This is a genomic window from Achromobacter maghribensis (genome assembly GCF_057334215.1).
The window spans coordinates 1-56,621 of record NZ_JBHFII010000056.1 but is presented as its reverse complement, the minus strand read 5'-3'; the positions used below and the strand labels follow the sequence as shown (position 1 = coordinate 56,621).

Sequence of the window (56,621 nt, the reverse complement as noted above, 5' to 3'; positions counted from 1 at the left end):
ATCACCGCCGGATCAAGCGCTATTCGCCGGGCGAGCGCACCAACCACTGGATCATCGCTTTCACGTTCATCCTGTTGGCGCTCTCTGGCCTGGCGCTGTTCCATCCGTCGATGTATTGGTTGACCAACCTGTTCGGCGGCGGGCCCTGGACGCGCATCCTGCATCCTTTCATCGGGCTGGTGATGTTCGTCTGCTTCGTCGTGTTCGCTGGCCACATGTGGCGGCACAACATGATGACGAAGGCCGACCGCCAGTGGTTGAAGCAACTGAACGACGTCGTCGAAAACCGCGAAGAAAAGCTGCCCGAAGTCGGCAAGTACAACGCCGGCCAGAAGCTGCTGTTCTATGTGCTGGTGCTGTGCATGCTGGGGCTGTTCGCCAGCGGCATCGTGATCTGGCGCGAGTTCTTCGCGTTCTACTTCCCGATCTGGGTCGTGCGGGTCGCCTCCGTGGTGCACGCCGTGACGGCGCTGGTACTGATCTGCTCGATCATCGTGCACATCTACGCGGCGATCTGGGTCAAGGGATCATTGACCGCGATGCTGCGCGGCTACGTCACCGCGGGCTGGGCGTGGAAACATCACCGGGCGTGGTTCCGCGAACAGGTAAAAAAATAAAAGGCGGGGTTCGCTCCTTGGGGTGGCCCCTCCACCTGGTTGTCAACGGCTGCTATCCTTCTTTGAAGGCCAGCAGCCGTGTTTGTTTTTCTGGAGACGCAATTGCAGCGAATTCTTCCGCGCGGTGAGATCGAAGCGCTAGACCACAACGTCATTCCCCGTGTCAGCCTGCCCGACCGCGGTTCCGTGTTCGCCACGCGTGCGGCGCGCTTGCGCCAATTGGCGGCGGACAGCCCGGTGGCCGACTATCTGCTGCTGATGGCGCAGTTGGTCGACGCCCAGCAGCGCGCCTTGAAGGACTGCGCGGCGCCCGAGGCGTCCGAAGACCGTGTCGCGTTGGCGCAAGCGCACGGCATGCCGCCTTTGCAGGCGGTGGGCTGGCCGCGCGATCCCCTGTGGCGCGGCATCCTGGCGCAGCTGGTGGATGACGTGTCGCGCGGCAAGGACGTGCCGGCCGAAGCCATCGAAGTCTGCGCCGCGTTGCGCCGGGCGGTCGATGAAGACCCGGAGGCGCTGGAAGATCTGGCCGAAGCCGTGTTGTCCGAGCAGGACCAGGGCGTGGATGGCGCCGCGGCCCCGTTTGTGATGGCCGCCTTGCAGGTCTATTGGACCGATCTGGCCAGCCGCTTCGACGAGCAGCAGTTGCCGGTGGTCAGCCCGTTCGGCGTCTGTCCCGTGTGCGCCAGCCTGCCGGTGGCCAGCGTGGTGCGCGTGGGCGGGCAGTACGAAGGCTATCGCTACCTGTGCTGCAGCCTGTGCGCCACGCAATGGCACATGGTGCGCGTGAAGTGCACGCATTGCGAGGACGTGGAATCGGTGGCGTATCAGGCCATCGACGGCCGATCGCCCGCGGTCAAGGCCGAAACCTGCGACCACTGCCACACCTACCGCAAGATCTTCTACCAAGACAAGGATTTCCATGTAGAGCCGGTGGCCGACGATCTGGCCAGCCTCATGCTGGACGTGCTGGTGGGCGAGGCCGGCTATTCGCGCGCCAGCGGCAACCCCTTGTTGTGGCATGGCGCCGAGGAATAGCATGGCCGAGCACCCGCCAGAAGGCGGCGTGGCCGCCGTCTCCGACATTCCCCCGCTGGACCGGCTGCTGAACGCCGATGCCCTGCGCGCCGCCCTGGAAACGCATGGCCGCACCCAAGTGGTCGCGACCCTGAGGCGCGATCTGGATGCGCAGCGCCAGCGCGCGTTGGCGGGCCAGTTGCCGCGTCGCGACCTGGAAGCGCCCGCCGTGGCCAGCCGCGTGTCGGCGGCGCTGGACCATGCCGCCCGGCCGCGCCTGCGCGCGGTCTACAACCTGACCGGCACCGTGCTGCACACCAATCTGGGCCGGGCGCTATTGCCCGATGAGGCCGTCGCGTCCGTGTTGCGCGCGCTGACCACGCCGGCCAATTTGGAGTTCGACCTGGAAACCGGGGGGCGCGGCGACCGCGACGACCTCATCGACGAACTCCTGTGCGAGCTGACGGGGGCCGAAGCCGCCACCGTCGTCAACAATAACGCCGCCGCCGTGCTGCTGATGCTGAACGCATTGGCCGACCGGCGCGAGGCCGTCGTATCGCGCGGCGAACTGGTCGAAATCGGCGGCGCGTTCCGCATCCCCGACATCATGAAACGCGCGGGCGCCAAGCTGGTGGAAGTGGGCACGACCAACCGCACCCACGCCGCCGACTACGAAAATGCCATCGGCCCGCGCACCGCGATGCTGATGAAGGTGCATTGCAGCAACTATGCCGTCACCGGCTTCACCAAGAGCGTCGGCGTGTCCGAGGTGGCGGCGCTGGCGCATGCGAAAGGCCTGCCCGCCACCGTCGACCTGGGCAGCGGCACCCTCGTGGACCTGACCCAGTTCGGCCTGCCCAAGGAAGATACGGTGCGCGAGACGATCGCCGCCGGCGCCGATCTCGTGACCTTCAGTGGCGACAAGCTGCTGGGCGGACCGCAAGCCGGCCTGCTCGTGGGCCGCGCCGACCTGATCCGCAAGATCAAGAAGAATCCGCTGAAGCGCGCCCTGCGTGTCAGCAAGCTGACGCTGGCTGCGCTGGAGCCCGTGCTGGGCTTGTACCGCGCGCCGGAATTCCTGGCCCAACGCCTGACCACGTTGCGCCTGCTGACCCGCCCGCAGCGCGAGATCCAGCCACAGGCCGAGCGGCTGCGCGGTGTGCTGGCGCATGCGGCGGGCGCCCACTACGCGGTCGAGGCCGTGCCCATGTTCAGCCAGATCGGCAGCGGGGCGCTTCCGGTTGATCAGTTGCCCAGTTGGGGGCTGGCGCTGCGCTACACGGGCAGCGGCCGTCCGGGGCGGCACCTGGACAAGCTCGAGGCGCAACTGCGCCGCCTGCCCACGCCGGTCATCGGCCGCATCGCCGACGACGCCTTGTGGCTCGACCTGCGCTGCCTGGAAGCGCGCGACGAAGCGGCCTTCGCCGCGCAGCTGGCGGAGCCGCTGGCATGATCATCGGCACCGCCGGGCATATCGATCACGGCAAGACCACGCTGGTGCGCGCACTAACCGGGGTCGATACCGACCGGCTCAAGGAAGAGAAAGCGCGCGGCATCTCCATCGAACTGGGCTACGCCTATACGCCGCTGGCCAACGGCGACGTGCTGGGCTTCATCGACGTGCCCGGCCACGAGAAGCTGGTGCATACGATGGCGGCCGGGGCCAGCGGCATCGATTTCGGTCTGTTGGTGGTGGCGGCGGACGATGGCGTCATGCCGCAGACGCGCGAGCATCTTGCCATTCTGTCGCTGCTGGGCGTGGCCCAAGGCGCGGTGGCGCTGACCAAGACCGACCGCGCCGACGCCGCGCAGCAGATGGCCGTGCGAGCCGAGATCGCGGAACTTGCCGCTGGCACCTTCCTGGCCGGCGCGCCGGTGTTCGCCGTGCAGGCGTCCCAAGCCGGCGATCCCGGTGCCGCGGAACTGAAATCCTATCTGCATGCGCAGGCCGAAGGCGTGCGCCAGCGCGACGCCGCCGGCCTGTTCCGGCTGGCCGTTGATCGCGTGTTCACCTTGGCGGGCCATGGCACGGTAGTGACCGGCACGGCGCACGCGGGGCAGGCCCGGGCGGGCGACGACACGGCGGATCTACGCCTGATGCCTGCGGGCACGCGGGTGCGCGTGCGCAGCATCCACGCGCAGAACCAGCCCAGCGAGACGGGCGTGGCCGGGCAGCGCTGCGCGCTGAACCTGGCGGGCATCGACAAGAGCGCCATCTCGCGCGGCGACTGGATCGCGGACGCACGCTGTTTTCTGCCCTCGCGCCATATCGATGTCGCGCTGACGCTGCTGCCTTCGGCCGATGCGCCCGTGCGCGCCTGGGCGCCGTTGCATGTCCATATCGGCGCCGCGCGCCATGTGGCGCATGCGGTGCCGCTTAGCGCGGAGACGCTGGCGCCGGGGCAGTCGGGATGGGTGCAACTGGTGTTCGACGAGCCGGTCTGCGCCATGCCGGGCGACCGCTACATCGTGCGCAATGCGCAAGCCACGCGCACCGTCGGCGGCGGCCGGGTGCTGGACCCGAATGCGCCAGACCGCAAGCGCCGCGCCGCATCGCGGCTGCAAGGCTTGCAGGCATTGACCGACATGCTGGATGGCGGCGGCTTGCCGCCCGTGCTGGCGCACGCGCCGCTGGGCCTGGACGAAGGCGCGTTGCAGCGCCTGACCGGCAAGCCCGTGCGGGCGATCGAAGCGCCGCACGGCGCGTTGTGGATCGAGACGCGCAATGCGCAGGCGCCGCGCACGCTGATCCTGGGCACGCACTGGGATGCCCTGCTCGAGCGCGTCGAACACGCGCTGACGGCCTTTCATCACGGCGCGCCGGACGAGCCTGGCCCGGACAGCGCGCGCTTGCGCCGGATGGCGATGCCGGTAGGGTCGGACGCGCTGTGGACCGCGGTGCTGGATCATCTGCAACGCGACGGCCGTGTGGCGCGAAATGGTCCGTGGCTGCATCTGCCCACCCATACGTCCACGCTGGCGGACGCCGAATCGGCGCTGGCCCAGCGCCTGCTGCCGCTGTTGCAGCAAGGCGGGTTCGATCCTCCATGGGTGCGTGACCTGGCCCGTGCACAGGACGAGCCCGAAGAGCGCGTGCGCCAATTGCTGCGCAAGCTGTTGCGGCGTGGCGATGTGGCGCAGGTCGTGAAAGATCTGTTCTATCACCGTGACCAGGTGCGGGCGCTGGCGCGGCTGGCGGCGGACCTGGCGGCGCGGCCCGAGGGGCTGAACGCGGCGGTGTTCCGCGACGCGACGGGGCTGGGCCGCAAGCGCGCCATTCAGATCCTGGAGTTTTTTGACCGCGTGGGCTATACGCGGCGCGTGCGCGATACGCACCTGTTGCGCCCGGAAAGCGCGTACGCCGCGATGCAGGCGGACGCGGAGCCGGTATCATAGGCGGTCCGCTGGGGAAGGCATTCGTGCCCGGCGGCACGGCTGGGCTTCAAACCCAGTTGGGGGCGTCAGACGTTCCCAGGTAGGTTCGACTCCTGCTGCCTTCCGCCAATCGTGCCATCTGCGCAGTATTCGTGCCGCATGCGCAGCGTTCGTGTTATCTGCGCAGCATCCGCGTCACCACGCTCGTCACGCGGTCCGACCGCCAGTCCAGTTCCCCCAAATGCCAATACCTGATGGACCCGCCGCGGTCCACCAGGTAGTTTGCCGGCAGCCCGATCGCTTCCCACTTTTTCGATGCCGCGCTGTTGCGGTCGTGCAGCACCGTGCCGGCCACCGGCCATTTCGCCAGGAAGGTCGACACCTTGCCCAGCGCCTCGCCGACGTTCACCGCCACCAGGCGCAGGCCTTCTTCGCGGTGCCGCTTGGCCATGGCCGACATCAGCGGGATCTCGTCGCGGCAGGGGTCGCACCAGGTGGCCCAGAAACTCACGATCACGACGTTGCCACGCCAGGCCGAGAGCTTTTGTTCGCGGCCGCTCAGGTCGGGCAGGACGAGCGCGGGCGTGGGCGCGGTCCACGGCGCCCAGTCCAGGCCGGTGGCGGCCTTCAGCCCCGAATCGCTGGCGGTCCGGGCCCAGGCGGGCAGGGCGGCCAGCGACAAACCGGATTGCAGCAGACGGCGACGGCTGATCAAGGCGGCTTCCTCCGCGGGCAGGGTCAGATGGCGATGGGCCGGGCGCTGAGCTTATAGCTGAAACTGTCAGGGTCCAGGCTGTCCAGGCGCCCGGCGCGGGTTTCGCCATTGGGGTACATCAGGAACGGCACGGGGTCGTGCGCAGAGCCGGGCAGCACCACATCGTGGCCATGGTTGTAGGCGACCCAGTTCATTTCCCATGCGCCGAACAGCATGACGCGGGCGGCCCGTACCTTGGCGTCGGTCAGCGGCAAGTCGCCCGGCGGTTCCTCCAGCATGACCTTGCGCACGTCGGCGGGGTCGACCGGAATCCAGCCGTACCCGGCCGCATGGAACTCGGCGCGGCAGTGCTGTGCCTTCGTGACGTCGAAGGCTTTGCCCAGGCTTTTGTAGCCCAGTTCGGAATTGGCCACGCGCACGCCATAGGCGTCGCGCGCGGGGATGCCGGCAGCGCGGGCCAGCGCCACGAACAGCGCATTGATGTCGGCGCATTTGCCGTTCAGATCGTTCGCCGTCAGCATGTAGCGCACGTCGCCCACGCCGCAGCCGCGCGTGGAGGCGGTTCTACAGGTGTTTTCCACCACCCATTCGTAGATGGCGCGGGCGCGCGCCACGTCGCCCACGTGACCCCGCGTGATGTGGTCGGCGGTCGTTTTGACGATGCCGTCGGTGGGCAGCAGCGCGGTGGGTTTCAGGAATTCCCGTAGCGTGGCGGGGCGTTCCAGCGTGGCGTCCGTGGGCGGCGGCTGCGTGAGGTCCACGCGACGATTGCGGGTCTGGAAACGGCTGGTCACGGTGACGTTGCGCGGCGCCTGGCCGTCCGGCCATTGCACGGCCAGCATCTGAACGTCGTACCCCGGCGTCCGCATCAACTGGGCGGTGCCGCCGCCGCTGACCTGCCAGGTGCTTTGCGCGCCGCGCTGGTAAGGGGTGTCGATGGCGTACGGCACCGGTATCCAGATGCGCGTGTGCGCGCCGGGCTCTTTCACGCTGATGTCGGTGGTCAGTTCAAAGCCGCGCCAGCCGGCGCTGACGGGGGCCTGCTGGGCGCGAAGCGCCTGCGGCAAGGCGGTTGTGGCGGCGCACAATGCGCCGGAGAGTCGGAGAAAGTGTCGGCGATCCATGAAGCCCTCACGCACGGTGAAGTTTGGCTATCGGTGCGCCCGTGGCCGGGCGGCCGTCCCTTGGGGTGTGCTCCTGCGCGTCCAGCCGAATCATCATAGAGCCAACTTCGGCGGCGGTGCTATCCTTTTTCCATTGACTCATGGAGATTGAAATGACCCAGGATGTTGCCACGGCGGCCGTGCCGCGTTTGACGTCGCTGTCCCACGGGGGCGGCTGTGGCTGCAAGATCGCTCCGGGCGTACTGTCCGAGCTGCTCAAGCGCTTCGGCCCCGCCGCCAGTTATCCGAACCTGATGGTGGGCACCGAGACCGCCGACGACGCCGCGGTCTACCGGCTGAACGACGAACAGGCACTCATCGCCACCACCGATTTCTTCATGCCGATCGTGGACGACCCATTCGACTTCGGCCGCATCGCGGCGACGAACGCGCTGTCCGACGTGTATGCGATGGGCGGCACGCCGATCATGGCCCTGGCCATCGTCGGCATGCCCATCAACGTGCTGCCGCATGGCGTCATCGCAGACATCCTGCGTGGCGGCGAATCCGTGTGCGAGGAAGCGGGTATTCCGGTGGCGGGCGGCCATAGCATCGATTCCGTCGAACCCATCTACGGCCTTGCGGCGATGGGGCTCGTGCATCCCGGCCGTCTCAAGCGCAATGCCGATGCGCGGGCGGGGGATGTGCTGATCCTGGGCAAGGCGCTGGGCGTGGGCATCTTGTCGGCCGCGCTGAAAAAGAACCGCCTGGACGATGCCGGCTACCGCGTGATGATCGACACAACGACGCGCCTTAACCGCCCCGGCCCGGCGCTGGCCGCGCTGGACGGCGTGCATGCGATCACCGACGTGACGGGTTTTGGCCTGCTGGGCCATGCGCTGGAGATGGCGCGCGGCGCGAAGCTGACGGCGCGGCTGCGCCTGGATGCCCTGCCTTGGCTGCCGGGCGTGCAAGCGTTTGCGTCGGAAGGCGTGATCACCGGCGCGTCGGGCCGCAACTGGGCATCCTATGGCGGATCCGTGCAGTTGGGCGACGCGGTGACCGACACGCAGCGCGCGTTGCTGACCGACCCGCAGACGTCCGGCGGCTTGCTGGTGGCATGCGCGCCGGAGGCGGCGGCCGCGGTGTTGGACCTGTTCCGCAGCCAGGGTTTCGAACAAGCCGCCGTGGTGGGCGAAATGACCGCCGGCGACGCGCAGGTGCGGGTGGAATAGGCAAGCGGAAAAAGGCGTCCAGCCGCGGCACGCCCGGGGGCCGGACTTAACCGGTCGCCGCCGCCGGCGACAGTTCCCGCGCGGTCATGGCGGCCTGTTCCGTCAGCCACCGCGCCACCACGTCGGCGTCCGGCGTGGCGCGTCGCGTGTTGCGCACCAGCCAGTAGGCAAGGTCCGTCGCACGGGCCGCCTGCCCGCCCACCGCTTCCAGCCGGCCATCCGCCAGCATCGGCGCGATCAGGGCCAGCCGGCCCAGCGCGATGCCGTGGCCGGCCAGCGCGGCCAGCACGATCTGGTCGTACTGGTTGAACCGCAGCATGCCCCTGCCACGTACCCGCCCCAGTCCACGCGCGTTCAACCATTCCGACCACTGTAGCCAGGGGCGTGTCGGATCATCGAATTCCAGCAATACGTGGCGTTGCAATTCGCTCGCGTCCAATTCGCGGGCATGGAGCGACGGGTGCGCGACCGGCACCACGGATTCCCCGAACAGCCAGGCCGCGCCGTCGGGCACCATGTCGCGCGGGCTGTAGCGGATGGCGATGTCCACGCTTTCACGGTCGATATCGATCAAGCGGTTGTCGGCCGCCACCCGTACGTCGATATGCGGATGCGCCGCCTGGAATGCTCCCAGCCGGGGCAACAGCCACAGCGAGGCCACGCCGATGGTGGTGGTCACCGTGATGGGGGTGCGCCGTTCGGGCGCGCGCAATTGTTCGGTCAGGTCGCCCAACTGGCTCAGCCATACATCCGCCATGCGAAACAGTTGCGCACCCTCGGATGTGAACGACACGCTACGGAATCCGCGTACCAGCAGCGGCACGCCCAAGTGCGCTTCCAACGCCCGGATCTGGCGGCTGACGGCTGATTGCGTCACATGCAGATCCTGCGCGGCAAGCGTGATGCTCATGCGGCGGCCCACGGCGACAAACCCGCGGACCAAGTCAAGCGGGGGAAGTTTGGCCAGGGGATATGGCATTCGTATAACTCATGCGTATCGGACGGAAATGTCGCTTGAGCAATAGTACGCCGGCGGGTTCAATGACAGACATGCGACAGGCATCCAGGACATCGATCCCGGGCCTTGCGCGATGGTTGTCGTTGCGGCCCCGAGAAAGCGCAGGTCGCGCGCCTTTCCTGGTCTTGCTGCCCCCGGAGCTCTTGTGATGACTGCGCCCTTGCCCGATTCGCCCCGCATGCAGATGTGGTTTGATTTTGCCAGCCCCTACAGCTATCTGGCGATTGAGCGCATTGACGCCCTGGCGCGGGCGGCCGGCGTGCAGGTCGACCTGCGCCCCTTCCTGCTGGGCCCGATCTTCCAGGCGCATGGGTGGAACGACACGCCGTTCCGGCTGTTTCCGGGCAAGGGCGCCTACATGATGCGCGACATCGCCCGCCTGGCCGACAAGTACGGCGTGGTCTACAACCGGCCCCGCCTTTTCCCGCGCATGAGCGTGCTGCCTGCCCGGATCGGGCTGCTGGGCCAGGACGAACCCTGGGGACGAGATTTCTGCCTGGCCGTGTTCCGCGCCAATTTCCAACACGACCTGGACATTCAGGCCGAAGACGTCGTGCATGACTTGTTGACCGGCCTGTCTTTGGACGTAGATGCCTTGATCTCCCGCGCCAAATCCGAAGCCGCCAAGGAAGCGCTGCGGCGGCAGGTGGACCGCGCGCGCGACCTGGGCGTGTTCGGCGCGCCCACGTTCTTCGTGGGCGATGAAATGTTCTGGGGCAATGATCGCCTTGAAGACGCCCTGGAGTGGGCTCAACGATGAAAAACGCAAGCAATGCCTATCGCGGCGCACCCATGCCGGGCGGCCGTTCGTTCACGCAATTCCGCGCGGCCCGCATCCGCCGGGTGTCATTCCAATGGAAGCAGGCCGGGCAGGCGCAAGACCCGGCCGGCCAGGGGCCGGAGAAGGGCGGGTCGTTCACCCCTTCGTGACCGGCGCGACCTGGGCCCATTCTTCGTCTGAATACAGGCGCGAGCGGAGCAGGAAGCGCTTGCCTTCCGCGCTGTCCAGCGAAAAGGCGCCGCCGCGTCCCGGCACGGCGTCGATAATCAACTGCGTGTGCTCCCAATACGCGAACTGGTCTTCGCCCATGTAGAACGGGCAGCCCTCCAGGTCGCCCAGCAGCACGTCCGAGCCGCCCACCATGAACTCGCCCAGCGCGTAGCACATGGGGGAACTGCCGTCACAGCATCCGCCCGACTGGTGGAACATCAGCGGGCCATGCTTGGCCCGCAACGTATCGATCAATTGGCGCGCCTCGTCGGTTGCGACCACGCGCGGCGTGTGTTCTGCCATGGCGTCATTCCTGTCCGGAGCGCCGGGCGCGCCCGGCCCGAAGGCCGATGCACCCGGCTGCCAGTTGGCGATCAGAAGAAACCCAGCTTCTTCGGCGAATAGCTCACCAGCAGGTTCTTCGTCTGCTGATAATGGTTGAGCATCATCTTGTGATTCTCGCGTCCGATGCCCGACTGCTTATAGCCGCCGAACGCCGCGTGCGCGGGATAGGCGTGATAGCAGTTGGTCCACACGCGGCCGGCCTTGATGGCGCGACCCATCCGGTAGCACGTGTTGGCGTCGCGCGACCACACGCCGGCGCCCAGGCCATAGAGCGTGTCGTTGGCCAGCGCGAGCGCGTCGTCGGCGTCCTTGAACGTGGTCACCGCGACGACCGGCCCGAAGATCTCTTCCTGGAACACGCGCATCTTGTTATGGCCCTTGAAGACCGTGGGCTGCACGTAATAGCCGCCTTCCAGCGCGCCCTGCATCTTCGCGCGCGAGCCGCCAGCGAGCACATCGGCGCCTTCCTGCTTGCCAATGTCCAGGTACGACAGGATCTTCTCCAGTTGTTCAGTGGAGGCCTGCGCGCCCAGCATTGTGTCGCCGTCCAGCGGGTTGCCCTGCTTGATCTCGGCCACGCGCTTCAATGCGCGCTCCATGAACTTGTCGTAGAGCGATTCCTGAATCAGCGCGCGGCTGGGGCACGTGCACACTTCGCCCTGGTTGAGCGCGAACATGACGAAACCTTCGACGGCCTTGTCCAAAAAGTCGTCATCCTGCGCGGCCACGTCCGCGAAGAAGATGTTGGGTGACTTGCCGCCCAGTTCCAGCGTGACGGGGATGATGTTCTGCGACGCGTACTGCATGATCAGGCGGCCGGTGGTGGTTTCACCGGTGAAGGCGATCTTGGCGATGCGCTTGCTGGAAGCCAGCGGCTTGCCGGCTTCCAGGCCGAAACCCGTCACCACGTTCAGCACGCCCGGGGGCAGGATGTCGCCGATCAACTCCATCAACAGCAGGATGCCCAACGGCGTCTGTTCAGCGGGCTTCAGCACCACGCAGTTGCCGGCCGCCAGCGCGGGCGCCAGCTTCCACGCGGCCATCAGGATGGGGAAGTTCCACGGGATGATCTGGCCGACCACGCCCAGCGGTTCGTTGAAGTGGTAGGCCACCGTGTCGCTATCGATTTCCGACAGACCGCCTTCCTGGCTGCGGATGCACGAGGCAAAGTAGCGGAAGTGGTCGATCGCCAGCGGGATGTCGGCGGCGCGCGCTTCGCGAATGGGTTTGCCGTTGTCCCAGGTTTCGGCCGTGGCCAGGCGTTCCAGGTTGGCTTCCATCACGTCGGCAATCTGCATCAGCATGCGGGCGCGCTCGGCGGCCGGGGTCGCTCCCCATTTCGGCGCGGCGCGGTGCGCGGCGTCCAGGGCCATGTCGATGTCGCGGTCCTTGGAACGTGCGTTGCGGGTCAGCACCTGGCCGGTAACGGGCGTGACGTTGTCGAAGTACTCGCCATCGGCGGGCTTTTGCCACTTGCCGTCAATGAAGTTGTCATACTGCGTTTTCAGGTCCAGACGGGTGCCATACGTGTCCGGGGTGATGCGGGTTGCGATGTCCATGCTTGTCTCCGATATTGTGGAATAGCGGCAGTGGGCTGCCTGTCTGGTATCAAGCAAGGAACGTGCCAACCTGCGGGCTTCCCCCGCTGGACAGCGCGCGCCCTCGCGTGCGACAGTTGACTTCGCCGCGCCCCGACGCGCGTGCAACATTTTTGCCCCTCGATATGTCGTTATTTGCGACGTTGTCGCGGAACAGGTGTCGCAGAAGCGCCTGTCCAAGGAGACACGCATGGCCAGTCAATCCCGTCAGCACGCGCTGACGCAAGCGCGCCTGCTGTTCAACCAGCAGGGCGCCGTGCCCGGCGGCATCGTTGCCGAGCCCATCCTGCGATCCTGGCGCCGGTGCGCCGACCTGGGCTTTGACATGCGTGGCGTGCGGCGCGCCGAGCTCATGACACAGGGCGAACTGCGCGAGGCCCAGCAACGCAACGAAGCCTTGCGCCGCTTGTCGGAACCCGCCATGTCGTACCTGCGCCGCCAGGCCGGCGGCAGTGGCAACCTGGTGATACTCTCGGACGCCCAGGGGCTGGTCCTGGACAGCGATGGCGATAGCGGCTTCGCAAGCCGCGCATCCCGCGTGGCGCTGATGCCCGGGGCGCCCTGGGACGAGGCCGCGGCGGGCACCAATGCCATCGGCACCGCGCTGGTCGAAGGCCGGCCCATCGCCGTGCATGGCGCGGAACATTATTTCGAACCCAACCGCATCCTGACCTGCGCCGCGGTGCCCATCACCGACAGCGAGGGCCGCACGCTGGGCGTGCTGGACCTGTCCAGCCAGGCGCGCGACATCCGGCCCGATATGCTGGCGCTGGTGCGCGCGGCCGTCGACGTCATCGAACATCGCTTGTTTGAACAGGCCTACGAGCACTACGCGGTGCTGCGCCTGCATGATGATCCGTCCGGCCTTGGGGCGCCAGGCGAAGGCCTGCTGGCATTCCAGGGCGATCTCCTGATCGGCGCGAACCGTCGCGCGATGCAGGCATTGGGCCTGGCTCCCACGGCCCTGGGCGTGTATCGCTACGCCGACGTGTTCGAAGGCGAACTGGAACGCTGCCCCGATTCGGCCGGCCGTGTGCTGGCCCGCTCTGGCGCCGGGTACCACGCGCGGCTGCGTCAACCGCGTTCGCGGCCGCCGCAACCCACGACACCGGCTTTGCCCATCGCCGCCACCCGGCCGGCGGCGCCCAGCTTCGACGCGGCCACCCTAGGCGCGCTGGCGCGCGCGGTGCACCTGTCGGATGCGGGCGTTTCCATATTGCTGCAAGGCGAAACGGGCGTGGGCAAGGAAGTGTTTGCCCGCCAACTGCATGCCCGTGGCAAGCGCGCGTCGGGGCCGTTCGTGGCGGTCAATTGCGCGGCGTTGCCCGAAAGCCTGATCGAATCCGAACTGTTCGGGTACGAAGATGGCGCCTTTACGGGGGCGCGCAGGCAAGGCAGCAAGGGCCTGCTGCGTCAGGCGCATGGCGGCGTGCTGTTCCTGGATGAAATCGGAGATATGCCGCTGCTGCTGCAATCACGCTTACTGCGCGTACTGCAAACGCGCGAAGTGTCGCCGCTGGGCGCGGCGCGGCCGGTGCCGGTGGATTTTGCGCTGGTGTGTGCCACCCATCGTCCGTTGGCGCACGAGGGATCCGATGCGCCGGTGCGCCCCGACCTGTATTTCCGCATCGCCGAATACACGGTCACGCTTGAACCGCTGCGCGCCCGCGCCGACCGCCTGGAGTTGTTGCGCGCGTTGTGGGCGGCGCAGGGCCCCGGCCCGGTGCTGCCGCCGTCGATCGAAGCCCGTCTGGCCGCGTATTCGTGGCCGGGCAATTACCGGCAATTGGTGGCGGTGCTGCGCACCTTGCATGTATTGGCGGGCCCGTCGGGTGTGGTCGATGCCGACATGCTGCCGGCCGAACTGTTGCAGTCGCCCGTGGCGTCCCGCGCGCCGGACGCAGCGCCTTCGACGGGCAGCGGCGCGGCGGATCTGCAATCCATGACGGATGCCGCGATACGCGATGCGCTGGCCGCGCACGGCGGCAACGTCAGCCGTGCGGCGCGTGCGCTGGGTGTGCACCGCAGCACCGTGTACCGGCGCGCGGGCAATCTCGTTGTGCCGCGTCCGCGATAGCTGCGCGGCACGTTCGCAATAGCGCTCGCGCAGCCCCTGGCCGCAGGCGCCTCAGCCTACCAGGCGCGCAAGCTCCGCGCCCGGGTCCTTGGCGCGCATGAATGCTTCGCCCACCAGGAACGCGTTGACCTGGTGGTCGCGCATCAGCTTGACGTCTTCCGGCTTCAGGATGCCGCTTTCGGTCACGACGCGCTTGCCCGCCGGAATGTTGGGCAGCAGGTCCAGCGTGTTCTTCAGGCTGGTCTCGAACGTGCGCAGGTTGCGGTTGTTGATGCCCAGCAGCGGCGTCTTCATGGTCAGCGCCACGTCCAGTTCCCGGGCGTCGTGCACTTCCACCAGCACATCCATGCCCAGTTCCATCGCCAACGTTTCGTAGTCGCGCAATTGCGACGGCGACAGCGCGGCCACGATCAGCAGCACGCAGTCCGCGCCCATCGCGCGGGCGGCGATGATCTGGTAGGGGTCGATCACGAAATCCTTGCGCAGCACCGGCAGCGAGCAGGCGGCGCGCGCCTGGCGCAGGTGGTCGTGCGAGCCCTGGAAGAACTGCACGTCCGTCAGCACCGACAGGCACGCCGCGCCGTGCACCGCATAGGTCGAAGCGATGTCGGCGGGGGCGAAGGTGTCGCGCAGCACCCCCTTGGAGGGCGATGCTTTCTTGATTTCAGCGATGACGCCGGCTTTGCCCTGCGAGATCTTGTCCTCGATGGCTTGGGCAAAGCCACGTACGTCCTGCCGCGCCTGCGCTTCGCGCAGGACCTCGGCTTCGCTGCGCATCTGGCGAGCGGCGGCGACTTCCTCGACCTTGACGGCGAGGATCTTCGCAAGAATATCGTTCATTTCTGGAATTTCCGGGTATATGCGCAGAATTCTTCCAGCTTGGCTCTCGCCGCGCCGGTGGCAATCAATTCAAATGCTAGCGCTAAGGCTTCGGGAATGGAATCAGCTTTATTGCCGGCATAGATGGCCAGCCCCGCATTCAGCGCGACGATGTCGCGCGCGGCGCCCTCCACATTGTCCAGCGCTTCGATGACAAGTTCGCGCGACTGCTCGCGATTGGACACCTTGATGGACCGATTGGACATCATGGATAGCCCGTAGTCCTCAGGGTGGATTTCATATTCCCGTATTTGACCATCTTTCAGCTCGCCCACCAGGGTGGCCCCGCCCAACGACGCTTCGTCCATGCCGTCCTTGCCGTGTACCACCAGCACGTGGCGCGATCCCAGGCGTTCCAGCACCCGCACCTGGATGCCGACGAGATCGGGGTGGAACACGCCCATCAGCTGGTTGGCGGCGCCAGCCGGGTTGGTCAGCGGGCCGAGGATGTTGAAAATGGTGCGCACGGCCAGTTCCTTGCGCACGGCGGCCACGTTCTTCATGGCGCCGTGGTGGGCGGGCGCGAACATGAAGCCGATGCCGGTGGCCTGGATGCACTCGGCTACGTCTTCGGGCGTCAGGACCAGGTTGGCGCCCAGGGCTTCCAGCACATCGGCGCTACCGCTGGAGGACGACGCGCTGCGATTGCCGTGCTTGGCGATCGGCACGCCGGCCGCCGCCGCCACGAACATGGCGGTCGTCGAAATGTTGAACGTGTGGCTGCCGTCGCCGCCAGTGCCGCACATGTCCAGCAGGTCCAGCGGATTGGGCGTCACGACGGGCGTGGCGAATTCGCGCATGACCTGCGCGGCCGCGGTGATCTCGCCAATGGTTTCCTTCTTCACGCGCAGGCCCATCAGCAGGGCGCTTGCGATCTGCGGGGACATCTCGCCGCGCATCAGCATGCGCATCAGATGCAGCATCTCGTCGTGGAAAATTTCGCGGTGTTCAATGCAGCGCGTCAGCGCTTCGGTGGGGGAAATCGTCACGGTGCGTCCTTCTCAGGCGAGGTTCAGGAAATTGCGCAGCAGGGCGTGGCCATGTTCGCTGAGCACGGATTCGGGGTGGAACTGTACTCCGTACAGCGGCAGGGATTTGTGGCGGACCCCCATGATGTCGCCATCCGGGGCGGTCGCCGTCACCGCCAGGCAGTCGGGCAGGGTGGCGGGGTCGATGGTCAGCGAGTTGTAACGGATCACGGTGTACGGGGTGGGCAGGCCGGTGAAGAGGTCGGTGCCCGTGTGCGAGATCTTGACGGTTTTGCCGTGCATGATCTGCTGCGCGCGGACGATGTCGCCGCCGTAGGCCGCGCCGATGGCCTGGTGGCCCAGGCACACGCCCAGGATGGGCTTCTTGCCGGCGAAGGCCTGGATCGCGGCCACCGAAATGCCGGCCTCGGCGGGCGAGCACGGCCCGGGCGACACGCAGATGCGGTCCGGATTCAGGGCGGCGATCTCCTCCAGCGTGATCTGGTCGTTGCGCGCCACGCGCACGTCTTCGCCCAGTTCACCGAAGTATTGGACCAGGTTGTAGGTAAAAGAGTCGTAGTTATCGATCATCAACAGCATTTTTTTCTCCGTGCGGGGCGGTATTCGGTTCGGGCGGGGCCGGGATCAGATGGGTTCGTCCAGGCCGTGCTGCACCTGTTCGGCGGCGCGCAGCACCGCGCGAGCCTTGGCTTCCGTTTCGGCCCATTCGGCTTCGGGGTTGGAGTCGGCCACGATGCCGGCGGCGGCCTGCACGTACAGCGTGCCGTCCTTGATGACGCCGGTGCGGATGGCGATGGCCACGTCCATTTCGCCGCCATAGGACAGGTAGCCGGCCGCGCCGCCGTAGATGCCGCGGCGCACGGGTTCCAGTTCATCGATGATCTTCATGGCCTCGACCTTGGGCGCGCCCGTCAGCGTGCCGGCGGGGAACGACGCGCGCAGCACATCCATGCTGCTCATGCCGGGGTTCAGGTTGCCGGTCACGTTGGACACCAGGTGCATCACGTGCGAGTAGCGTTCGATGACCATGGTGTCGCTGACCTTCACCGAGCCCACTTCGGCCACGCGGCCCACGTCGTTGCGGGCCAGGTCGATCAGCATCACGTGTTCGGCCACTTCCTTGGGGTCTGCCTTCAGTTCGGCGGCCAGCGCGGCGTCCTCTTCGGGCGTGGCGCCGCGCTTGCGGGTGCCGGCCAGCGGCCGGATGGTGATCTGCGACTTCGGCACGCCGTTGTCCACCACGCGTTCCTGGCGAACCAGGATCTCGGGCGACGCGCCCACGACCTGGAAATCGCCAAAGTTCCAGAAGTACATGTAGGGGGACGGGTTCAACGACCGCAGGGCGCGGTAGAGGGAAAGCGGCGAATCGCGGAAGGGCTTGGCGATGACCTGGCCCACCTGCACCTGCATCAGGTCGCCGGCGGCGATGTGTTCCTTGGCGCGGCGCACGGCCGCCAGATAGTCTTCCTTCTTGAAGTCGCGCCGCTCTTCGGTCTGCATGCTGGCGTGGCTGTACGGGATTTCCACCGGGCGTCGCAGGCGCGCGCGCAGGTCGTGCAGGCGCTGTTGGGCGCGGCTATAGGATTCGGGCTGGCTGGGGTCGGCGTAGACCATCAGGTAGATGCGGCCGGCCAGGTTGTCCACGATGACCAGTTCGTCCACGTGCATCAGCATCAGGTCGGGGGTGCCGCCTTCCATGCCCGCCGGGAACGGCTTGACGGCGGGCCCCAGGCACGGCTCGATGTGGCGCACGGTGTCATAGCCGAAGTAGCCAGCCAGGCCGCCGCAGAAGCGCGGCATGCCCGGGCGCAGGGCGACCTTGAAACGGCCCTGGTACTGCTCGATGAAGGCCAGCGGATCGCCCTCATGCGTTTCCACGACCTGACCGTCGTGCAGCACTTCCGTCAGGGTGCCGCTGGCGCGGATCACCGTGCGGGCCGGCAGGCCGATGAAGGAATAGCGCCCGAAGCGCTCGCCGCCCACCACCGATTCCATCAGGCACGTCATGCGGCCGGCCAGGGGGCCCGCATGCGCCAGCTTCAGGTAGATGCCCAGCGGCGTGTCCAGGTCGGCGTAGGTTTCGGCGACCAGCGGAATGCGGTTGTAGCCTTGCGCGGCGAGGGCCTTGAATTCGATTTCGGTCATGTCGGGGTCTCGTAAGCGATGGGGTGTTTGCTTTCAGACCGGGCGCACAACAAAAAAGCCCGGTCCAGGTTACTGGTTCCGGGCTTGGCTCTGTGGTTTACACAGCTACGGCACTAGGCGGCATACGCGTCCAGGGCCGGGAGGGATCATCGCCACCCGGAAGACAAACGCCACCAGCGCCACGAGGCGCCGAGCATTTGGTTCTGGGGATAAGCGTTCATTGATCCGAAATAAGTCTTTGATAATTCAGGTGTTGCCAGGCCGCGTATGTTTTAGCGAAGCGCCCTTTTCAGGAGGCTGCCGTGGCGGCGTTCTGGTTTTGGTTCCAGAGAGCCACCCACTGCGCGGCGTTGACTAGCGTGTCCACTATACCATCGACATCCAGCTCGCGCACGTCACGGCCTTCGTTGTAGCCGTAAGGCACCACCAGCACCTGCGTGCCCGCCGTGCGGCCGGCTTGCGCGTCATTGATCGAGTCGCCGATGGTCACGGCTTCGGTCACCGCCACGCCCAGCAGTTCGCAGGCGTGCAGCACCTGGTCGGGGTCGGGCTTGCGGCGCGCGCAGGTGTCGCCGCAGACGACCGCGTCGAAAAAGCCCGCCAGGCCGGTGCGCTGCAAAAGCGGCAGCGTGAACTCAGTGGGCTTGTTGGTGACGACGGCCAGCTTCAGGCCCTGGTCGCGCATGTGTTTCAGCCCGTCGATGACGCCCGGGTAGACCTGGGCGCGTTCGCCGTTGACCAGGTGGTAGTGGCGGTAGAAGGCCTCGCGGGCGCGGGCGAAGTCCTCGGCCGACGGGTCGGCGGCATCCAGGCTGCCCGCCAGGCTGCGGCGGACCAGGTTGTCCACGCCCTTGCCGACGAAGGTGGCCACCACGTCTTCGCGCAGCGCGGTCATGCCGAGCTCCACGCGCATGGCATTGGCCGCGAAGGCCAGGTCGGGGATGGAATCCAGCAAGGTGCCGTCAAGGTCCAGCAGCGCAGCGCGAAAAGCGGTCATGTCGGGTCCTGGTCCTTAGATGGCGGTGGTTTCGCCGATGGCGATCTGTTCGCGCATGGACGTGATGATGCCGGCGTAGTCCGGCTTGCCGAAAATGGCCGAACCGGCCACGAAGGTGTCCGCGCCCGCGCGGCGAATCTCGGCGATATTGTCGATTTTGACGCCGCCGTCCACTTGCAGCACGATTTCCTGGCCGCCGGCCTGCATCCAGGCGTCGATTTTCGCGCGCGCTTCGCGCAGCTTGGTCAGCGCGCCGGGGATGAAGCTCTGGCCGCCAAAGCCCGGGTTCACCGACATGATCAGGACCAGGTCGATCTTGTCCATGACGTAGTCCAGGTAGGTCAGCGGCGTGGCGGGGTTGAACACCAGCCCGGCTTTACAGCCGTTTTCGCGGATCAGGGACAGCGTGCGGTCCACGTGGCGGCTGGCGTCCGGGTGGAAGCTGATGTAGTCGGCGCCGGCCTTGGCGAACATCGGCACCAGGTCGTCCACCGGTTCAACCATCAGGTGCACGTCGATCGGCACCTGGACGTGGGGGCGGATCGCCGCGCACACCATCGGGCCGATGGTCAGGTTGGGGACATAGTGGTTGTCCATCACGTCCACATGGATCCAATCGGCGCCGGCGGCGACAACGTTGCGGACTTCCTCGCCCAGGCGGGCGAAGTCAGCCGACAGGATGCTGGGGGTGATGCGGGTGGAGGCCGTGGAGGATGACATGATGTTCGGGGTCGGGAAGGGCATAATGTGCCATTATTGCAGTTTGAGGCGCGATATCGGGAACCGCCCGGTCCCGCGGGTCCGAAAACTGCGTCATGCAAGCGTCCGGCGCCGTCATCCGGCCACCGCGCCCAGCCACACAGGGAAGGACTGTGAAACCTTACGACCTTAGCGTCTCTGTCTCTCCGCGCTTCGTGCCTGAACAGTCCGATCCCGGCGAACAGCAGTTCGTGTTTGCCTATACCGTCCGCATCACCAATACCGGCGAACATCCCGCCCAGGTGATCAGTCGCCACTGGGTCATCACCGATGGCAACCAGCGCGTGCAGGAAGTGCGCGGGCTGGGCATCGTGGGGCAGCAGCCCCTGTTGGCGCCCGGCGAGACCTTCGAATACACCAGCGGCTGTCCGCTGCCCACCCCGGTGGGCACGATGCGCGGCACGTACCACTGCGTCGGCGAGAACGGGATTCCGTTTGAAGTGCCGATCTCCGAATTCGTCCTGGCCATGCCGCGCACCCTGCACTGAATGGCCCGGCCCGTTGCCCCGTTTTCTCCTCTGCTCATGAAGCGCATTCTTAGCCTGTCCGTGCTGTCGGTCCTGCTGGCGGCATGTTCCACGCCCTCCGACGTTCCGCCCGACTCCGGCGACACCGGCCTGCCCGGCACCCGCCCTCCCACGGCCGAGGGCCCCCTGGTGGTGCCGTCGCTGTCGGCCCTGCCGGATACCGCGCCGCGGGCGCTTGCGGGCAAGTTCAAACCGGCAAGCTGGTCCGAGATGCCGGGCTGGTCCAACGATGACCTGACACAATTCTGGCCGCTGTTCCTGCGCAACTGCCGCGGCTTGATGCGGCCCACCAGCGGCAACCTGGCCGCGCCCGCGCGCGCCACGCCGCGCGCCTGGCAGCCGGTGTGCGCCGCGGCCGTCGACCCCGCCCGGGCGCCAGCCGCAGGCGACGGCGAAGGCGTGCGCCGCTTCCTGCAGACCTATCTGCAGCCGTGGCGCCTGAACGCGGCCGACGGCAAGCCGGCCACCAATACCGTCACCGGCTACTACGAACCCCTGGTGCGCGGCTCGCGTCGCCAGGGCGGCAATTACCAGTGGCCCCTCTACGCCGTGCCCGCCGATCTGCTGACGATCGACCTTGGCTCGATCTATCCGGATCTGGCCGGCAAGCGCGTGCGCGGCAAGCTCGAAGGCAAGCGCGTGGTGCCCTATGACACCCGCGCCGCGATCGAGTCGTCCGGCCGCCGGCCGCCCGTGGTCGTGTGGGTGGATGATCCCGTCGACAATTTCTTCCTGCAGGTGCAGGGCTCGGGCCGCGTGCAACTGACCGACGGCCCAGATACCGGCAAGACCATCCGCGTGGCCTACGCCGACCACAACGGGCAGCCTTACGTGTCCATCGGCCGCTGGCTGATCGACCGCGGCGAACTGACCGCCGACCAGGCGTCCATGCAGAACATTCGCGCCTGGGCCCAGCGCAACCCCAAGCGCGTGCAGGAAATGCTGAACGCCAACCCGGCGGTCGTCTTCTTCCGCGAAGAGCCGGTCATCGACCCCGAACAGGGCCCGAAGGGCGCCTACGCGATCCCGCTGGCGCCCAAGCGTTCGGTGGCGGTCGACGCCACCTTCGTGCCGCTGGGCACGCCGGTATATCTGGCCACCACGTTCCCGGCCTCCGACCGCCCGTTGCAGCGGCTGGTGTTCGCCCAGGACACGGGCACGGCCATCCGCGGCGCGGCGCGCGCCGACTTCTACTGGGGTTACGGCGAAGAAGCCGGCCAGCAGGCGGGTCGCATGAAGCAACGGGGCCAGATGTGGGTGCTGTGGCCCAAGCAAGCAGGGGAGCCTTCGGCAAGATGACCCATCAAATCGTCGTTTGCGGGGCCGGCATCGTGGGCTTGTCCACGGCGTTGGCGTTGGCCCGCCGCGGCCAGCGCGTCGCCGTCCTGGCGCCGCGCACCGCAGTACCGGCCGCCGATCCCAACCGCTATCACCCGCGCGTCTATGCCATTTCGCCCGCCAGCCAGCGCTTTCTGGCCGAGCTGGGCGTATGGGACGCCATGCCCGCGTCCCGGCTGATGCCGGTCGAAGCCATGGAGATCCATGGCGATGCGGACGGGCAGGTCAACCTGAACGCCTGGCAGGCGGCACTGCCGCAACTGGCCTGGATCGTCGAATCCGGCGAGATCGAACGCGTGCTGGTCCAGGCCGTGCGCATGTTCGGCATCCCCTGGCTGGAAGACCGCTGCACGGGCTACCAGGATGGCGCGGTCGATACCGAAAGCGGCACGCGCATCCGGGCTGAGCTGTTCGTGGGCGCCGACGGGGCGGCCTCGCCGCTGCGCACGGCCGCGGGCATGAAGCACGATGCCGTGTCCTATGACGACACGGGGCTGGTCGTGCATCTGGACGCCGAACGCGCCCATCAGGGCACGGCGATCCAGTGGTTCCGCGACGACGGCGTGTTGGCGCTGCTGCCGCTGCCCGATACCGCCGACGGCCCGCAAGTTTCCATGGTGTGGTCCATGCGCACCGAACCGGCGCAGGCCTTGCTGGCATTGCCGGCCGACGCGCAGGCCGCCAGGCTGGAAAGCCTGTTGGCCGAGGCCTCCGAGGGGCGCCTGGGCCGGCTGAAGGTGCGCAGCAAGCTGCACGGTTTCCCGTTGACGCTGGAGCGCGCGCAGATGGTGGCGCCCGGCATCGCGCTGGCTGGTGATGCCGCGCACCGCCTGCACCCGCTGGCGGGGCAGGGCCTGAACCTGGGCCTGGGCGACGTGGAAGCGCTGGCCCGCACGGTGGCCGATCGCGAGTCCTACCGAACGGCGGGCGACCTGCGCGTGCTGCACCGCTACCAGCGCGCGCGCGCCGAACCGGTGCTGGCGATGCGCCTGGCCACCGACGGACTGCACAAGCTGTTCGCGTCCCGCGCCACGCCGCTGGTGTGGCTGCGCAACGCCGGCATGCATTGGGTCGAAAAGGCGCCGTTGGTAAAGCGCCGCCTGATCGCCGGCGCATCGGCCAATTGAGCCCTGCCGCGGCGGGCCGTTGAACCTTGGCCCGGGGCGGCAGTCTGACAGGCATTCGCGCGGCGTTCGGACCCGTCCCCGCCGGCACTGCCGGGATGCGTTACGCTTGCGTCCAAAGAACACGATAAGTACAGGAGTACTGATGAACTTCCGCATCTCCGCCACGCTGGCGGCTTGTTTCCTGGCCGGTGGCCTGGGGTTGTCCGCCACGGCGCTGGCGCAGGCGCCCGCCAAGGGCGACAAGTCCGTGTCCACGCAGTCCGTCGGTCAGCCTGGCAAGGACGAAAAAAGCGTTTCGACCACGCAGGTCGATCCCGTTGCGGATGCCGTCAAGGAACGTTTCCAGCAGCGGTTCACCGGCATGGATGTGACGGCCGTGCGCCGCACGCCCTATGGCCTGTTTGAAGTGCAGTTGGGCATGGACCTGATCTACACGGACGAAAAGGTCACCTGGGTCATGGAAGGGCCGTTGATCGACGCCATGACGCGCCGCGACGTTACCCGCGAATCGCAAGAAAAGCTCAGCGCCGTCTCGTTCGACCAGTTGCCGCTGGACCTGGCCATCAAGCAGGTCAAGGGCGACGGCTCGCGCAAGGTCGCGATCTTCGAAGATCCCAATTGCGGCTATTGCAAGCAGTTGCGCAAGACGATGGAAGACCTGGACAACGTCACCGTCTACACCTTCATGTACCCGATCCTGTCGCCTGATTCCAAGGACAAGGTGCGTGACGTCTGGTGCGCGGCTGACAAGGGCCGTGCATGGGACGACTGGATGGTGCGCGGCAAGAAGCCCGCGACCGCCCGTTGCGACGTGCCGGAAGACAAGCTGCTGGCCCTGGGCCACAAGCTGATGGTGCGCGGCACGCCGACGCTGTTCTTCGCCGACGGTTCGCGCGTCAGCGGGGCGATCCCGCTTGACCAACTCAATGCCCGTTTGAACTGACCGGCGCCGCGCGCCGGCCGGGTAGGCTGGCGCGGCTAGCGCCACGCCACCCGGAGACCCCACTTGAAAATCGCAATTCTCGACGATTACCACGACGTAGCCCGGCGCTATGCGGATTGGACCTCTTTGGGCGGCGGCGCCGAGGTGCAGATCTTCAACAACTTCATCCCTGACGAACAGGTCGAGCCCACGCTTGAGCCCTTCGACGTGATCGTGGCCATGCGTGAGCGCACGCCGTTCCCCGCCGAGCGCATCCGCGCATTGCCCAAGCTGCGCCTGCTGGTCACGACGGGCATGCGCAACAACGCGATCGACATGCCGGCCTGCACCGCGCAGGGCATCGTCGTGTGCGGCGCGCCCGGCAGCGCGGACGCCAGCACCGCCACGGCCGAACTGGCCTGGGCGCACATCCTGGGCCTGTTCAAGCACCTGCCCGCCGAAGACGCGGCCATGCGCCGCGGCATGTGGCAAACCGCCATGCCCGAGCCTCTGGCCGGCAAACGGCTGGGCGTGCTGGGCCTGGGCAAGCTGGGCGCTGCCGTGGCCAAGGTGGGCCAGGCGTTCGGCATGGACGTGGTGGCCTGGAGCCCCAACCTGACGGACGAGCGCGCCGAGGCTGCTGGCGTCAAGCGGGTGGACAAGCACGAACTCTTCGCAACGTCGGACGTCGTCAGCCTGCACCTGATCCTGTCGGACCGCAGCCGCCATGTGGTCGACGCCGCCGCATTGGCCGCGATGAAACCCACCGCCTATCTGGTGAACACGTCGCGCGCCGGCCTGGTGGATCAGGAAGCGCTGATGGACGCGCTGGTGAAGTTCCGTATCGCGGGCGCGGGCCTGGACGTATACGCGGAAGAGCCGCTATCGCCCACCGACACCGTCCGCGATCTCGATAACGTGATCCTGACCCCGCATCTGGGCTATGTCAGCCGCGAGAACTTCGAGGCGTTCTACCAAAACGCGCTGGAAGCCGTGAAGGCGTTCCAGGCGGGCAAACCGATCCGCGTGCTGAACGCGTAGGCATGCGTCGCACGCGAAAAAATGGCCGCAATGACGCGGCCATTTTTTTGCGCGCAACGGGTTACATCAGCTGCGCGTGAACGTCACCTTCTTTTCGATGATCGCGCCCGGTTCCAGCGCATTCGGCGTGTCGCCACACGCCTCGTCGCCGTCTTCGTCGGGATCCACCGCGTCAAACGCCGTGTCGCCATTGGCGTCCGGCACGCCCGTGGGCTTCAGGCCCACGAAGTCGAACAGGTCGCGGTCCATCAGGTGCGACGGCACCACGCGCGACAGCGCGTTGAACACGTTCCACGAGCGGCCAGGATGCTGCTTGTCCCAATCCTTGATCATCCGGCCCACTTCCTTGCGCTTCAGGTTTTCCTGGGAACCGCAGAGATTGCACGGGATGATGGGGAATTGCTTGAGTTCGGCGTAGGCGATCAGGTCCGTTTCGGCCACATAGGCCAGCGGGCGGATCACCGTGTGGCGGCCGTCGTCGGACACCAGCTTGGGCGGCATGCCCTTGGCCTTGCCGCCGTAGAACAGGTTCAGGAAGAAGGTGGCCAGGATGTCATCGCGGTGGTGGCCCAGCGCAATCTTCGTGGCGCCCAGTTCGGACGCGACGCGGTACAGGATGCCGCGGCGCAGGCGCGAACAGAGCGAGCACATCGTCTTGCCCTCTTCCAGCACGCGCGTCACGATGGAATACGTGTCTTGCGTTTCGATATGGAAGGGCACGCCCAGTTCCTTCAGGTACTGGGGCAGGATGTGGTCGGGGAAATCCGGTTGCTTCTGGTCCAGGTTGACCGCGATCAGCTCGAACTTGAACGGCGCGCGCTTTTGCAGCTGAAGCAGGATGTCCAGCATCGCATAGGAATCCTTGCCACCCGACAGGCAGACCATGACGCGGTCACCTTCGCCGATCATGTTGTAGTCGGACAGCGCGCGCGTCGTCTCGCGGGCCAGGCGCTTGGTCAGCTTGTTGCCTTCGTAGCGGGCCTTCTCCGCAGCAAGCGCATCTTTTGCGCGCGGCGTGGGGGCTGCGTTTTCGTCGGCTTCGGTACGGAAGCGGATGCCGGGGGGAGCGATATCGTTCATGGTCAACGGGTAATCTGGATTTCCACGCCCACCGCCGCACAGTCGGAGAAGGCCATGGGCTTGCTGATGCGCAGGCGCAGCGAGCGGATTTCCTGGAAGTCGGCCAGCAGGCGCGCGGCGACTTGTTCGGACAGGGTTTCGATCAGGTTCACATGCGCCTGCGTGCATTCCTCGACGATGGCTTCGCGCAGCCGGCGGTAATCCAGCACGCTGTGGATATCGTGGTCGTCGACCGAGCGCTGGATGTCCACGTCGAACTCGGCGTCGACGTGCAAGGGCTGGGTGGCGCGTCGCTCGTGTTCAAGGATGCCGATGCGGGCGTCGAGCGCAAGCCCGGAAAGGATGATGCGGCGTGTGGGCATGATGGAAACCTGGGTGGGACAGGCGGGATTGTAAGGCGACAGCAGGCCGGGGGCGGCGCGCTGGCTACAATTCGGCCATGTCCGGGCGTCTTCACGACGCCGGCGCAGTCAATAAGGGGTGAAATGCAACAGATGCACGATGCGGTCATTGTAGGCGGCGGCCCGGCCGGCGCTTCCTGCTCCCTGTGGCTGGCCAGGCTGGGTCTGTCCCCGCTATTGGTCGAAGCCGGCCCCCGCCTGGGCGGTCTGGCCAATGACAACCCGTTCGCCGACGATTGGATCGCCGTGCTGCCCGGGGTGACCGGCCAGCAGGTGGCGGCCAACATCGACACCAGCGTGCGCGCGGCCGGCGTGCCGCTGCGCCTGGAAACCCGCGTGACTGGCGTCTTGCCCTGCAAGGGCGGCATCCAGGCTACCTTGACCGGCCTGGACGGCAGCCAGACCCAGGTGCGCGGACGCACGCTGGTGATCGCCTCCGGCGTGCGCGCCAAGGGCTTGCCGGACCACCCGCCGGGAGCGACGTGGCCCGGCGTGCTGATCGGCCCGGGGTCCCCCATCGTCGCGCAGGACTACTCCGGCCTGTCGGTCGCGGTGCTGGGCGGGGGCGACAACGCGTTAGAAAACTACGTCTATGTGCGTAATCGTGGCGCCCGCGCCGTGCATCTGTATGCCCGCAGCGTTCGCGCCCAGCAGCAGTGGGTGACGCGCGCCGGCCGCGAAGGCGTGCGCATCGGCCCCTACCAGGTAGATCCCGTCCGGCGCAGCGTGGACGGCCAGCCCTACGACCTGATCCTGGTCTTTTACGGCTGGGAGCCGCAAGCCGCCTTTGCCGACGGCCTGCGATTGGCCCGCGACGATCGTGGCTACATCCGCACGGATGTCGCCACCGCCGAAACCAGCGTGCCCGACATCTACGCCGTGGGCGAAGTGGCCCACCGCATGCACCCCTGCGTCGTCACGTCGATGGCCGACGGGGTCGTGGCGGCCAAGGCCATCCAGCGGCGCTGGGAGCGGGCAGGGGAATAAGCCACCCCGGCGCGCCCCGCCACTAGCGCGCCAGCAGGAACCCCAGCACCGCGTCCACGAATTGCGCAGGCAATTCGATGTTCGACAGGTGCACCGCTGGCAGCTCCAGCAACCGGGCGCCGGGCACCGTGGCCGCGATGGCCGCGCCATGGCTGGCGGCCGTCACGGTGTCATCGCGGCCCGAGATGACCAGGGTCGGCGCCGTGATCAGCGCGATGGTGCGGCGCAAGTCCGCGTCGCGCACCGCCGCGAACGCACCCGCCAAACCGTGCTTGTCAGTGGCCATCAGCATGGCGCGGAACGCGTCGATGACCGGGCCGCCGGCTTGCAGCATGCGGGCGGGAAACCAATTGCCCAGGAACATCTCGGCGGTATCGGTCATGTCGGCCGCCCGCAGCGTGGCGGCGATGCGTTCGTCCCATTGCGGCGCGGGCCCCAGGTAGGCCGACGTGTTGGCCAGGACCAGCCGGCCGATGCGTTCCGGCGCGTGCACGCCCAGCCATTGCCCGATAAAGCCGCCTAGCGACAACCCCAGGAAATGCGCGCGCGGGATGGCCAGGCCGTCCAGCAATTCGACGACGTCATGGCCCAGCCGATCCATCGAATAGGCGCCGGCCGGCACGCCCGATGCGCCGTGGCCGCGCGTGTCGTAGCGCAGCACGCGGAAATGTTGGGAAAGGGCGGGAATCTGGCCGTCCCACATGTGCAACGTGGTGCCGATGGAATTGGACAGGACCAGCACGGGCAAGCCGGCGGCGCCATCAAGGCGGTAGGCGATGCGGACACCGTCGCCGGTGGTGAAAAACGAGAGGTCTTGCATGCGGTATCTGCCTTGTCAGGGAAAGAATGAGGCAAATCGTAGTTGCGTGCCGTTCGATAAGAAATTACAAAGTCTGGACGATCCTTGTCAGAAAAAAAGACACTGGAGGCCCTCATCAGCGACTTCACCTTGCACGATCTGCAGTGCTTCGACGCCGTGGCGCGGGCGGGCGGCTTCCAGGCCGCCGCCCAGGCGCTGCATCGTTCGCATCCCGCCGTGTTCGCGGCCGTGGCCAAGCTTGAACGCCAGCTGGATCTGGCCTTGCTGGACCGCAGCGGCTATCGCGTGCGGCTGACGCCGGCGGGGCAGTCCTTTCATCGCCGTGCCCAAGGCCTGCTGCGCGAACTGGAAGGCCTGCGCACGCATGCCGCGCAGTTGGCGATGGGCGAAGAAAGCGATCTGCACGTGGTGATCGGCGACCTGTGCCCGCGGCCGTGGATGCTGGCGGTGCTGAACCGCTTTTCCGCGCAGTGCCCCGGCACGCGCCTGCACCTGCACTTCGAAGCCGTCGGCGGCCCGGCGGAGCGCCTGCTGGATGGCGACGCGGATCTGATCCTGCACCGCGTCGACAAGCAAGAGCCGCGCATCGAATGGCTGGACCTGGCCAAGGTGCCGTTCATTCCGGTGGCCGCGCCCGGGTTTTTTCCCGCTGCACGAGGCCGTGCCGTCAGCTTGCGGCAATTGCGCGAGGCCACGCAATGCGTGATGCGCGACACCGCTCGCCATACCCCGCCGCGTGATTACTTCATGGTGGATGGCGCACCGCAATGCACGGTGCCGGACCAGCTCATGAAAAAGGACGTCATCCTGCAAGGCATGGGGTGGGGCCATCTGCCGCGGTTCCTGATCGAAGACGAATTGCGCGACGGCAGGCTGGTGTCGATCGCCAGCCGCCATCTGCCGGGCAGCGTCGAGGAACTGGCCGCCGCCCGGCGCAGCGACCGCCCGCAGGGGCCCGTGGCCAACCGCTTGTGGCACGCGCTGCAGGAAGAGGCCGCGGCAAAGCCGCAAGCCCAAGGCCTGCGTTCACCTCAGGCGAAGGCCGCCCTCCAGATTGCAGAATAGGCATTTGCCCGCGTCGCGCACACACTCTGTCTCCACAAGTTGATCAATCAATGATCACGTCGGGAGACAAGCATGTTGCACGTGCATCGCTGGCTGGCTGCCGGCGCGATGGCATTCGTCGTGGCAGGCCAGGCCCATGCCGCCTGGCCTGAACGGCCGATCACCCTCATCATCCCGGCCGCGCCCGGCGGCACCACCGACATCGCTGCGCGGCTGATCGCCGACAAGCTGGGCGTCAAGCTGGGGCAGCAGGTCATCGTGGAGAACCGCGCGGGCGCCGCTGGCATCATCGGCGCACAGACGATGGCGCGCGCCAAACCCGACGGCTACACCTTGCTGATGGGCAACATCGGCCCCAACGCGATCAACTACGCCCTGTACAAGACGCTGCCCTACAAACCCGCCGATTTCGCGCCCGTGACGTTGGTGATATCAGTGCCCAACGTGCTGGTGGTGAATGAAGCCTCGCCAGCACGCTCGGTTGCCGACCTGCTGGCCTTGGCCAGGAAGGACCCGGCCAAGGTGTCGTTCGGCAGCTCCGGCGCGGGACAGTCGCCGCACCTGTCGGCCGAACTCTTCAAGCAGCGCGCCGGCATTCCCGGCACGCACGTGCCCTACAAGGGCGCGGGCCCTGCGGTTGCCGCGCTATTGGGCCAGCAGTTCACCTTCATGATCGACAACCTGCCCAGCTCGATGCCCTTCATCCAGTCCGGCAAGCTGCGCGCGCTGGCCGTCACCAGCGACCGCCGCCTGGCCGAATTGCCCGACGTACCGACCATGGCCGAGGCGGGCGTGAAGGACATGGTGGTGACGGCATGGTTCGGCCTGGTCGCCCCGGCCGGCACGCCCCAGGCCGTCGTCGACAAGCTCTACGCGGCGACGCGCGACGTGGTGCGCAGCCCCGAAATCAGCGACCGCTTCAAGGCCATGGGCGGGCAGGCGGGCGGCAATACGCCGGCCGAGTTCAGTGCGTTCATCGACCAGGAGCGCGCCCGCTGGAAACAGATCGTGGATACGGCCGGACTGGCGCAGGAGCAATAAGTGATCGACAAGATTCAAGCATCCATGGCAGAGGCCGTGGCGGTTATTCCCGACGGCGCCTCCGTGCTGGTGGGCGGTTTTGGCGAAGCAGGCGTGCCCTACGAACTGCTGCAATGCCTGGCGGAATCGGGACGCCGCGATCTGACCATCATCTCCAACAATGCGGGCACGTTCGAGCGGGGCATTGCCGCGCTGCTGATCCGCAAGCAAGTCCGCAAGATCATCTGCTCGCATCCTCGCCCGCCGAATTCCGACGCGTTCGCGCGTGCGTTCCGTGCCGGCGAGGTGGAACTCGAATGCGTGCCGCAGGGCACGTTGGCCGAGCGCTTGCGTGCGGCCGGCGCCGGGCTGGGGCCGTTCTACACGCCCACCGGCTACGGCACGGAACTGGCCGCCGGCCGGCGCCAGGAGGTGATCGACGGCGTGGGCTATGTGCTGGAACACCCGCTGCGCGGCGACTATGCGCTGATCCGCGCGCACCTTGGCGACCGCTGGGGCAACCTGATGTACCGCCACGCGGCGCGCAACTTCAACCCCGTGATGTGCATGGCCGCGGCCCACGCCATCGCGCAGGTCGACGAGGTCGTGCCGTTGGGTTCGTTCGTGCCCGAACAGGTCATGACGCAGGGCATCTTCGTGAAATCCGTGGTGCGGGTGGAGGCCTGACATGCAAGACACTATCGGCTTGACCCGCCAGCAGATCGCGCAGTTGCTGGCCAGCGACATCCCCGACGGCTCCATCGTCAACCTGGGCATCGGCATGCCGACGCTGGTGGGCGACTACCTGCCCACCGACAAGGACATCCTGCTGCACAGCGAAAACGGCATCCTGGGCATGGGTCCCGCCGCCAGCGGCGACAACGTGGACCCCGACCTGATCAACGCCAGCCGCCAGCCGATCACGCTGTTGGACGGCGCGTCCATCACCGAGCACACCGTGTCGTTCGCGATGATGCGCGGCGGCCATCTGGACTACGCCGTGCTCGGCGCCTTCCAGGTATCTGCATCCGGCGACCTGGCCAACTGGAAGACCGATGCGGCCGACGCCATTCCCGCCGTGGGCGGTGCGATGGACCTGGCAGTGGGCGCCAAGCAGGTGCTGGTCACGATGGAACACCGCGGCCGTGACGGCACGCCAAAGGTGCTTCGGCAATGCACTTATCCGCTGACGGGCAAGGGCGTGGTGACGCGCATCTATACCGACCTGGCGGTGATCGATGTGACGCCCGGGGGCTTGAATGTCTACGCCATGAAAGCGGGCATCAGCGCGGCCTTCCTGCGCTCCGTGACCGATGCGCCGCTGAACTTCCCGCAAACGCCGCGCGTCATCGTGTTGGACCTGGCGGGCGCACCGCGCTACGCCTGACGGTTTGCGCCCGCTTGCGGGCCAAGGAGATCCCTGATGATCCGTTCCCTTCTGATCGCCGTGTCGCTCGGCGCCCTGTCCCTGGGCCCCGCGCAGGCCGCGCCCGTGTATCCCGACAAACCGGTCACCCTGCTGATCCCGTATCCGCCGGGCGGCAGCGCCGATATGCTGGCCCGTCCGCTGGGCGCGGAACTGCAGAAGAAGTGGGGCCAGCCAGTGGTGCTGGAATACAAGCCGGGCGCGGGCGGCGCCATCGCATCCGCGCAACTGGCGCGCGCCAAACCCGACGGCTACACATTGCTGATGGTGCTGGCCGCGCATGCCATCAATCCCAGCCTGTACCCGTCCTTGCCTTACGACACCCGCCGCGACTTCGCGCCGGTCTCGCTGGTGGCGACGTTGCCCATGCTGGTCGCCGCGCCCTTGTCCACGCCGGCCAATACCATTCCGGAACTGATCGCTTATGGCAAGGGCCACCCCGGCAAACTCAGTTTCGCGTCGGCGGGCAACGGCAATACCAGCCATCTGGCCGCCGAGATGTTCAAGAGCCAGACGGGCGTGGACATGATGCATGTGCCGTACAAAGGCAGTGGGCCGGCGGTCGTCGCCTTGCTGGGCGGCGAGGTGTCGCTGATGTTCGACAGCATCTCCACGTCGTTGCCGCAGGTGCAGGCGGGCAAACTGAAGGCGATCGCCGTGACGGGCGAACGCCGCTCGCCCTTGTTGCCCGACGTGCCGACGGTGGCGGAAAGCGTGCCGGGCTTCGTGGTGAACGGCTGGTACGGCGTGCTGGCGCCGGCGGGCACGCCGCCCGACGTCGTCAACGCGTTAAGCCGCGGCATTGCCGAGGCCGTGGCGCTACCGGCGTTAAAGCAACAACTGGCGGGCTACGGCTACGAAACGGTGGGTTCGACGCCGGCCGAATTCGCCAGCCATATCGACCGCGAACTGGAGACGTGGAAAAAAGCGGTGGAAGTCTCGGGGGCCAAGCTGAATTAAGCAGGGACCGGCGGGTCCCTGTTGCAAGACTCCGTCGCGCCGCGCTACACCGTCAACACGCAGTCCAGCGCTTCGGGGGCGCGCAGCTTCGCGCGGAACGCACGTAGCTCGTCGCGGCGGAACACATGCACCGTCACGCGGTCGCCCGGGCGGTATTGCGCCAGCAGCAGGTCCAGGCCGGCGGGCGCATCCACCCGCAACCCATCCACCGCCACCAGCACATCGCCTGCCGACAGGCCGGCCTGATGGCCCGCGCCGCCTTCCAGCACGGTGGCCAGCAGCAGGGAGTCACCCTGTTTGCGGGTGCGCACGTCCAGCGACGGGATGTTGGCGGTTGTCTTCCATTGCAGCGTGATGCCTTCGGCGGCCAGCAGTTCGGCCAGCGGCACATCGGCCGTGCCGTAGGCGTGGCGCGCGATGAAGCGGCGGGCATCCACCCCGGTGGCCTCCTGGATCAGCGCGGGCAAGCCGTCTTCGGGCAGGCCCTGCGGATGGCCTTGATAGAAGTCGCGTCCATAGCGGTCCCACAGCAGGCGCATCACATCGTCCAGCGAATGTCGGCCCGCGCTGTCGCGTCGGATCAGCAAGTCCAGGCCCAGCGCCACCAGCGCGCCCTTGGTGTAGTAGCTGACCAGCGCGTTGGGCGAGTTCTCGTCCTGCTTGTAATAGCGGGTCCAGGCGTCAAACGAACTTTCCGCCACCGACTGCTTGGCGCGGCCCGGCGTGCGGGCCACGCTGGTGATGGTCTTGGCAAGCAGGCGCAGATAGTCGGACTGCGTGATCGCGCCGGAACGCAACAGCAGCAGGTCGTCGTAATAGGACGTGAAGCCTTCGAACACCCACAGCAGGCGCGTCAGGTCGGGCTGGTCCAGGTGATAGGGCGCAAAGGCCTGCGGCTTGATGCGCTTGACGTTCCAGGTATGGAAGTACTCGTGGCTGACCAGGCCCAGAAAGCCGCGGTAGCCTTCGCCCTGGCCTTGCTGGCCCACCACCGGCAGGTCCTTGCGCGACGTCATCAGCGCGGTGCTGGCGCGATGCTCCAGACCGCCGTACCCGTCGCCCGTCACCATGGTCATGAAGACGTAGCGGTCGGTGCTGTCCAGGAAAGGCGCGCGCTTCGTGCGCGGTTCGAAGAATTCGATCTGCGTTTCGCAGATCTTCTTCACGTCGCCCGTGATGCGGGCCAGGTCCAGGTTCGGCGTCACGCCGGTGAATACGAGTTCATGTTCCGCGCCGTGGGCGGTGAAGGTCGCCACGTGCGGCGTGCCCATTTCCACGGGGTGATCGATCAGCGCATCGTAGTCAGGCGCCAGGTACAGGCCGAAGCCGTGGCGGCGGGCGGCGCCCCGATGGCCGCGGGCTTCCGGCAGGCTGGTGTAGACCTTCCAACCGTCCAGCCCGCGCGGCGGCGCAAGATCCAACAGGCAGGGCAGGTGATCCTGGCCGTGCACGCGCAGGAACACGCTGGTGCCATTGAAGAAGCCGTGGCTGTCATCCAGATGCGCCCCGCGCACCGACAGGTCCCAGGCGTAGACCTCGTATTCGACGCGCAGCGGGCCGTCGCACGGTGCGGCCTGCCACGTGTGGTTGTCGATTTTGTCGACATTCACGCGCCGCGTGCCGGCATGCGCCGACAGGGATTCGATCTGGCGCGAGAAATCGCGGATGAGATAGCTGCCGGGAATCCACGCCGGCAGCGACAGGCGCTGGCCTTCCGGAGAGGGCGTGTCGATGGTTAGGGTTATCCGGTAGCGGTGTCCTGCCGGATCGAACGGCGCAAGGCGGTAAAGTATCGGAAAAGCGGCATCTGGTTTTTTCATGCTTCTATCTTATTACTGGAGACATTCAATGAGCGAGTCGTTTGTACTGGTCGAAACCCGGGGCCGCGTCGGCCTGCTGACGCTGAACCGCCCCAAGGCGCTGAATGCGCTGAACGATCAACTGATGGACGAGCTCGGCGCGGCGCTGCTGGCGTTCGAGGCGAACGCCGACATCGGCTGCGTGGTCATCACCGGCAGCGAGAAGGCCTTTGCCGCGGGCGCCGACATCGGCGCGATGAAAGACTGGTCGTACATGGACGTGTATGGCAGCGAATACATTACCCGCAACTGGGAAACCCTGAAACGCATCCGCAAGCCCGTGATCGCCGCAGTCGCCGGCTACGCCCTGGGCGGCGGCTGCGAGCTGGCCATGATGTGCGACATCATCATTGCCGCCGACACCGCCAAGTTCGGCCAACCGGAAATCAAGCTGGGCGTGATCCCCGGGGCCGGCGGCACGCAGCGTCTGCCGCGCGCCGTGGGCAAGGCCAAGGCGATGGACCTGGCGTTGACCGCGCGCATGATGGGCGCGGAAGAAGCGGAGCGCGCCGGGCTGGTGTCGCGCGTGGTCGCTGCGGACAAGCTGCTCGAAGAGGCACTGGACGCCGCCACTGTCATCGCCTCCATGTCGCTGCCGTCCGTGATGATGGCCAAGGAATGCGTGAACCGCGCGTTCGAAAGCTCGCTGAACGAAGGGCTGCTGTTCGAGCGCCGCGTGTTCCATTCGTTGTTCGCCACCGAGGACCAGAAGGAAGGCATGGCGGCTTTCAGCGAAAAGCGCAAACCGGACTTTAAACACCGTTAATTGTTGTTACGTCCGCGCCGCAGGCGTGGGCAAGCCCGAATCCTTCGACGCGCCCGCACCGGGCGCGTTTTTCATGGGCGGCCAGGACGCGTTTCCCCGTTGCGCCTTGAAACGTCTGGGCAGCACCTTGTTGCAGGGATCTTCCCTATGCTGGTTAAGCGTCATCAAGAGGTGCCGCGCCAGAGCGGCTTGTCCCACCTGGCAAGTCCCGCGCGGCGGCTCGCTTGCAAACAAAATCAACAAGGAGCCTTGCATGCGTACTTATATCGCCAATCGCCGGTGGTCCGCCGCGATTCTCGCGGGCGCGCTCAGCGCCTGCTTCGTGACCGCCACTCAGGCTCAATCCCCGCAGTCCACGCTGCGCCTGGTGTCTGAAACCCCTTATCCCGCCACGACCGCCGCGCCGCAAATGAGCGAGCAGGAGCTGCGCGATACGGCCATCGACGCCTATGTCTATGCGTATCCCATGGTGCTGATGGAGCTGGCGCGCCGCAAGGCCACCGCCGTGCAAAGCCCGCTGGATGGTCGCGCGCCGGTGAACCAGTTCGGCCACAAGACGGCTTTCCCGGACCCGCGTGCCGCCGATACGCCGTGGCCTAGCGCCGACGCGCTGTACTCCAGCCTGTGGTTCGATGTGTCGCAGGCGCCGCTGATCGTGAACCTGCCCGACACCGGCGGACGCTATTCCGTGTTGTCGGCGCTGGACATGTGGAGCGACGTGTTCGCCTCGCGCGGCACCCGCACTAATGGCCGTGGCCCGCAATCCTTTGCGATCGTCGGCCCGAACTGGCAGGGCAACGTTCCCGCCGGCGTCGACGTCATCCGCAGCCCCACTTCGACCGGCTGGCTGATCGGCTGGACGCAGACCGGCGGTCCGCAGGACTACGCCGCGGTCAATCAGATCCAGGCCGGCATGACGGCCGCCCCGCTGGTCGCGCAGACGGCCTCCACGCCGGTGCGTGGCGGCCGCCACAGCGGTAACGCCTATCCGCAGACCGGGACTGGCGTGGGTTCGGCCCCGATCGGCAGCGGCTTGCCGATGCCCACGCCGGTGAATCTGCCCGACGGCACGCCGGCCGAGCAGGCGGCCAGCATGGACGCGGCGTCGTTCTTCACCCTGTTCTTCGATGTGTTGCGCAACAATCCGCCGCATGCCAACGATTCGCCGATCCTGGATCGCATGCGCCGCATTGGCCTGGACGGTCGCCAGCCGTTCTCGTATGGGCGCTTGAGCCCGGCCGTGCAGCAGGCTTTGGCCGACGCCCAACCGTTGGCGGGCCGACGCATCGCCGATGGCGTATCGCGTCTGGGCACGCCGATCAACGGCTGGAACACGGTCCTGTCGGGCATCGGCACGTACGGCACGGACTACGCGCGCCGCGCGGCGATCGCCTATGCGGGTCTGGGCGCGCCGACGCCGGAAGACGTGTTGTACCCGGTGACGGTGGCCGACTCGAAGGGCCGCCCGCTGGACGCAAGCGAGGACTACGTGCTGCACTTTGACAAGGGCCAGTTGCCACCAGTCAATGCGTTCTGGTCGCTGCATGTCTATAACGACAAGCACGGCTTCGCCGACAACCCGGCCAACCGTTACGCGCTGCGCAGCACCGACGGGCTGAAGTACAACGCGGACGGATCGCTGGACATCTACATCCAGCGCCGCGACCCCGGCGACAAGAAGCGGTCGAACTGGGTCAGCACGCCGGCCGCCGATGGTCCGTTCTTGTTGAGCCTGCGCCTGTATTGGCCGCAAGACACGGCGCTGGACGGATTGTGGGCGCCGCCGCCGGTCAAGGAAGACTAAGTCTTCGCAAGCGGTTGGCACCGCCAGCCGGAACAATGCGGCCCCGATGTCCGGGGCCGCATTGTTTGAAGCGGGGCAGGGGCGTTGCGCAAGCCTTGCGCAGCGCGCTTGAGCGCCACGTTCGCGTCCCTATTTTTGGTGTTCGCGTTAGTGCGTGAGGGCCGTTGTTTGCACCTTACAAACGGCCGAAAGTTCATTTGCTTGGGCAAAAAGAATCACGCTATACTCTGCGGGTTTGACGCTTGCGGGATAAGAACACGTGGCGGCTGGTAAGCAGTGAATGGATGCGGAATGCGGGGAAGAACGCGAAAGCAAACGCTGAGCAAATGCTGCAAAGCAAATGCTGCAAAGCAAACTAAGCGAATGCTGAAAAGCGGGCCCAGGCAGTCTGAACCCAGGCACTAGCGCGTACTTGAAAGCGGTGCCTTTGACCTATGTAGGGCCAAAGGATCAGGTTTCAAGTGCGGGCACGCCGGTTCTGATAGGGGCAAGAAGTACAGCGGGGTAGTTTGATGCAGCAGAACTCGATGCAACATGTGCAACAGGGTTTGTTGGACCAGGACGAGATGGATAAAGTTCTGGTTCTTAGCGACGCGGATCGCGCGGCGCTGGATGCTCAAGCTAGCCGCGGGCTCCTGTTGGCATTGGCGGCGCAAGGCGCCATGGGGCTCGCAGCGGCAGTAATTGCGGGAGTTGTCGGAGGGGCGGCGGCTGGTTGGTCGGCGCTGGCGGGGGCGGGAGCGTATTTCATACCCAATGCATTGTTTGCATTGCGCCTGGTTGTCAGCGTTCGGGCCGGTCGCGCCAACCCTTTTACCTTTCTCTCTGGTGAGTTGATCAAGCTGTTCGCAACGGCATTGTTGTTGTGGATGCTTTCGCGTGTGGCTCAGGACACCCTGGTGTGGCCTGCCGCGTTGCTCGGTCTGATACTCACATTGAAGGGTTATCTCTTGCTCTTGATGTTCCGCAAGTTGTCTTAGCGCCGAGTAGTAAGTAGCGGCAAACGTGATCGTGGAATCGTCCGGCTCGCAAGGGTTCGGGCATACAGCAAATAGGGTAGGATTCAAATGGCTGCTGCCAGCGACGTGTCGCCTCAGTCCGCGTATATTCAGCATCACCTGGTGCACCTGAACAATACCGGTGAGAAACAGAGCGCAATTGCTCAGTTCGACATCATCAATTACGACTCGTTGTTCTGGTCCGGCCTGATGGGTCTGATCGTCATCTTCTTTCTGTGGCGCGCTGCTCGCCGCGCCACCAGTGGCGTGCCGACCCGCTTCCAGGCTTTTGTGGAAATGATCGTCGACATGGTCGACGACCAGGCCAAGGGCATCGTCCACAACGCCAAGAGCCGTCTTTTCATCGCCCCGCTGGCGCTCACCGTGTTCCTCTGGATCATCCTGATGAACGCGCTGGACTTGCTGCCGGTTGACCTGCTGCCTTCCATCTGGCGCCTGACCGGCCTGGGTGCGGAACACGGCGATCCCCTCTATTACCACCGCATTCTGCCGACCGCCGACCTGAACGTGCCGATGGGCATGTCGCTGGGCGTGCTGCTGCTGATGTTCTATTACGGCATCAAGATCAAGCACCCGGGCGGCTTCGTCAAAGAACTGTTCACCGCGCCGTTCCATGCGCATGGCCTGGGCGCCGTTGTGCTGGCCCCGTTCAACCTGCTGTTGAACCTGATCGAATACGCCGCCAAGTCCGTGTCGCTGGGCATGCGGTTGTTCGGCAACATGTTCGCCGGCGAACTGATTTTCATGCTGATCGCCCTCCTGGGCGGCGCCTGGACCGGCTTTAACGGCGCCAGCATCGGCTTGGGAATTGGCCACGTGCTGGCCGGCTCCATCTGGGCGATCTTCCACATCCTGATCGTTCTGCTGCAGGCCTTCATTTTCATGATGCTGACGCTGGTGTACCTCGGCCAGGCACACGAAGGCCACTGATCCCCCGAATTTCTTGCGCTGGCCACCCGGCCAGCGTGGGATAGCAAGATTATCTTGCATTGAGCTGTACCTCTTATTTTTCAATTTTTGACTTCAGATTTCTAACCAAGGAGTTGTCATGACCAACGTCGCTTTCGTTGCCCTCGCTTGCGGTCTCATCATCGGTTTGGGTGCTATCGGCGCTTGCATCGGCATCGCACTGATGGGCGGCAAGTATCTGGAAGCTTCGGCTCGTCAGCCTGAGCTGATGAACGCTCTGCAAACGAAGATGTTCCTGCTGGCTGGCCTGATCGACGCGGCATTCCTGATCGGCGTGGGTATTGCCATGCTGTTCGCCTTCGCCAATCCGTTCGTCGGCTAAGGCAGCGCCCGCCGGCGAATAGGCGGGTCATGACGCTGGCGGCGATGTGGGCGCAAGTCCCGTCGCCGGTCAGCAAAGTATCGAGTGCTCCGTGACGCCCCTTTCCGGGTGCGGTCGGAGCCGCAAGGTGTTAAAGGAACGACCGTGAATCTGAACGCGACGATCATTTTCCAGATGCTCGTGTTCTTCGTTCTGGGCTGGTTCACGATGAAATTCGTGTGGCCTCCTCTGACGAAGGCGATGGACGAGCGCCGCCAAAAAATCGCCGACGGCCTTGCCGCCGCCGAGAAGGGCAAAGCCGACTTGGCTCAAGCCCAGGCGCGTGTCAGTCTTATCGAGGCTTCTGCCAAGTCCGAAAACCATGCCCGCATCATCGAGGCCGAAAAGCAAGCCGCCTCCCTGATCGAGCAAGCCCGCCGTGAAGCGGAAGCTGAACGCGCCCGTATCGTGGCTCAAGCTGCTCAAGATGCCGCGCAGGAAGTCCAGCGCGCTCGTGACTCGCTGCGCGACGACGTTGCCGCGTTGGCTGTCAAGGGTGCTGAACAGATCCTCAAGCGCGAGGTTGACGCCCGCGCCCACGCCGAGCTGCTGAACCAGCTTCGCGCGCAGCTTTAATCCGGGACCGTCATGGCTGAACTTTCCACTGTTGCCCGTCCCTACGCTGAAGCGCTCTTCAGCGCAGCGCGCGACGACAAGGCCGGCTTGCCGGCCTGGGCCGACCTGGTCAGCGAAATGTCGCAGGTCGCCTCCAACCCCGACGTGCGCGAGGCCATGGCCGATCCGCGTCTGGGCGACAAGCAGCGCGTTGAGCTGTTTTCCGGCCTGATCAAGGCCGAACTGCCGCAGGCCGCCCGTAATTTCATCGCGCTGCTGGTTGAAAACGACCGACTGCTGCTGCTGCCCGACATCGCCACGCAATTCGTGGTGCTGCGGAATCGTCACGAGGGCACGGCGCAGGCGGAAATCACCAGCGCGTTCGAACTGAGCGACGACCAGGTCAAAGAACTGGTTGCCGCGCTCGAACAAAAATTCGGCCTCAAGCTCAAGCCCAACGTCACCGTCGACCAGTCGTTGATCGGCGGCGTGCGCGTGGCTGTCGGCGACCAGGTGCTCGATACTTCCGTACAAGCCCAATTGGTCCGCATGCGCGATCAGCTCGCCGCTTAAGGCAACTAACAGGATTCCAGGAGTCAATATGCAACTCAATCCCTCCGAGATCAGCGAACTGCTCAAGAGCCGCATCGAGGGCCTGGGCGCTTCGGCTGATGTCCGTACTCAGGGCACCGTCGTGTCCGTGACCGACGGTATTACCCGCATCCACGGCTTGTCCGACGTGATGCAGGGCGAAATGCTCGAATTTCCCAACAACGTTTTCGGTCTGGCGCTCAACCTCGAGCGTGATTCCGTCGGCGCCGTTATCCTCGGCGACTACACCGGCATCTCCGAAGGCGACCAGGTCAAGACGACCGGCCGCATTCTGGAAGTCCCGGTTGGTCCGGAACTGAAAGGCCGCGTGGTCAACACGCTGGGCGAGCCGATCGACGGCAAGGGCCCGATCAACGCCAAGGCCACCGACATCATCGAAAAAGTGGCGCCTGGCGTTATCGCCCGCCGCTCGGTGTCGCAGCCGCTGCAAACCGGCGTCAAGGCTATCGACTCGATGGTGCCGATCGGCCGCGGCCAGCGCGAACTGATCATTGGCGACCGCCAGACCGGCAAGACCGCCGTCGCTGTCGACACGATCATCAGCCAGAAGGGCAAGGGCGTCACCTGCGTGTACGTCGCCATCGGCCAGAAGGCTTCCACGATCAACAACGTGGTCCGCAAGCTGGAAGAGCACGGCGCGATGGAATACACCATCGTCGTGGCCGCCACCGCTTCCGACTCCGCCGCCATGCAATACCTGGCCGCCTACGCCGGTTGCACGATGGGCGAATACTTCCGCGATCGCGGCGAAGACGCCCTGATCGTTTATGACGATCTGACCAAGCAAGCCTGGGCCTATCGCCAGGTGTCGCTGCTGCTGCGCCGTCCGCCGGGCCGTGAAGCCTACCCGGGCGACGTGTTCTACCTGCACTCGCGCCTGCTGGAACGTGCTGCCCGCGTGAACGAAGACTACGTCGAAAAGTTCACCAACGGCGCCGTCAAGGGCAAGACCGGTTCGCTGACCGCGCTGCCGATCATCGAAACGCAGGCTGGCGACGTGTCCGCTTTCGTTCCGACCAACGTGATCTCGATCACCGACGGCCAGATCTTCCTGGAAACCGACCTGTTCAACGCCGGTGTCCGCCCCGCAATCAACGCCGGTATCTCGGTGTCGCGTGTGGGTGGCGCTGCTCAGACCAAGGTCGTCAAGAAGCTGTCCGGCGGTATCCGTACCGACTTGGCGCAGTACCGTGAACTGGCTGCCTTCGCGCAGTTCGCTTCCGACCTGGACGACGCGACCCGTCGCCAGCTGGAACGCGGCAAGCGCGTGGTGGAACTGCTCAAGCAGCCGCAATACCAGCCGCTGCAAGTGTGGGAACTGGCCGTCACGCTGTACACGGTCAACAACGGCTACCTGGATGACGTGGACGTGGCCCAAGTGCTGTCGTTCGAGAAGTCGCTGAAGGATCAGTTGAAGGCCAAGCATGCGGCCATGATCCAGCGCATCGAAGACACCAAGGAACTGTCCAAGGACGACGAGGCCGAATTGGCCACCGCCGTTCAGGAATTCAAGAAGCACGGTGCTTTTTAAGAAAGTGATGGGTTAGGCGTCTGCAACGCCTCACCCATCCTTACCGGATGGTTGAGGCGTGAGCGGAACCCATCGGCCAGTCTTCACAGGAAAGCGCAATGCCCGGAATTAAGGAAATCCGAACCAAGATCAAGAGCGTGCAAAACACGCGCAAGATCACCAAGGCGATGGAAATGGTCGCCGCATCCAAAATGCGCAAGGCGCAGGAACGGATGCGTGCTGGTCGTCCGTACGCCACCAAGGTGCGCGAGATTGCTGCGCACCTGATGCAGGCCAACCCCGAGTACAGCCACCCGTACCTGGTCGAACGCGAAATCAAAGCGGTCGGCGTGGTCATGGTGACGACTGACAAGGGTTTGTGCGGCGGCTTGAACACCAACATCACTCGCGTGACGTTGGGCAAGCTGAAAGAGTTCGAGAAAAACGGCATCGCCGTGCAAGCGACCGCTTTCGGCAATAAGGGCGTGGGTGTGCTGACCCGTATCGGCGCCAATCTGGTTTCCCAGGAAGTGCAACTGGGCGACAAGCCGCAACTGGACCGCCTGCTGGGCGCGATCAAGGTGCAGCTGGACGCCTACCTGGATGGCCGCATCGACGCGCTGTACGTGGCTTCGACCCGCTTCGTCAACACGATGAAGCAGGAGCCGTTGTTCTTGCGTCTGCTGCCGTTGGCCAGTGGTTTGGAAGATCCGTACCAAACGGGTGCTGATAGCCTGGCCAAGACGTCGGAAGTGAAGTCGGACTACAGCTGGGATTACATCTACGAACCCGACGCCCGTAGCGTGATCGACGACCTGCTGCAGCGTTACGTTGAAGGCCTGCTGTATCAAGCCGTGGCCGAGAACATGGCTTCGGAGCAGTCGGCCCGGATGGTCGCCATGAAGGCGGCGTCGGACAACGCCAAGAAGGTCATCGGAGAGCTGCAACTGGTCTACAACAAGACCCGTCAGGCCGCGATCACCAAAGAAATTTCGGAAATCGTAGGGGGCGCTGCCGCCGTTTAAGGCAGGCAGCTCCCATCTAAAGCTATCAAGCAAGGAATCGACATGAGCAACGGAACCATCGTTCAGTGCATCGGCGCCGTGGTGGATATTCAGTTCCCCCGCGATCACATGCCCAAGATCTATGAAGCGCTTACCCTGGCCGACGACGAGTCCTCGTCGTTCGCCGAAAAGGGCCTGACGCTGGAAGTGCAGCAACAGCTGGGCGACGGCGTGGTGCGTACCATTGCGCTGGGCTCCAGCGACGGTCTGCGCCGCGGCATGAAGGTCACGGGCACGGGCGCCCCGATCTCGGTGCCGGTCGGCACCGGCACGCTGGGTCGCATCATGGACGTGCTGGGTCGTCCCATCGACGAAGCCGGCCCGATCCAACACGAAGAAAAGCGTGGCATCCACCAATCGGCTCCCCGTTTCGACGAACTGTCGCCGTCCGTGGAACTGCTGGAAACCGGCATCAAGGTGATTGACTTGGTGTGCCCGTTCGCAAAGGGCGGCAAGGTCGGCCTGTTCGGCGGCGCCGGCGTGGGCAAGACCGTGAACATGATGGAACTCATCAACAACATCGCCAAGCAGCACAGCGGTTTGTCGGTGTTTGCCGGCGTGGGTGAGCGTACTCGCGAAGGCAACGACTTCTACCACGAAATGGAAGAGTCGAACGTTCTGGACAAGGTCGCCATGGTGTTCGGTCAGATGAACGAACCCCCTGGCAACCGTCTGCGCGTGGCGCTGACCGGCCTGACGATGGCCGAGAAGTTCCGTGACGAAGGCCGCGACATCCTGTTCTTCGTGGACAACATCTACCGCTACACGCTGGCCGGTACCGAAGTGTCCGCACTGCTGGGCCGTATGCCGTCGGCCGTGGGCTACCAGCCCACGCTGGCTGAAGAAATGGGCAAGCTGCAAGAGCGCATCACGTCGACCAAGACGGGCTCGATCACGTCCATCCAGGCCGTGTACGTCCCTGCGGATGACTTGACCGACCCGTCGCCTGCCACGACCTTCCAGCATTTGGACTCCACCGTCGTGCTGTCGCGTGACATCGCTTCGCTGGGTATCTACCCGGCCGTGGATCCGCTGGATTCGTCCAGCCGCCAGCTCGACCCGCAAGTCGTCGGCGAAGAGCACTACGCGGTTGCCCGCGGCGTGCAGCAAACGCTGCAGCGCTACAAGGAACTGCGCGACATTATCGCGATTCTGGGTATGGACGAACTGTCGCCCGACGACAAGCAGGCCGTGGCCCGCGCTCGTAAGATCCAGCGCTTCCTGTCGCAGCCGTTCCACGTCGCTGAAGTGTTCACGGGCTCGCCCGGCAAGTACGTTCCGCTGGCTGAAACCATCCGTGGTTTCAAGATGATCGTGAACGGCGAGTGCGATTCCCTGCCGGAACAGGCCTTCTACATGGTCGGTTCGATCGACGAGGCCTTCGAGAAGGCCAAGAAACTGCAATAAGGAACCGATATGGCTACCCTGCATGTGGATGTCGTCAGCGCAGAGGAAGCGATCTTCTCCGGTGAGGCGAAGTTCGTGGTGCTGCCTGGCGAAGCGGGTGAACTGGGCATTCTGCCCGGCCACACCCCGCTGATTTCGCGCATACGCCCCGGGACGGTCAAGATCGTTCGTGCCGACCAAGGCGAGGAAAACATCTTCGTCGCCGGGGGCATTCTGGAAGTGCAGCCGGGCAGCGTGACGGTTCTGGCCGACACGGCTATCCGTGCTTCGGATCTGGACGAAGCCCGTGCCCTGGAAGCTCGCAAAAAGGCCGAAGAGGCCCTTGCGAACGCCAAGGACAAGGCTGACATCGCTGTCGTCGAAGCGGAACTCGCCATGCTGGCTGCGCAAGCCATCGCGGCGCGCAAGCTGCGTCAAGGCGGTCGTTCGCACTAAGCGGCGAAGCAGTACCCCGGGGTTCGCCCCGGAACGAAAAAAGCGGCCCATGGCCGCTTTTTTCATTTCCGCGCGTTGCTTGCGGCAGGCCGTTGCCCCACCTGCCGGGCGACCGCAATGCGTTCAATACGAATGGCGATACGGATGCCGCGACAGTAGCCTTCCACTTTGCGTACAGAGCCAAAGGGGAGAAGCGTGCGAGAAGTCCTGGATTGCGGCGTTCTGCTGGCGCCTGGCCACGAAGGCGCCATGCGGGATTGGGTGGCCCGGCATCACGCCCGCATGGCGCGGGTACGGCTGCACCTGGTGCCCCTTGGGGAATCCGGGCCGTTCCCCGGCCCGGACCCGCTGCCGTTGCAGGACCACGACGTCCGGGCGCTGGCGCGCCTGGCGGTGTCGCTCAGGCGATATGACGGCTGCATCCTGCCCGTGACGCCGTCCACGGTCTCCTGGGCGCGGATGGCCCTGGCGCAGGCGGGTGCCGCCCTGACGACCCCGGTGTTGCTGCTGATGGACGACATGAAGGCCCCTGCCATCGAAGACCTGCTGGGGTTGGGCGTGGCGGACTTCATCGCGCAACCGGCCTGCCTGGAAAGCGTCAGGGTGCGTTTGGGCCGGATGGCGCGGCCGGCGGCCTGGCGGCAGCCGGCACGCGCGGGCCTGGAAGAGCCGCCGGCGCGCTATCCGGGGGCCAACGGTCCGGGCCGGCACGAGCAGGCCCGGCCGCGCGTGCCGGCGGCATTCGTCGACCAGGCGCTGGCCGGCATGCGAGACCATCGGGACAGGTGGGACAACTGCGATGCCCGAGACAGCCGAGACAGCCGGGAAAGTCGGGAAAATCGGGAAAATCGGGATCCGCGGCGCCTGCCGGCGCAGGAATCGTTCCGGGTGGCGAAGTCCCTGGTGGTGGACGGCTTCGAGCGGGACTACATCCGTCACGCGCTGTCGCGCCATGGCGGCAATGTGGCCCAGGCGGCGAGGGCTTGCGCCAAGCACCGGCGCGCGTTCTGGGCGCTGATGCGCAAGCACGGCATCGAGGCGGCTCCCTATCGGCAAGCGGCGCTGGCGCGCCGTCTGGGCGATTGAACTGCCGCGGGCTTGCGTCCAGACAAGACGCGTCTGCCGCCCGGGCGCGCCTTGTCAGCTTGGGGAAGTAAAATCACGGCTTCCGATCATCGAGGATAGTCGTGTCTGCTTCCAGCTTGAAGAACGATGTGTTCTTGCGCTCGCTCTTGCGCGAGCCCGTGCCCTACACCCCGATCTGGCTGATGCGCCAGGCGGGTCGCTACCTGCCCGAGTACCGCGCGACGCGCGCCCGGGCGGGCTCTTTCATGGGCCTGGCTCAGAATCCGGACTACGCGATGGAAGTCACATTGCAGCCGCTCGAGCGTTTCGACCTGGATGCGGCCATCCTGTTCTCGGACATCCTGACCGTGCCGCATGCGATGGGCCTGGGCCTGGATTTTGCCGAAGGCGAAGGCCCGCGCTTTGCCCGCCCCGTGCGCACCGAGGACGACGTGGCGCGCCTGGCCGTGCCCGACATGGACAAGCTGCGTTACGTGTTCGACGCGGTCAGCGTGATTCGCCGCGAGCTGGACGGCAAGGTGCCGCTGATCGGTTTTGCCGGCAGCCCGTTCACCATTGCGTGCTACATGGTTGAAGGGCAGGGCAGCGACGATTACCGGCTGATCAAGACGATGCTGTATTCGCGTCCGGACCTGCTGCACCGCATCCTGGAAATCAACGCTGAAGCCACGCTGCAATACCTGAACGCGCAGATCGCCGCGGGTGCCCAAGCGGTCATGCTGTTCGATAGCTGGGGCGGCGTGCTGGCTGACGGCCTGTTCCAGCAATTCTCACTGGCGTACACGAAGAAGGTCGTGGCCGGCCTGACCCGCGAACACGAAGGCCGGCGAGTCCCGGTCATCGTCTTCACCAAAGGCGGCGGCCAGTGGCTGGAACAGATTGCGGCTTGCGGCTGCGACGCGGTGGGGCTGGACTGGACGGTGGATCTGGCCGCGGCCCGCCGCCGCACGGGAGATTCCGTGGCTTTCCAGGGCAACCTGGATCCGATGGCGCTGTTTGGCGGCGCGTCCGCCATCCGGACGGAGGCTCGCCGCGTTTTGGACGCATTTGGCCCGGTTGGCAAGGGCGGTCATGTGTTCAATCTGGGCCATGGCATTTCACGCTTTACGCCGCCGGAAGCCGTAGCGGAATTGGTCGACGAAGTCCACCAACATAGCCGCTCGCTGAGGGGGTAAGTGAGTGGACGCTTCGGTCCGAAGGGCCGAAGTTTGAGGGCCCCGGCAAGTACTTGTGCACAGCAAGATTTTGATCGGGGAAAACCCTTTAGAAGCTAGTTTACAATCTTGGAAGCTTGCATAAGCTATTGTTTTAATAGACAAAAATCAAGTTTTCCACCGGATTGCAACAGCGTACGCAATCTACGCTTATTCCAAATCTTGACGTTGCTCCAGCCTTTTCCCCAAAGTTATCCACAGGCCGTCCGCCCCATGCACCGTCCAACCCCCCATGTCTGAAGCGCCGCCGATTACGACTCCCGCAGCCGTTTGCTGGGTGCGCGTGGCGCTGGACGTGCCCCTGCCCGGCCCCTTCGATTACCGCAGCGACGCGCCCGTACCGGTCGGGCTGCGGGTGATTGTGCCGTTCGGACGGCGCAAGATGATCGGCGTGGTGGTTGAGAACCCGGCAGAGCCGTCTTTCGATCCCAAGCAGATCCGCCCCATCGAACAGGTGTTGGACGACCTGCCGCCTTTTGACGAAGACTGGTTGCGCCTGGCCCGGTTTGCCGCGGACTATTACCAACGACCCTTGGGCGAGGTGATGCTGCCCACGTTGCCGCCGCCCTTGCGCAAACCCACCGCATACCAGGGCAAGCGGTCGGCGGGCGGGCCGGTGGCGCGGCTGGACAACCGCAAACGCAAGGCGGTGCGCGCGCCGGCCAAGGCCGATCAGCCGCCCGAACTGAACGAGGCGCAAGCCGCCGCGGTGGACGCCATTGGCGCACTGGCGGGGTTCAAGCCCGTGTTGCTGCATGGCGTGACGGGCAGCGGCAAGACCGAGGTGTATCTGCGCGCCGCCGAACGCGTACTGGCACAGGGGCGCCAAGTGCTCCTGATGGTGCCCGAAATCAACCTGACGCCGCAGTTGGAAGGCGCGCTGCGCGCGCGCCTTGAGGCGGTGGTGGGCCCGGACGGGCTGGCGGTCATGCACAGCGGCCTGTCCGACGGCGAACGCCTGCAGGCCTGGGCCCGCGCCCAGCGCGGCGACGCGCGCATGCTGCTGGGCACGCGCATGTCGATCTTCGCGCCCTTGAGCAAGCTGGGCCTGATCGTCGTGGACGAAGAACACGATGCCTCCTACAAGCAGCAGGACGGCCTGCGCTATTCGGCGCGCGACCTGGCTGTGTGGCGGGCCCACGACCTGGACATTCCCGTGGTGCTGGGGTCGGCCACGCCGTCCCTGGAAACGTGGCAGCACGCCGAACGGGGCCGTTATCTGCGCCTGACGCTGCCGGCCCGCGCGCGTTCCAGCAGCCTGCCGTCCATGCGGCTGGTGGATACGCGCCGCCTGCAGATGAAGCACGGCATGTCGCCCCACCTGCTGGAGGCCATTGGGCAGCGGCTGGAACGTAAAGAGCAGTCGCTGATCTTCCTGAACCGGCGGGGCTATTCGCCGGTGCTGCATTGCCAGTCTTGCGCGTGGGTGAGCAATTGCCCGCGCTGCACGGCATTCACCGTGTTGCACCGCACCGAAGGCCGCGGTCATCGCCTGCAATGCCACCATTGCGGCTACCAGGCGCCGGTGCCGCATGCGTGCCCGGAATGCGGCGACCAGGACCTGGCGCCGATGGGCCGCGGCACGCAGCGCATCGAAGAACATCTTGCCGAGCTGTTCCCGGGCGCGCGCATCTTGCGCATCGATGCCGACAGCACTCGAAAAAAGGGCAGCGCCGAGGCGCTGTTCGCCTCGGTGCATGCGGGCGAGGTCGACATTCTGGTCGGCACGCAGATGGTGGCGAAGGGCCACGATTTTGCCCGGCTGGGGCTGGTGGGCGTGCTGAATTCCGATTCGATGCTGTTCGCGCACGACTTCCGCGCACCCGAGCGTCTGTTCGCCCAATTGATGCAGGTGGCAGGCCGTGCGGGCCGTCACCAGGGCAACGGCGAAGTGCTGATCCAGACCGGCTATCCCGAGCAGCCCGTGTACCAGGCGCTGCTGCGCCACGACTACGCCGGCTTTGCGCGGCACGCGCTGCACGAACGCGAAAGCACCGGCTTGCCGCCCTTCGTCTACCAGGCGCTATTGACCGCCGAGGCGCGCGAGCTGAAGGTGGCGCAGGCGTTCCTGGAACGCGCGCGGGTGCTGCCGGAAGGCGAGTGGGCGGCGGACTTTCCCGGCCTGGACGCGATCATGCTGTACGACCCGGTGCCGCTGCGCGTGGTGCGGGTGGCCAATATCGAGCGCGCGCAGCTGCTGGTGGAGAGCGCCAGCCGGCCCGCCCTGCAGGCGTTCCTGGCGTCGTGGTCGCACCACCTGCCTTACATCGCCAACGAGGCGCGCGTGCGCTGGCAGCTGGAAGTCGATCCGCTGGAGATCTGACCCTCGGCAACGGCCGATGCGTCATCCATCCGATTGTTCTATGATCGTCTTCCTCTATCGCGCTGGCGCGGCAGGCCCGCATCGGCGGCTGCGCCCGTCCCCATTTTTTCGCGTGTTACCGGCCCGCTGACGGGCGGCTGCAGGCCTTGCGCCTGGCGGCCGCATCCGCATTGCGGCGAGCGCGATGCATGACGATCCAACTCAAAATGTCCGCAAGCGAATCGATTGGTCAAGGCATGAATCCCGCCCAAAAGGAGGCGGTGCTTTACCTGGACGGCCCGTGCCTGGTGCTGGCTGGCGCGGGTAGCGGAAAAACGCGCGTGATCACGCAGAAGATCGCCTATCTGCTGCGGGAATGCGGCTACATGGGCCGCAACGTGGTGGCCCTGACCTTCACCAACAAGGCCGCGCGCGAGATGGACGAGCGCGTGAAGACGCTGGTGGACCGCAAGCTGTCCAAGGGCCTGATCATCAGCACGTTTCACTCGCTGGGTGTGAAGATGCTGCGCGAAGAAGCGCGCAACGCGGGCCTGAAACCTACGTTTTCGATCCTGGACGCCGACGATGCCATGTCGATCATCCAGGAACTGTTGGCCACGACCGACAAGGCCCGCCTGCGCCACGTGCAGGGCATTATCTCGCTGTGGAAGAACGCGCTGCTGGAGCCGGACGACGCCGCGCGCGAAGCCGTCACGCCCGGCGACGTCGAAGCGGCCAACATCTACCGCAGCTACGCCGCCACGCTGGCCGCCTATCAGGCGGTGGATTTCGATGACCTGATCCGCATCCCTGCCTTGCTGCTGGCCAGCAACGAGGAAGTGCGCACGCGTTGGCAGAACCGCGTGCGCTACCTGCTGGTGGACGAATACCAGGACACCAACGTGTGCCAGTACCGTCTGGTGCAGCTGCTGACCGGGTCACGCGCCATGTTCACGGCGGTCGGCGACGACGATCAGGCGATTTACGCCTGGCGCGGCGCCACGATCGAAAACCTGGCCAAGCTGACGACCGACTATCCCAACATCAAGCTCATCAAGCTAGAGCAGAACTACCGCTCGGTGCAGCGCATTCTGGCGGCCGCCAACCAGGTTATCGAAAAGAACCCCAAGCTGTTCGAGAAGAAGCTGTGGTCGGACCTGGGCGTGGGCGAACCGATCCTGGTGTCGGCGATGGACGGCGAAGAGCAGGAAGCGGAATCGATTGCCATGAAGGTCTCGGTCTCGCGCTTCGAACGTCAGGCGCAGTGGAAGGATTTTGCCATCCTGTACCGCAGCAACCACCAGTCGCGCATCCTGGAGCAGGCCCTGCGCAACATGAAGATTCCGTACACGATTTCGGGTGGGCAGAGCTTTTTCGACAAGACCGAAGTGCGCGACGTGCTGTCGTACCTGCGGCTGCTGGCCAATGACGATGACGATCCCGCGTTCATCCGCGCCGCCACCACGCCCAAGCGCGGCATCGGCCAGGCGACCTTGCAGGTGCTGGGGCAGTACGCGGCCACGCGCGAGATCTCGCTGCTGGCGGCGGTGGCCGAGACCGGGCTGGAGAGCCAGTTGGCGCCGCGCCAGCTGGACCCGCTGCGCACCTTCGCCGAGTTCATCCGGCGCATGCAATGGCGCGCCGGACGCGGCGCGGCCTCTGGCAAGGACGCGGCGCCCGCCGAACCCGCGGGCGTCATCCTGGACGACCTGGTGGAAGCCATCCAGTACGAACGCCATCTGTTCGAACTGTTCGAAGAGCGCCCGGCGCAAACGCGCTGGCAGAACGTGCTGGAATTGACGGGCTGGCTCAAGCGCAAGGCCGAAGAAGACAACATGACGCTCTTCGATCTGGTGCAGCACGTGGCGTTGGTCACCATGCTGGAGCGCGGTGAAGAAGACGAGCCCGATGCCGTCAAGATGTCGACGCTGCACGCGTCCAAGGGGCTGGAGTATCCGCACGTATACCTGGCCGGCGTGGAAGAGGGGCTGCTGCCCCACCTGGGCAAGGACGACGAGGTCGGCGACCCGGCGCGCGCCGCCGAGAATCTGGCCACGCGCATCCAGGAGGAACGCCGCCTGATGTACGTGGGCATCACGCGCGCGCAGCGCAGCCTGAACCTGAGCTGGTGCAAGCGCCGCCGCCGCGCCCGCGAAGACCTGGTGCGCGAGCCGTCGCGCTTCATCGAAGAGATGGGGCTGGGCGACGTGCGGGTGCAGGAAGACGAAGCCACGGCCGCCATGAATCCCAAGGAGCGCATGGCGATGCTGAAGGCGCTGCTGAAGAAGTAGCGCGTGGGAGCCGGCGCCATGACAGACGATGTCCGATACCACCCGGTGCCCGGCACGCCGGGGCTAGTGCTGGGCGAGGCGCGGTTCAGCGCGTTCCAGTTCGACCGCCACTACCACGTCGACTATCACATCGGACTGGTGACGCAGGGCGTGCAGCGCCAGTGCTTCCGGGGCAAGAGCATCCTGCTGGGCCCGGGAGGCATCGCCCTGATGCCGCCTGGCGAGATCCACGACGGCGTGGGTGTCGGCAACGATGGCGCGTCCTACACACTGAAGACGTTCCGCCTGTCGGCCGAGCTGATGCGCGGCTTCATCGAAGAGGTGTCGGGCGAGACCGCCGATGAACGCTTTTTCGGCACCCTGGTCGAGGACACCGCGCTGGCCGCCCGTTTCATGCTGCTGCACAGCGCGTGGATGTCCGGCGCGCCGGCTGCGCCGCTGGCGCAGGAGTCGCAATCGCTGGCGCTGATGGGCGCCTTGTTCGCGCGGACGGGCGCCGTGCGGCCCGAAGTTGTCAAAGGCGGCCTGTCGGCCACGCATCTGCGCGCGGTGCGAGACTATTGCCACGCGCACCTGTGCGAGAAGATCGCGCTGGACGATCTGGCCCGGCTGTGTGGATTAAGCCGCTTTCAATTTCTGCGGCGCTTCACGCATTCCGCAGGGTTGACGCCGCATGCGTGGCTGGTGCGGCTGCGGCTTGAGCGCGCTTGCGGGGCCCTGGCCGCCGCGAAGGGGTCGGTGGCCCAGGTGGCGGCGGATGTGGGCTTCTACGACCAGAGCCACTTCAACCGCGCGTTCCGCACGGCTTACGGCGCACCGCCCTCGGCCTATCTGCCCGCGGCGTAAGGCGCCGGCAGGCGCCTTACGAAAGGCCTCAGGACACCCGTGCGCGCAGCGCCGACAGGAAATGGTCCACGTCCTGTGCCTGCGTGGCGAACGACGTTACCAGGCGCACGACGCCAGGACCCCAGCGGTCGTGATAGAAGCGAAAACCATCGGCCAGCAGGCCTTCGATGGCATGAGCGGGCAATTGGCAGAACAGAATGTTGGCATCGGCCGTGCCCTGCAACGTCACGCCTGCAAGCCCCTGCATGCCGGCCGCCAGGCGCGCGGCCATGGCGTTGGCCTGGCGCGCGTTGCGCAGCCACAGGTCGCCGTCCAGATACGCTTCCAGCTGCGCTGACAGCAGCCGCATTTTCGAGAACAGGTGCCCGCCGCGCTTGCGCCGGAATTCCAGTTCGCGGGCGCGATCCGGATTGAACACCACGATGGCCTCGGCGCCCAGCACGCCGTTCTTGGTGGCGCCAAACGACAGGATTTCGACGCCCGCCTTCCACGTCATTTCCGCCGGCGTGCACGCCAGGCTGACCAGCGCGTTCGCAAAGCGCGCGCCGTCCATGTGCAAAGGCAAGCCGGCATCCCGGCAGACGTCGCCGATGGCGTTGATCTCATCCTGCGTGTAGACCGCGCCGGTCTCGGTGGCCTGGGTGATGCTGACGCAGGACGGTTGGACGGAGTGCACGTCGCCCACTTTGCGGCGCGCTTCGATGGCCAGTTCCGCAGGGTCGATCTTGGCGGATTCGCCGGCCAGCAGCTTCAGCCGCGCGCCATGCGTGTAGAACTCTGGTGCGCCGCATTCATCGTTGGCGATATGGGCCTGCGCGTGGCAGAGCACGGCGCCCCACGGCGGGGTCAACGCGGCCAGGCTGATCGCGTTGGCGGCGGTGCCGGTGGGCACCAGCAGCACGTCCACCTCGTGTTCGAAGATGTCGGCCAGTTTGCGTTGCACGCGCAACGTGCCGTCGTCCGTGCCATAGGCCGGCGCCTGCCCGGCGCCCGCGCGCATCAGGGCGTCGAAGACTTCGGGGCTTGCGCCCGCGATGTTGTCGCTGGAAAAGCCCTGTTGCAGGGCGGGGACGGATGAGGACGTATTCACGGGGCAGGTTCCGGCTGATACTGGGAAAGCGCCACTATGCCGTCGCCCGGGCGCGCAAGCTTGTAGAAAATTGCGGGTCGCTCCTACACTGGGCACGACTGTCTTGAAGGAGCGCGTCATGTGTCGTTGGCTGGCCTACACCGGTAATCCCCTGCAGATGGAAAGCGTGCTGTTCAAGGCGAAGCACTCCCTCATCGACCAGAGCCTGCACGCGCGCCTGGGCGCCACCACGACGAACGGAGACGGTTTCGGGCTGGGGTGGTATGGCCGCCCCGCGGATGGCCGCCCGCCAGAGCCGCCGTTCCGCTACCGCAGCGTGCATCCGGCCTGGAACGACCGTAACCTGCGTGAGGCGGCGCGCGCGATCCACGCGCCGTTGTTCGTGGCGCATATCCGCGCGGCCACCGATACGCCCGCGCAGGAAACCAATTGCCATCCGTTCCGGCACGGGCAGTGGCTGTTCGTGCATAACGGCGTGATTCGCGACTACCCGCTCTTGCGCCGCGACCTGATGCTGATGATCGCGCCGGCGTATTTCGGCTCGCTCGAGGGGTCCACGGACTCCGAGGTGATGTTCCTGCTGGCGCTGACGTTCGGCCTGGAGGAAGACCCCATCCCGGCACTGGCGCGCATGGTGGGCGCGGTGGAGGAGACCGGGCGGCGCCATGGCGTGGCGCATCCCATCAACATGACCGTCTGCGCGCTGGACGGCGAACGCCTGATCGCGGTGCGTTATTCCAGCGAAACCGAGTCGCGCACGTTGTTCCACAATACCTGCGTGCGGCACTTGCGCGAGCTCTATCCCGACGATCCGCAGATCGCGGCGCTGGACGAAGATGCCTTTCTGCTGCTGTCCGAGCCGCTGAGCGAGATGCCGGGAGCCTGGGAAGAGGTGCCAGAAGCCACGGCGATCATCGCCGGGCGGGGCGACGTGGCGCACTATCCGTTCGTGCCGATCCCGCCTGGGGCGGCCCAGTGATAAGTAAGGCCCCCCACGCTGCGCACGCCTTGCGTGCTTGCTGCCCCCCGAGGGGGCGCTTTTATCTTGGGGCGGCCCGGCGATAAAAGGGGTCATCAAGCACGTATTCCTCATATGGGGGAGAATGCGTGTCGCATGACTTTGCGACGTCCTGGGCCGCGAAAGCACCCTAACTGAATAAGGAAGTTGCATGACTAATAGCAAAACCCCGCAGGCCTCTGACGCATTGGCGGTGTTTACGCACACGGGGAGCGCCCCGGTTCGCTTTGAATTGCATGACAAGGGTGTCGTCAGCCAGCAGGGCGACACGCGCCAATACGCCGCTTTCGCGGATATCCAGGATCTCTGCCTGTTCGCTGCCGGCCCGGACGCCGCAGCGGGCCCGGTCAACAGCCTTGCCTATCGCACGGACGCGGCAGCAGACTGGACCGTGGTGCCCAGCGGCATCACCGATTTTCCCGTTTTCATGGATGGATTCCGTTCGCGCTACGTCGAGCAGCGCCTGCCGGTGCTGGAAGCGGCGATCGCCAATGGCGCGCGTGTTCCGTTCCGCTATGTGAAGGCCGGCGAATTTCCTCGCCTGGAAACGCAAGAGCTGGCTCTGTCGGCGGAAGGGCTGCACATCGGCGGCGCCACCTGGCCCTACGAGTCGCTCAAGCGCATTGACCTGAATGACTGGACCGAGACGGTCACCCTGCAAGACGACAGCGGCAAGACGGTGTTCTCGTGCCTGGCCACGCGCATCCTCAGTTCGGACCTGTTGGTTAACCTGGTGTACGACCAGTTGGGACAAACGGCGGAATACGCCTGAGTGGGCATGGCCCCAGCGGCGCCAGGCGCGCCGGCTGTTCCCGGATGAAGAAAGGGCCGCTGTCAGCGGCCCTTTTCCATTCAGTGCCCCGCGTGCAGCGCGGGATTCAAGGCGCCCCAGGCGGCGGTGCGCACCAGGCATTCGACCACGCCGGTCTGCGAGTTGCGGCGGAACAGCAGGCCATGCTGGCCCGCTAGCTGCAGGGCCTTCACGACGGCGCCTTCCGGCGTCAGCACGCGGGTGCCGGCGGTGACGTAGCAGCCGGCCTCGACCACGCAGTCATCGCCCAGCGAAATGCCCAGCCCGGAGTTGGCGCCCAGCAGGCAGCGTTTGCCGATGGACACGACTTGCTTGCCGCCGCCGGACATGGTGCCCATGATGGAGGCGCCGCCGCCGATGTCGCTGCCGTCGTCGACGATGACGCCCGCGCTGATGCGGCCTTCGACCATGGACGCGCCGAGCGTGCCGGCGTTGAAGTTGCAGAACCCTTCATGCAGTACGGTGGTGCCGGGCGACAGATGCGCGCCCAGGCGCACGCGCGCGGTATCGGCGATGCGGACGCCACCGGGGACGACGTAGTCGGTCATGCGCGGGATTTTGTCGACGCCGCGGATCTCAAGGGTCTGGCCGGTGGCGCGTAGTTGCCAGCGCAAGGCGTCGACCTGATCGACGGCGCAAGGGCCGACGGAGGTCCACGCAACGTTGGCCAGCACGCCAAACAAGCCATCCAGGTTGGCGCCGTGCGGGCGGATCAGCCGATGGCTAAGCAGGTGCAGGCGCAGATAGGCGTCATGTGCGTCAGCGGGCGGTTCGTCGAGCGAGGCGATGGCGGTGCGCACGGCAACGATATCGACTTTACGGCGGGTGTCCCGGATGAGAGCGGTGGGAACGTGTTCGCCAAGCGCGGCACGCGCTTCTTCGGGCGTCAGATGACGGGTCCCGCCAGCGGGAGCGTGATCGGCCAGCGAGGGGCGCGGATACCAGGTATCCAGAACGGTGCCGTCAGCGGCAAGCGTGGCAAGGCCATAAGCGATGGCGCTTTGAGGGGCGGGGGCGGCGGCGGACATGGC

At 66.0% G+C, this 56,621-nt stretch carries 54 protein-coding genes and 1 tRNA gene (1 of these 55 running past the window's edge); 38 read left to right on the top strand and 17 right to left on the bottom strand.

The window, feature by feature from the left end:
- The 5 genes from ACE039_RS24670 to ACE039_RS24650 form a co-directional block, all read left to right on the top strand.
- Positions 1-617, top strand: the 3' portion of a protein-coding gene (locus ACE039_RS24670; RefSeq protein ID WP_105559574.1) for a formate dehydrogenase subunit gamma. 16 nt of this gene lie to the left of the window's left edge; only the last 617 of its 633 coding nucleotides appear in the window; its start codon lies beyond the left edge, outside the window; it ends in the stop codon at positions 615-617.
- 102 nt (positions 618-719) lie between these two features.
- Entirely contained in the window at positions 720-1,652 is a 933-nt protein-coding gene (fdhE, locus tag ACE039_RS24665) for a formate dehydrogenase accessory protein FdhE (protein ID WP_105559575.1), read from the top strand.
- Between the two features lies 1 nt (position 1,653).
- Positions 1,654-3,084 (top strand): L-seryl-tRNA(Sec) selenium transferase, encoded by a 1,431-nt coding sequence (selA, locus tag ACE039_RS24660; protein WP_485823562.1) that lies wholly within the window; start codon positions 1,654-1,656, stop codon positions 3,082-3,084.
- Positions 3,081-5,027 carry a selenocysteine-specific translation elongation factor gene (gene selB, locus ACE039_RS24655; RefSeq protein WP_485823561.1) on the top strand — a complete coding sequence of 649 codons (1,947 nt, stop codon included), beginning with the start codon at positions 3,081-3,083 and terminating at the stop codon, positions 5,025-5,027. Before selA ends, selB begins: the two co-directional genes overlap by 4 nt.
- Before the next feature lie 12 nt (positions 5,028-5,039).
- Positions 5,040-5,135, top strand: a tRNA-Sec gene (locus tag ACE039_RS24650).
- A gap of 46 nt (positions 5,136-5,181) precedes the next feature.
- On the opposite strand, the gene ACE039_RS24645 is transcribed toward ACE039_RS24650, so the two are convergent.
- Positions 5,182-5,721 carry a TlpA disulfide reductase family protein gene (locus ACE039_RS24645; protein ID WP_485823560.1) on the bottom strand — a complete coding sequence of 180 codons (540 nt, stop codon included), beginning with the start codon at positions 5,719-5,721 and terminating at the stop codon, positions 5,182-5,184.
- Between the two features lie 23 nt (positions 5,722-5,744).
- The gene (locus ACE039_RS24640; RefSeq protein ID WP_485823559.1) at positions 5,745-6,845 is read right to left on the bottom strand and encodes a transglutaminase-like domain-containing protein; all 1,101 of its coding nucleotides are present in this window, start codon (positions 6,843-6,845) and stop codon (positions 5,745-5,747) included.
- 152 nt (positions 6,846-6,997) lie between these two features.
- Between ACE039_RS24640 and selD the strand changes: the two genes are divergently transcribed.
- Positions 6,998-8,059 carry a selenide, water dikinase SelD gene (gene selD, locus ACE039_RS24635; RefSeq protein WP_310033992.1) on the top strand — a complete coding sequence of 354 codons (1,062 nt, stop codon included), beginning with the start codon at positions 6,998-7,000 and terminating at the stop codon, positions 8,057-8,059.
- Between the two features lie 46 nt (positions 8,060-8,105).
- Here selD and ACE039_RS24630 read toward each other — a convergent pair whose 3' ends face one another.
- The gene (locus ACE039_RS24630; protein ID WP_485823558.1) at positions 8,106-9,038 is read right to left on the bottom strand and encodes a LysR substrate-binding domain-containing protein; all 933 of its coding nucleotides are present in this window, start codon (positions 9,036-9,038) and stop codon (positions 8,106-8,108) included.
- Between the two features lie 187 nt (positions 9,039-9,225).
- Between ACE039_RS24630 and ACE039_RS24625 the strand changes: the two genes are divergently transcribed.
- Together ACE039_RS24625 and ACE039_RS24620 are read left to right on the top strand one after the other, a co-directional pair.
- Complete coding sequence (locus ACE039_RS24625; protein WP_485823557.1) at positions 9,226-9,837, top strand: DsbA family protein; 612 nt, start codon at positions 9,226-9,228, stop codon at positions 9,835-9,837.
- Positions 9,834-10,007 (top strand): hypothetical protein, encoded by a 174-nt coding sequence (locus ACE039_RS24620; RefSeq protein WP_448708070.1) that lies wholly within the window; start codon positions 9,834-9,836, stop codon positions 10,005-10,007. Before ACE039_RS24625 ends, ACE039_RS24620 begins: the two co-directional genes overlap by 4 nt.
- On the opposite strand, the gene ACE039_RS24615 is transcribed toward ACE039_RS24620, so the two are convergent.
- Together ACE039_RS24615 and adh are read right to left on the bottom strand one after the other, a co-directional pair.
- The gene (locus tag ACE039_RS24615) at positions 9,994-10,371 is read right to left on the bottom strand and encodes a DUF779 domain-containing protein (RefSeq protein WP_105559583.1); all 378 of its coding nucleotides are present in this window, start codon (positions 10,369-10,371) and stop codon (positions 9,994-9,996) included. The two genes, ACE039_RS24620 and ACE039_RS24615, sit on opposite strands and share 14 nt — an antisense overlap.
- 71 nt (positions 10,372-10,442) lie before the next feature.
- The gene (adh, locus tag ACE039_RS24610; protein WP_448708072.1) at positions 10,443-11,972 is read right to left on the bottom strand and encodes an aldehyde dehydrogenase; all 1,530 of its coding nucleotides are present in this window, start codon (positions 11,970-11,972) and stop codon (positions 10,443-10,445) included.
- Positions 11,973-12,201: 229 nt separating this feature from the next.
- Here adh and ACE039_RS24605 point away from each other — a divergent pair, with 229 nt between their 5' ends.
- Positions 12,202-14,088, top strand: coding sequence for a sigma-54-dependent Fis family transcriptional regulator (locus ACE039_RS24605; RefSeq protein ID WP_485823556.1), 1,887 nt, complete (start codon positions 12,202-12,204; stop codon positions 14,086-14,088).
- 51 nt (positions 14,089-14,139) lie between these two features.
- On the opposite strand, the gene trpC is transcribed toward ACE039_RS24605, so the two are convergent.
- From trpC to rpe, 6 genes are all read right to left on the bottom strand, one after another.
- Positions 14,140-14,928 (bottom strand): indole-3-glycerol phosphate synthase TrpC, encoded by a 789-nt coding sequence (gene trpC, locus ACE039_RS24600; RefSeq protein WP_105559586.1) that lies wholly within the window; start codon positions 14,926-14,928, stop codon positions 14,140-14,142.
- On the bottom strand, positions 14,925-15,956 hold the full coding sequence (gene trpD / locus ACE039_RS24595) for an anthranilate phosphoribosyltransferase (RefSeq protein ID WP_105559587.1): 1,032 nt from the start codon (positions 15,954-15,956) through the stop codon (positions 14,925-14,927). Before trpD ends, trpC begins: the two co-directional genes overlap by 4 nt.
- 12 nt (positions 15,957-15,968) lie before the next feature.
- Entirely contained in the window at positions 15,969-16,535 is a 567-nt protein-coding gene (locus ACE039_RS24590; protein WP_310034001.1) for an aminodeoxychorismate/anthranilate synthase component II, read from the bottom strand.
- A gap of 45 nt (positions 16,536-16,580) precedes the next feature.
- Positions 16,581-18,101 (bottom strand): anthranilate synthase component I, encoded by a 1,521-nt coding sequence (trpE, locus tag ACE039_RS24585; protein WP_105559589.1) that lies wholly within the window; start codon positions 18,099-18,101, stop codon positions 16,581-16,583.
- Between the two features lie 289 nt (positions 18,102-18,390).
- The gene (locus ACE039_RS24580; protein WP_105559590.1) at positions 18,391-19,098 is read right to left on the bottom strand and encodes a phosphoglycolate phosphatase; all 708 of its coding nucleotides are present in this window, start codon (positions 19,096-19,098) and stop codon (positions 18,391-18,393) included.
- Between the two features lie 15 nt (positions 19,099-19,113).
- Complete coding sequence (rpe, locus tag ACE039_RS24575; protein WP_105559591.1) at positions 19,114-19,842, bottom strand: ribulose-phosphate 3-epimerase; 729 nt, start codon at positions 19,840-19,842, stop codon at positions 19,114-19,116.
- A gap of 128 nt (positions 19,843-19,970) precedes the next feature.
- On the opposite strand from rpe, the gene apaG reads away from it, so the two are divergent.
- From apaG to ACE039_RS24550, 5 genes are all read left to right on the top strand, one after another.
- Positions 19,971-20,345, top strand: coding sequence for a Co2+/Mg2+ efflux protein ApaG (apaG, locus tag ACE039_RS24570; RefSeq protein ID WP_046805616.1), 375 nt, complete (start codon positions 19,971-19,973; stop codon positions 20,343-20,345).
- Between the two features lie 36 nt (positions 20,346-20,381).
- Positions 20,382-21,683 carry a murein transglycosylase A gene (gene mltA, locus ACE039_RS24565; RefSeq protein WP_485811839.1) on the top strand — a complete coding sequence of 434 codons (1,302 nt, stop codon included), beginning with the start codon at positions 20,382-20,384 and terminating at the stop codon, positions 21,681-21,683.
- Positions 21,680-22,849, top strand: coding sequence for a UbiH/UbiF family hydroxylase (locus tag ACE039_RS24560; protein ID WP_448710250.1), 1,170 nt, complete (start codon positions 21,680-21,682; stop codon positions 22,847-22,849). Before mltA ends, ACE039_RS24560 begins: the two co-directional genes overlap by 4 nt.
- Before the next feature lie 142 nt (positions 22,850-22,991).
- Positions 22,992-23,792: a DsbC family protein gene (locus tag ACE039_RS24555; protein ID WP_105559594.1), complete on the top strand. Its 801-nt coding sequence runs from the start codon at positions 22,992-22,994 to the stop codon at positions 23,790-23,792.
- Between the two features lie 63 nt (positions 23,793-23,855).
- On the top strand, positions 23,856-24,812 hold the full coding sequence (locus tag ACE039_RS24550; protein WP_448710252.1) for a D-2-hydroxyacid dehydrogenase family protein: 957 nt from the start codon (positions 23,856-23,858) through the stop codon (positions 24,810-24,812).
- A 66-nt stretch (positions 24,813-24,878) separates the two neighbouring features.
- On the opposite strand, the gene ttcA is transcribed toward ACE039_RS24550, so the two are convergent.
- Entirely contained in the window at positions 24,879-25,892 is a 1,014-nt protein-coding gene (gene ttcA / locus ACE039_RS24545; RefSeq protein WP_485823555.1) for a tRNA 2-thiocytidine(32) synthetase TtcA, read from the bottom strand.
- 2 nt (positions 25,893-25,894) lie between these two features.
- Positions 25,895-26,254 carry a dihydroneopterin aldolase gene (gene folB / locus ACE039_RS24540; RefSeq protein ID WP_006217044.1) on the bottom strand — a complete coding sequence of 120 codons (360 nt, stop codon included), beginning with the start codon at positions 26,252-26,254 and terminating at the stop codon, positions 25,895-25,897.
- A 123-nt stretch (positions 26,255-26,377) separates the two neighbouring features.
- On the opposite strand from folB, the gene ACE039_RS24535 reads away from it, so the two are divergent.
- Complete coding sequence (locus ACE039_RS24535; protein WP_485823554.1) at positions 26,378-27,280, top strand: NAD(P)/FAD-dependent oxidoreductase; 903 nt, start codon at positions 26,378-26,380, stop codon at positions 27,278-27,280.
- Between the two features lie 22 nt (positions 27,281-27,302).
- On the opposite strand, the gene pcaD is transcribed toward ACE039_RS24535, so the two are convergent.
- Positions 27,303-28,100 (bottom strand): 3-oxoadipate enol-lactonase, encoded by a 798-nt coding sequence (gene pcaD, locus ACE039_RS24530; RefSeq protein WP_485823553.1) that lies wholly within the window; start codon positions 28,098-28,100, stop codon positions 27,303-27,305.
- A 114-nt stretch (positions 28,101-28,214) separates the two neighbouring features.
- On the opposite strand from pcaD, the gene ACE039_RS24525 reads away from it, so the two are divergent.
- The 5 genes from ACE039_RS24525 (at position 28,215) to ACE039_RS24505 (ending at position 32,571) form a co-directional block, all read left to right on the top strand.
- Complete coding sequence (locus ACE039_RS24525; protein ID WP_485823572.1) at positions 28,215-29,165, top strand: LysR family transcriptional regulator; 951 nt, start codon at positions 28,215-28,217, stop codon at positions 29,163-29,165.
- Positions 29,166-29,237: 72 nt separating this feature from the next.
- The gene (locus tag ACE039_RS24520; RefSeq protein WP_485823552.1) at positions 29,238-30,206 is read left to right on the top strand and encodes a Bug family tripartite tricarboxylate transporter substrate binding protein; all 969 of its coding nucleotides are present in this window, start codon (positions 29,238-29,240) and stop codon (positions 30,204-30,206) included.
- Positions 30,207-30,872, top strand: coding sequence for a 3-oxoacid CoA-transferase subunit A (locus tag ACE039_RS24515; protein WP_485823551.1), 666 nt, complete (start codon positions 30,207-30,209; stop codon positions 30,870-30,872).
- A 1-nt stretch (position 30,873) separates the two neighbouring features.
- Entirely contained in the window at positions 30,874-31,572 is a 699-nt protein-coding gene (locus ACE039_RS24510; RefSeq protein WP_485823550.1) for a 3-oxoacid CoA-transferase subunit B, read from the top strand.
- Between the two features lie 36 nt (positions 31,573-31,608).
- Positions 31,609-32,571, top strand: coding sequence for a Bug family tripartite tricarboxylate transporter substrate binding protein (locus tag ACE039_RS24505; RefSeq protein WP_105559602.1), 963 nt, complete (start codon positions 31,609-31,611; stop codon positions 32,569-32,571).
- A gap of 44 nt (positions 32,572-32,615) precedes the next feature.
- On the opposite strand, the gene ACE039_RS24500 is transcribed toward ACE039_RS24505, so the two are convergent.
- Positions 32,616-34,391, bottom strand: a complete 1,776-nt coding sequence (locus ACE039_RS24500; protein WP_485823549.1) for a M61 family metallopeptidase — start codon at positions 34,389-34,391, stop codon at positions 32,616-32,618.
- A gap of 28 nt (positions 34,392-34,419) precedes the next feature.
- Here ACE039_RS24500 and ACE039_RS24495 point away from each other — a divergent pair, with 28 nt between their 5' ends.
- The 16 genes from ACE039_RS24495 (at position 34,420) to ACE039_RS24420 (ending at position 52,671) form a co-directional block, all read left to right on the top strand.
- Complete coding sequence (locus ACE039_RS24495) at positions 34,420-35,196, top strand: enoyl-CoA hydratase (protein ID WP_310034023.1); 777 nt, start codon at positions 34,420-34,422, stop codon at positions 35,194-35,196.
- A 253-nt stretch (positions 35,197-35,449) separates the two neighbouring features.
- A complete protein-coding gene (locus tag ACE039_RS24490; protein WP_485823548.1) occupies positions 35,450-37,000 on the top strand; it encodes a DUF1254 domain-containing protein in 1,551 nt (516 codons plus the stop codon).
- A 566-nt stretch (positions 37,001-37,566) separates the two neighbouring features.
- On the top strand, positions 37,567-37,980 hold the full coding sequence (locus ACE039_RS24485) for an ATP synthase subunit I (protein WP_448710271.1): 414 nt from the start codon (positions 37,567-37,569) through the stop codon (positions 37,978-37,980).
- An 87-nt stretch (positions 37,981-38,067) separates the two neighbouring features.
- Positions 38,068-38,949: a F0F1 ATP synthase subunit A gene (atpB, locus tag ACE039_RS24480; RefSeq protein WP_416028905.1), complete on the top strand. Its 882-nt coding sequence runs from the start codon at positions 38,068-38,070 to the stop codon at positions 38,947-38,949.
- Positions 38,950-39,067: 118 nt separating this feature from the next.
- Positions 39,068-39,310 carry a F0F1 ATP synthase subunit C gene (atpE, locus tag ACE039_RS24475; protein ID WP_003815363.1) on the top strand — a complete coding sequence of 81 codons (243 nt, stop codon included), beginning with the start codon at positions 39,068-39,070 and terminating at the stop codon, positions 39,308-39,310.
- Positions 39,311-39,454: 144 nt separating this feature from the next.
- Positions 39,455-39,925 carry a F0F1 ATP synthase subunit B gene (locus tag ACE039_RS24470; RefSeq protein ID WP_006227275.1) on the top strand — a complete coding sequence of 157 codons (471 nt, stop codon included), beginning with the start codon at positions 39,455-39,457 and terminating at the stop codon, positions 39,923-39,925.
- A 12-nt stretch (positions 39,926-39,937) separates the two neighbouring features.
- Positions 39,938-40,477, top strand: a complete 540-nt coding sequence (locus ACE039_RS24465) for a F0F1 ATP synthase subunit delta (protein ID WP_448710266.1) — start codon at positions 39,938-39,940, stop codon at positions 40,475-40,477.
- Positions 40,478-40,505: 28 nt separating this feature from the next.
- Positions 40,506-42,047, top strand: coding sequence for a F0F1 ATP synthase subunit alpha (gene atpA / locus ACE039_RS24460; protein ID WP_054421222.1), 1,542 nt, complete (start codon positions 40,506-40,508; stop codon positions 42,045-42,047).
- 98 nt (positions 42,048-42,145) lie between these two features.
- Positions 42,146-43,051, top strand: coding sequence for a F0F1 ATP synthase subunit gamma (gene atpG, locus ACE039_RS24455; RefSeq protein WP_105559608.1), 906 nt, complete (start codon positions 42,146-42,148; stop codon positions 43,049-43,051).
- Between the two features lie 42 nt (positions 43,052-43,093).
- Positions 43,094-44,497 (top strand): F0F1 ATP synthase subunit beta, encoded by a 1,404-nt coding sequence (gene atpD / locus ACE039_RS24450; RefSeq protein ID WP_310034027.1) that lies wholly within the window; start codon positions 43,094-43,096, stop codon positions 44,495-44,497.
- Between the two features lie 9 nt (positions 44,498-44,506).
- Entirely contained in the window at positions 44,507-44,932 is a 426-nt protein-coding gene (locus ACE039_RS24445) for a F0F1 ATP synthase subunit epsilon (protein WP_105559610.1), read from the top strand.
- Positions 44,933-45,127: 195 nt separating this feature from the next.
- On the top strand, positions 45,128-46,018 hold the full coding sequence (locus ACE039_RS24440; RefSeq protein ID WP_485823547.1) for a helix-turn-helix domain-containing protein: 891 nt from the start codon (positions 45,128-45,130) through the stop codon (positions 46,016-46,018).
- Positions 46,019-46,119: 101 nt separating this feature from the next.
- Complete coding sequence (gene hemE, locus ACE039_RS24435; RefSeq protein WP_105559611.1) at positions 46,120-47,193, top strand: uroporphyrinogen decarboxylase; 1,074 nt, start codon at positions 46,120-46,122, stop codon at positions 47,191-47,193.
- A gap of 271 nt (positions 47,194-47,464) precedes the next feature.
- Complete coding sequence (locus ACE039_RS24430) at positions 47,465-49,555, top strand: primosomal protein N' (protein ID WP_485823546.1); 2,091 nt, start codon at positions 47,465-47,467, stop codon at positions 49,553-49,555.
- Between the two features lie 206 nt (positions 49,556-49,761).
- A complete protein-coding gene (locus ACE039_RS24425) occupies positions 49,762-51,825 on the top strand; it encodes a UvrD-helicase domain-containing protein (RefSeq protein ID WP_448708932.1) in 2,064 nt (687 codons plus the stop codon).
- An 18-nt stretch (positions 51,826-51,843) separates the two neighbouring features.
- A complete protein-coding gene (locus ACE039_RS24420) occupies positions 51,844-52,671 on the top strand; it encodes a helix-turn-helix domain-containing protein (protein ID WP_485823545.1) in 828 nt (275 codons plus the stop codon).
- A gap of 28 nt (positions 52,672-52,699) precedes the next feature.
- Here the strand turns inward: ACE039_RS24420 and ACE039_RS24415 are convergent, their stop codons facing one another.
- Positions 52,700-53,761 (bottom strand): threonine aldolase family protein, encoded by a 1,062-nt coding sequence (locus ACE039_RS24415; RefSeq protein WP_485823544.1) that lies wholly within the window; start codon positions 53,759-53,761, stop codon positions 52,700-52,702.
- 118 nt (positions 53,762-53,879) lie between these two features.
- Between ACE039_RS24415 and ACE039_RS24410 the strand changes: the two genes are divergently transcribed.
- The gene (locus ACE039_RS24410; protein ID WP_485823543.1) at positions 53,880-54,740 is read left to right on the top strand and encodes a class II glutamine amidotransferase; all 861 of its coding nucleotides are present in this window, start codon (positions 53,880-53,882) and stop codon (positions 54,738-54,740) included.
- Positions 54,741-54,930: 190 nt separating this feature from the next.
- Positions 54,931-55,551, top strand: a complete 621-nt coding sequence (locus ACE039_RS24405; protein ID WP_448708930.1) for a hypothetical protein — start codon at positions 54,931-54,933, stop codon at positions 55,549-55,551.
- 80 nt (positions 55,552-55,631) lie between these two features.
- Here ACE039_RS24405 and dapD read toward each other — a convergent pair whose 3' ends face one another.
- Positions 55,632-56,618 (bottom strand): 2,3,4,5-tetrahydropyridine-2,6-dicarboxylate N-succinyltransferase, encoded by a 987-nt coding sequence (gene dapD, locus ACE039_RS24400; RefSeq protein WP_485810865.1) that lies wholly within the window; start codon positions 56,616-56,618, stop codon positions 55,632-55,634.
- Between the last annotated feature and the right edge of the window lie 3 nt (positions 56,619-56,621).

Bases quoted from the DNA above. Each gene is read 5' to 3' on its own strand.
- selA (WP_485823562.1), top strand. From the start codon at position 1,654: ATGGCCGAGCACCCGCCAGAAGGCGGCGTGGCCGCCGTCTCCGACATT.
- selB (WP_485823561.1), top strand. From the start codon at position 3,081: ATGATCATCGGCACCGCCGGGCATATCGATCACGGCAAGACCACGCTG.
- ACE039_RS24640 (WP_485823559.1), bottom strand. From the start codon at position 6,845: ATGGATCGCCGACACTTTCTCCGACTCTCCGGCGCATTGTGCGCCGCC.
- selD (WP_310033992.1), top strand. From the start codon at position 6,998: ATGACCCAGGATGTTGCCACGGCGGCCGTGCCGCGTTTGACGTCGCTG.
- ACE039_RS24630 (WP_485823558.1), bottom strand. From the start codon at position 9,038: ATGCCATATCCCCTGGCCAAACTTCCCCCGCTTGACTTGGTCCGCGGG.
- ACE039_RS24625 (WP_485823557.1), top strand. From the start codon at position 9,226: ATGACTGCGCCCTTGCCCGATTCGCCCCGCATGCAGATGTGGTTTGAT.
- ACE039_RS24620 (WP_448708070.1), top strand. From the start codon at position 9,834: ATGAAAAACGCAAGCAATGCCTATCGCGGCGCACCCATGCCGGGCGGC.
- ACE039_RS24615 (WP_105559583.1), bottom strand. From the start codon at position 10,371: ATGGCAGAACACACGCCGCGCGTGGTCGCAACCGACGAGGCGCGCCAA.
- adh (WP_448708072.1), bottom strand. From the start codon at position 11,972: ATGGACATCGCAACCCGCATCACCCCGGACACGTATGGCACCCGTCTG.
- ACE039_RS24605 (WP_485823556.1), top strand. From the start codon at position 12,202: ATGGCCAGTCAATCCCGTCAGCACGCGCTGACGCAAGCGCGCCTGCTG.
- trpC (WP_105559586.1), bottom strand. From the start codon at position 14,928: ATGAACGATATTCTTGCGAAGATCCTCGCCGTCAAGGTCGAGGAAGTC.
- ACE039_RS24590 (WP_310034001.1), bottom strand. From the start codon at position 16,535: ATGCTGTTGATGATCGATAACTACGACTCTTTTACCTACAACCTGGTC.
- trpE (WP_105559589.1), bottom strand. From the start codon at position 18,101: ATGACCGAAATCGAATTCAAGGCCCTCGCCGCGCAAGGCTACAACCGC.
- ACE039_RS24580 (WP_105559590.1), bottom strand. From the start codon at position 19,098: ATGACCGCTTTTCGCGCTGCGCTGCTGGACCTTGACGGCACCTTGCTG.
- rpe (WP_105559591.1), bottom strand. From the start codon at position 19,842: ATGCCCTTCCCGACCCCGAACATCATGTCATCCTCCACGGCCTCCACC.
- mltA (WP_485811839.1), top strand. From the start codon at position 20,382: ATGAAGCGCATTCTTAGCCTGTCCGTGCTGTCGGTCCTGCTGGCGGCA.
- ACE039_RS24560 (WP_448710250.1), top strand. From the start codon at position 21,680: ATGACCCATCAAATCGTCGTTTGCGGGGCCGGCATCGTGGGCTTGTCC.
- ACE039_RS24555 (WP_105559594.1), top strand. From the start codon at position 22,992: ATGAACTTCCGCATCTCCGCCACGCTGGCGGCTTGTTTCCTGGCCGGT.
- ttcA (WP_485823555.1), bottom strand. From the start codon at position 25,892: ATGAACGATATCGCTCCCCCCGGCATCCGCTTCCGTACCGAAGCCGAC.
- folB (WP_006217044.1), bottom strand. From the start codon at position 26,254: ATGCCCACACGCCGCATCATCCTTTCCGGGCTTGCGCTCGACGCCCGC.
- ACE039_RS24535 (WP_485823554.1), top strand. From the start codon at position 26,378: ATGCAACAGATGCACGATGCGGTCATTGTAGGCGGCGGCCCGGCCGGC.
- pcaD (WP_485823553.1), bottom strand. From the start codon at position 28,100: ATGCAAGACCTCTCGTTTTTCACCACCGGCGACGGTGTCCGCATCGCC.
- ACE039_RS24520 (WP_485823552.1), top strand. From the start codon at position 29,238: ATGTTGCACGTGCATCGCTGGCTGGCTGCCGGCGCGATGGCATTCGTC.
- ACE039_RS24510 (WP_485823550.1), top strand. From the start codon at position 30,874: ATGCAAGACACTATCGGCTTGACCCGCCAGCAGATCGCGCAGTTGCTG.
- ACE039_RS24505 (WP_105559602.1), top strand. From the start codon at position 31,609: ATGATCCGTTCCCTTCTGATCGCCGTGTCGCTCGGCGCCCTGTCCCTG.
- ACE039_RS24500 (WP_485823549.1), bottom strand. From the start codon at position 34,391: ATGAAAAAACCAGATGCCGCTTTTCCGATACTTTACCGCCTTGCGCCG.
- ACE039_RS24495 (WP_310034023.1), top strand. From the start codon at position 34,420: ATGAGCGAGTCGTTTGTACTGGTCGAAACCCGGGGCCGCGTCGGCCTG.
- ACE039_RS24490 (WP_485823548.1), top strand. From the start codon at position 35,450: ATGCGTACTTATATCGCCAATCGCCGGTGGTCCGCCGCGATTCTCGCG.
- ACE039_RS24485 (WP_448710271.1), top strand. From the start codon at position 37,567: ATGGATAAAGTTCTGGTTCTTAGCGACGCGGATCGCGCGGCGCTGGAT.
- atpB (WP_416028905.1), top strand. From the start codon at position 38,068: ATGGCTGCTGCCAGCGACGTGTCGCCTCAGTCCGCGTATATTCAGCAT.
- atpE (WP_003815363.1), top strand. From the start codon at position 39,068: ATGACCAACGTCGCTTTCGTTGCCCTCGCTTGCGGTCTCATCATCGGT.
- ACE039_RS24465 (WP_448710266.1), top strand. From the start codon at position 39,938: ATGGCTGAACTTTCCACTGTTGCCCGTCCCTACGCTGAAGCGCTCTTC.
- atpA (WP_054421222.1), top strand. From the start codon at position 40,506: ATGCAACTCAATCCCTCCGAGATCAGCGAACTGCTCAAGAGCCGCATC.
- atpG (WP_105559608.1), top strand. From the start codon at position 42,146: ATGCCCGGAATTAAGGAAATCCGAACCAAGATCAAGAGCGTGCAAAAC.
- atpD (WP_310034027.1), top strand. From the start codon at position 43,094: ATGAGCAACGGAACCATCGTTCAGTGCATCGGCGCCGTGGTGGATATT.
- ACE039_RS24445 (WP_105559610.1), top strand. From the start codon at position 44,507: ATGGCTACCCTGCATGTGGATGTCGTCAGCGCAGAGGAAGCGATCTTC.
- ACE039_RS24430 (WP_485823546.1), top strand. From the start codon at position 47,465: ATGTCTGAAGCGCCGCCGATTACGACTCCCGCAGCCGTTTGCTGGGTG.
- ACE039_RS24425 (WP_448708932.1), top strand. From the start codon at position 49,762: ATGTCCGCAAGCGAATCGATTGGTCAAGGCATGAATCCCGCCCAAAAG.
- ACE039_RS24420 (WP_485823545.1), top strand. From the start codon at position 51,844: ATGACAGACGATGTCCGATACCACCCGGTGCCCGGCACGCCGGGGCTA.
- ACE039_RS24410 (WP_485823543.1), top strand. From the start codon at position 53,880: ATGTGTCGTTGGCTGGCCTACACCGGTAATCCCCTGCAGATGGAAAGC.
- ACE039_RS24405 (WP_448708930.1), top strand. From the start codon at position 54,931: ATGACTAATAGCAAAACCCCGCAGGCCTCTGACGCATTGGCGGTGTTT.
- dapD (WP_485810865.1), bottom strand. From the start codon at position 56,618: ATGTCCGCCGCCGCCCCCGCCCCTCAAAGCGCCATCGCTTATGGCCTT.